The 56,688-nt window shown below is 68.2% G+C and carries 49 protein-coding genes and 1 pseudogene (2 of these 50 only partly in view); 23 read left to right on the forward strand and 27 right to left on the reverse strand.

Annotation, left to right across the window (positions count from 1 at the left end; genetic code table 11):
- Positions 1–684 carry the start of a M56 family metallopeptidase gene (locus ABS88_RS07935; protein WP_076073743.1) on the reverse strand. 996 nt of this gene lie to the left of the window's left edge, so the window shows 684 of its 1,680 coding nt (coding positions 1–684); the start codon lies at positions 682–684; its stop codon lies beyond the left edge, outside the window.
- The gene (locus tag ABS88_RS07940) at positions 681–1,058 is read right to left on the reverse strand and encodes a BlaI/MecI/CopY family transcriptional regulator (protein WP_067110709.1); all 378 of its coding nucleotides are present in this window, start codon (positions 1,056–1,058) and stop codon (positions 681–683) included. The genes ABS88_RS07935 and ABS88_RS07940 overlap by 4 nt, the downstream gene beginning before the upstream one ends.
- A 433-nt stretch (positions 1,059–1,491) precedes the next feature.
- Between ABS88_RS07940 and ABS88_RS07945 the strand changes: the two genes are divergently transcribed.
- On the forward strand, positions 1,492–2,460 hold the full coding sequence (locus ABS88_RS07945; RefSeq protein ID WP_076077488.1) for a magnesium and cobalt transport protein CorA: 969 nt from the start codon (positions 1,492–1,494) through the stop codon (positions 2,458–2,460).
- Positions 2,461–2,581: 121 nt separating this feature from the next.
- The gene (locus ABS88_RS07950; RefSeq protein WP_076073741.1) at positions 2,582–4,162 is read left to right on the forward strand and encodes an ABC-F family ATP-binding cassette domain-containing protein; all 1,581 of its coding nucleotides are present in this window, start codon (positions 2,582–2,584) and stop codon (positions 4,160–4,162) included.
- A 15-nt stretch (positions 4,163–4,177) separates the two neighbouring features.
- Here the strand turns inward: ABS88_RS07950 and ABS88_RS07955 are convergent, their stop codons facing one another.
- The 4 genes from ABS88_RS07955 to ABS88_RS07970 form a co-directional block, all read right to left on the reverse strand.
- On the reverse strand, positions 4,178–5,203 hold the full coding sequence (locus ABS88_RS07955; RefSeq protein WP_076073738.1) for an aspartate-semialdehyde dehydrogenase: 1,026 nt from the start codon (positions 5,201–5,203) through the stop codon (positions 4,178–4,180).
- Positions 5,204–5,313: 110 nt separating this feature from the next.
- Entirely contained in the window at positions 5,314–5,691 is a 378-nt protein-coding gene (rplS, locus tag ABS88_RS07960) for a 50S ribosomal protein L19 (RefSeq protein ID WP_067110698.1), read from the reverse strand.
- Positions 5,688–6,434 carry a tRNA (guanosine(37)-N1)-methyltransferase TrmD gene (gene trmD / locus ABS88_RS07965; RefSeq protein WP_104960273.1) on the reverse strand — a complete coding sequence of 249 codons (747 nt, stop codon included), beginning with the start codon at positions 6,432–6,434 and terminating at the stop codon, positions 5,688–5,690. Before trmD ends, rplS begins: the two co-directional genes overlap by 4 nt.
- On the reverse strand, positions 6,431–7,366 hold the full coding sequence (locus ABS88_RS07970; protein WP_286749584.1) for a LysR substrate-binding domain-containing protein: 936 nt from the start codon (positions 7,364–7,366) through the stop codon (positions 6,431–6,433). The genes trmD and ABS88_RS07970 overlap by 4 nt, the downstream gene beginning before the upstream one ends.
- Before the next feature lie 85 nt (positions 7,367–7,451).
- On the opposite strand from ABS88_RS07970, the gene ABS88_RS07975 reads away from it, so the two are divergent.
- The gene (locus ABS88_RS07975; RefSeq protein WP_241942519.1) at positions 7,452–7,622 is read left to right on the forward strand and encodes a hypothetical protein; all 171 of its coding nucleotides are present in this window, start codon (positions 7,452–7,454) and stop codon (positions 7,620–7,622) included.
- Between the two features lie 12 nt (positions 7,623–7,634).
- Here the strand turns inward: ABS88_RS07975 and ABS88_RS07980 are convergent, their stop codons facing one another.
- The 5 genes and pseudogenes from ABS88_RS07980 to ffh form a co-directional block, all read right to left on the reverse strand.
- On the reverse strand, positions 7,635–8,012 hold the full coding sequence (locus tag ABS88_RS07980; protein ID WP_286749586.1) for a type II toxin-antitoxin system VapC family toxin: 378 nt from the start codon (positions 8,010–8,012) through the stop codon (positions 7,635–7,637).
- Entirely contained in the window at positions 8,009–8,290 is a 282-nt protein-coding gene (locus ABS88_RS07985; protein ID WP_076073730.1) for an AbrB/MazE/SpoVT family DNA-binding domain-containing protein, read from the reverse strand. The genes ABS88_RS07980 and ABS88_RS07985 overlap by 4 nt, the downstream gene beginning before the upstream one ends.
- 30 nt (positions 8,291–8,320) lie before the next feature.
- Positions 8,321–8,806, reverse strand: a complete 486-nt coding sequence (gene rimM, locus ABS88_RS07990; RefSeq protein WP_104959293.1) for a ribosome maturation factor RimM — start codon at positions 8,804–8,806, stop codon at positions 8,321–8,323.
- A 283-nt stretch (positions 8,807–9,089) separates the two neighbouring features.
- Positions 9,090–9,569 (reverse strand): annotated as a pseudogene (rpsP, locus tag ABS88_RS07995) (30S ribosomal protein S16); the annotation flags it as partial.
- Positions 9,570–9,609: 40 nt separating this feature from the next.
- A complete protein-coding gene (gene ffh / locus ABS88_RS08000; protein ID WP_104959291.1) occupies positions 9,610–11,055 on the reverse strand; it encodes a signal recognition particle protein in 1,446 nt (481 codons plus the stop codon).
- Between the two features lie 286 nt (positions 11,056–11,341).
- On the opposite strand from ffh, the gene ABS88_RS08005 reads away from it, so the two are divergent.
- From ABS88_RS08005 to ABS88_RS08025, 5 genes are all read left to right on the forward strand, one after another.
- A complete protein-coding gene (locus ABS88_RS08005; protein WP_076073720.1) occupies positions 11,342–12,964 on the forward strand; it encodes a putative bifunctional diguanylate cyclase/phosphodiesterase in 1,623 nt (540 codons plus the stop codon).
- An 88-nt stretch (positions 12,965–13,052) separates the two neighbouring features.
- Complete coding sequence (dapF, locus tag ABS88_RS08010) at positions 13,053–13,859, forward strand: diaminopimelate epimerase (RefSeq protein WP_067110680.1); 807 nt, start codon at positions 13,053–13,055, stop codon at positions 13,857–13,859.
- Entirely contained in the window at positions 13,856–15,100 is a 1,245-nt protein-coding gene (locus ABS88_RS08015; RefSeq protein WP_104959290.1) for a MiaB/RimO family radical SAM methylthiotransferase, read from the forward strand. The genes dapF and ABS88_RS08015 overlap by 4 nt, the downstream gene beginning before the upstream one ends.
- Positions 15,097–16,020 carry a signal recognition particle-docking protein FtsY gene (gene ftsY, locus ABS88_RS08020; protein WP_076073717.1) on the forward strand — a complete coding sequence of 308 codons (924 nt, stop codon included), beginning with the start codon at positions 15,097–15,099 and terminating at the stop codon, positions 16,018–16,020. Before ABS88_RS08015 ends, ftsY begins: the two co-directional genes overlap by 4 nt.
- A complete protein-coding gene (locus ABS88_RS08025) occupies positions 16,017–16,679 on the forward strand; it encodes an inner membrane-spanning protein YciB (protein ID WP_104959289.1) in 663 nt (220 codons plus the stop codon). Before ftsY ends, ABS88_RS08025 begins: the two co-directional genes overlap by 4 nt.
- 492 nt (positions 16,680–17,171) lie before the next feature.
- On the opposite strand, the gene ABS88_RS08030 is transcribed toward ABS88_RS08025, so the two are convergent.
- The 5 genes from ABS88_RS08030 to ABS88_RS08050 form a co-directional block, all read right to left on the reverse strand.
- Positions 17,172–17,729 carry a gamma carbonic anhydrase family protein gene (locus ABS88_RS08030; protein ID WP_067105378.1) on the reverse strand — a complete coding sequence of 186 codons (558 nt, stop codon included), beginning with the start codon at positions 17,727–17,729 and terminating at the stop codon, positions 17,172–17,174.
- Positions 17,726–19,981, reverse strand: coding sequence for a fused MFS/spermidine synthase (locus tag ABS88_RS08035; RefSeq protein WP_104959288.1), 2,256 nt, complete (start codon positions 19,979–19,981; stop codon positions 17,726–17,728). The genes ABS88_RS08030 and ABS88_RS08035 overlap by 4 nt, the downstream gene beginning before the upstream one ends.
- 13 nt (positions 19,982–19,994) lie before the next feature.
- Positions 19,995–20,993, reverse strand: a complete 999-nt coding sequence (hemB, locus tag ABS88_RS08040; protein ID WP_076077486.1) for a porphobilinogen synthase — start codon at positions 20,991–20,993, stop codon at positions 19,995–19,997.
- An 89-nt stretch (positions 20,994–21,082) separates the two neighbouring features.
- Positions 21,083–21,559 carry an OsmC family protein gene (locus ABS88_RS08045; protein ID WP_076073709.1) on the reverse strand — a complete coding sequence of 159 codons (477 nt, stop codon included), beginning with the start codon at positions 21,557–21,559 and terminating at the stop codon, positions 21,083–21,085.
- 44 nt (positions 21,560–21,603) lie between these two features.
- Positions 21,604–22,701, reverse strand: coding sequence for a helix-turn-helix transcriptional regulator (locus tag ABS88_RS08050; RefSeq protein WP_158682037.1), 1,098 nt, complete (start codon positions 22,699–22,701; stop codon positions 21,604–21,606).
- 175 nt (positions 22,702–22,876) lie between these two features.
- On the opposite strand from ABS88_RS08050, the gene ABS88_RS08055 reads away from it, so the two are divergent.
- Entirely contained in the window at positions 22,877–27,613 is a 4,737-nt protein-coding gene (locus ABS88_RS08055) for an autotransporter domain-containing protein (RefSeq protein ID WP_104959286.1), read from the forward strand.
- A 21-nt stretch (positions 27,614–27,634) separates the two neighbouring features.
- Here ABS88_RS08055 and ABS88_RS08060 read toward each other — a convergent pair whose 3' ends face one another.
- Both ABS88_RS08060 and ABS88_RS08065 read right to left on the reverse strand, forming a co-directional pair.
- Positions 27,635–29,287 (reverse strand): DUF885 family protein, encoded by a 1,653-nt coding sequence (locus ABS88_RS08060; protein WP_104959285.1) that lies wholly within the window; start codon positions 29,285–29,287, stop codon positions 27,635–27,637.
- Between the two features lie 43 nt (positions 29,288–29,330).
- Positions 29,331–30,503 carry a pyridoxal phosphate-dependent aminotransferase gene (locus ABS88_RS08065; protein ID WP_286749587.1) on the reverse strand — a complete coding sequence of 391 codons (1,173 nt, stop codon included), beginning with the start codon at positions 30,501–30,503 and terminating at the stop codon, positions 29,331–29,333.
- A 135-nt stretch (positions 30,504–30,638) separates the two neighbouring features.
- Between ABS88_RS08065 and ABS88_RS08070 the strand changes: the two genes are divergently transcribed.
- From ABS88_RS08070 to ABS88_RS08100, 7 genes are read left to right on the forward strand one after another with little or no spacing between them, the layout of a single operon-like run.
- Entirely contained in the window at positions 30,639–32,939 is a 2,301-nt protein-coding gene (locus tag ABS88_RS08070) for a bifunctional salicylyl-CoA 5-hydroxylase/oxidoreductase (RefSeq protein WP_076073700.1), read from the forward strand.
- 16 nt (positions 32,940–32,955) lie between these two features.
- The gene (locus ABS88_RS08075; protein ID WP_076073697.1) at positions 32,956–33,717 is read left to right on the forward strand and encodes an SDR family NAD(P)-dependent oxidoreductase; all 762 of its coding nucleotides are present in this window, start codon (positions 32,956–32,958) and stop codon (positions 33,715–33,717) included.
- Complete coding sequence (locus tag ABS88_RS08080; protein WP_234002544.1) at positions 33,714–34,211, forward strand: MarR family winged helix-turn-helix transcriptional regulator; 498 nt, start codon at positions 33,714–33,716, stop codon at positions 34,209–34,211. The genes ABS88_RS08075 and ABS88_RS08080 overlap by 4 nt, the downstream gene beginning before the upstream one ends.
- The gene (locus ABS88_RS08085) at positions 34,208–35,017 is read left to right on the forward strand and encodes an enoyl-CoA hydratase family protein (RefSeq protein WP_076073694.1); all 810 of its coding nucleotides are present in this window, start codon (positions 34,208–34,210) and stop codon (positions 35,015–35,017) included. The genes ABS88_RS08080 and ABS88_RS08085 overlap by 4 nt, the downstream gene beginning before the upstream one ends.
- Positions 35,017–36,183 (forward strand): acyl-CoA dehydrogenase family protein, encoded by a 1,167-nt coding sequence (locus tag ABS88_RS08090; RefSeq protein WP_286749588.1) that lies wholly within the window; start codon positions 35,017–35,019, stop codon positions 36,181–36,183. The genes ABS88_RS08085 and ABS88_RS08090 overlap by 1 nt, the downstream gene beginning before the upstream one ends.
- Positions 36,183–36,587 (forward strand): acyl-CoA thioesterase, encoded by a 405-nt coding sequence (locus ABS88_RS08095; RefSeq protein ID WP_076073689.1) that lies wholly within the window; start codon positions 36,183–36,185, stop codon positions 36,585–36,587. The genes ABS88_RS08090 and ABS88_RS08095 overlap by 1 nt, the downstream gene beginning before the upstream one ends.
- Entirely contained in the window at positions 36,584–36,988 is a 405-nt protein-coding gene (locus ABS88_RS08100) for a RidA family protein (protein ID WP_076073687.1), read from the forward strand. The genes ABS88_RS08095 and ABS88_RS08100 overlap by 4 nt, the downstream gene beginning before the upstream one ends.
- 40 nt (positions 36,989–37,028) lie before the next feature.
- On the opposite strand, the gene ABS88_RS08105 is transcribed toward ABS88_RS08100, so the two are convergent.
- The gene (locus ABS88_RS08105; RefSeq protein WP_199775048.1) at positions 37,029–38,354 is read right to left on the reverse strand and encodes a M24 family metallopeptidase; all 1,326 of its coding nucleotides are present in this window, start codon (positions 38,352–38,354) and stop codon (positions 37,029–37,031) included.
- Positions 38,355–38,761: 407 nt separating this feature from the next.
- On the opposite strand from ABS88_RS08105, the gene ABS88_RS08110 reads away from it, so the two are divergent.
- Complete coding sequence (locus ABS88_RS08110; RefSeq protein WP_067105366.1) at positions 38,762–39,235, forward strand: MarR family winged helix-turn-helix transcriptional regulator; 474 nt, start codon at positions 38,762–38,764, stop codon at positions 39,233–39,235.
- Between the two features lie 222 nt (positions 39,236–39,457).
- Here the strand turns inward: ABS88_RS08110 and ABS88_RS08115 are convergent, their stop codons facing one another.
- Positions 39,458–40,861, reverse strand: a complete 1,404-nt coding sequence (locus ABS88_RS08115; RefSeq protein WP_104959284.1) for an amidohydrolase family protein — start codon at positions 40,859–40,861, stop codon at positions 39,458–39,460.
- Between the two features lie 78 nt (positions 40,862–40,939).
- Here ABS88_RS08115 and ABS88_RS08120 point away from each other — a divergent pair, with 78 nt between their 5' ends.
- The 5 genes from ABS88_RS08120 (at position 40,940) to ABS88_RS08140 (ending at position 47,216) form a co-directional block, all read left to right on the forward strand.
- Complete coding sequence (locus ABS88_RS08120; RefSeq protein WP_076073679.1) at positions 40,940–42,802, forward strand: tetratricopeptide repeat protein; 1,863 nt, start codon at positions 40,940–40,942, stop codon at positions 42,800–42,802.
- 65 nt (positions 42,803–42,867) lie between these two features.
- Complete coding sequence (locus ABS88_RS08125; RefSeq protein ID WP_076073676.1) at positions 42,868–43,647, forward strand: cyclase family protein; 780 nt, start codon at positions 42,868–42,870, stop codon at positions 43,645–43,647.
- A gap of 7 nt (positions 43,648–43,654) precedes the next feature.
- Positions 43,655–44,902, forward strand: coding sequence for a ferredoxin family protein (locus ABS88_RS08130; RefSeq protein WP_286749590.1), 1,248 nt, complete (start codon positions 43,655–43,657; stop codon positions 44,900–44,902).
- Complete coding sequence (locus ABS88_RS08135; RefSeq protein ID WP_286749591.1) at positions 44,839–45,780, forward strand: thiamine pyrophosphate-dependent enzyme; 942 nt, start codon at positions 44,839–44,841, stop codon at positions 45,778–45,780. Before ABS88_RS08130 ends, ABS88_RS08135 begins: the two co-directional genes overlap by 64 nt.
- Positions 45,780–47,216 (forward strand): indolepyruvate oxidoreductase subunit beta family protein, encoded by a 1,437-nt coding sequence (locus ABS88_RS08140; RefSeq protein ID WP_104959283.1) that lies wholly within the window; start codon positions 45,780–45,782, stop codon positions 47,214–47,216. The genes ABS88_RS08135 and ABS88_RS08140 overlap by 1 nt, the downstream gene beginning before the upstream one ends.
- A gap of 79 nt (positions 47,217–47,295) precedes the next feature.
- Here ABS88_RS08140 and ABS88_RS08145 read toward each other — a convergent pair whose 3' ends face one another.
- A complete protein-coding gene (locus ABS88_RS08145) occupies positions 47,296–49,035 on the reverse strand; it encodes a DUF885 domain-containing protein (protein ID WP_076073671.1) in 1,740 nt (579 codons plus the stop codon).
- Between the two features lie 81 nt (positions 49,036–49,116).
- On the opposite strand from ABS88_RS08145, the gene ABS88_RS08150 reads away from it, so the two are divergent.
- Positions 49,117–49,587 carry a MarR family winged helix-turn-helix transcriptional regulator gene (locus ABS88_RS08150; RefSeq protein ID WP_076073668.1) on the forward strand — a complete coding sequence of 157 codons (471 nt, stop codon included), beginning with the start codon at positions 49,117–49,119 and terminating at the stop codon, positions 49,585–49,587.
- Positions 49,588–49,710: 123 nt separating this feature from the next.
- On the opposite strand, the gene ABS88_RS08155 is transcribed toward ABS88_RS08150, so the two are convergent.
- From ABS88_RS08155 to ABS88_RS08180, 6 genes are all read right to left on the reverse strand, one after another.
- Positions 49,711–51,012, reverse strand: coding sequence for an NAD(P)/FAD-dependent oxidoreductase (locus ABS88_RS08155; RefSeq protein WP_286749592.1), 1,302 nt, complete (start codon positions 51,010–51,012; stop codon positions 49,711–49,713).
- Between the two features lie 142 nt (positions 51,013–51,154).
- Positions 51,155–52,054: a bile acid:sodium symporter family protein gene (locus ABS88_RS08160; RefSeq protein ID WP_067180816.1), complete on the reverse strand. Its 900-nt coding sequence runs from the start codon at positions 52,052–52,054 to the stop codon at positions 51,155–51,157.
- A gap of 12 nt (positions 52,055–52,066) precedes the next feature.
- On the reverse strand, positions 52,067–52,546 hold the full coding sequence (locus ABS88_RS08165; protein ID WP_067105356.1) for a DUF3830 family protein: 480 nt from the start codon (positions 52,544–52,546) through the stop codon (positions 52,067–52,069).
- Between the two features lie 8 nt (positions 52,547–52,554).
- On the reverse strand, positions 52,555–54,228 hold the full coding sequence (locus ABS88_RS08170; protein WP_286749594.1) for a DUF885 family protein: 1,674 nt from the start codon (positions 54,226–54,228) through the stop codon (positions 52,555–52,557).
- Position 54,229: 1 nt separating this feature from the next.
- Positions 54,230–56,467: a S9 family peptidase gene (locus ABS88_RS08175; RefSeq protein WP_076073662.1), complete on the reverse strand. Its 2,238-nt coding sequence runs from the start codon at positions 56,465–56,467 to the stop codon at positions 54,230–54,232.
- Positions 56,468–56,550: 83 nt separating this feature from the next.
- On the reverse strand, positions 56,551–56,688 hold the 3' end of the coding sequence (locus tag ABS88_RS08180; protein ID WP_158682036.1) for a TonB-dependent receptor domain-containing protein. It continues 2,706 nt past the right edge of the window; 138 of the gene's 2,844 nt are visible here — the last part of the coding sequence; its start codon lies beyond the right edge, outside the window; its stop codon occupies positions 56,551–56,553.

The raw sequence follows: 56,688 nt of genomic DNA on the forward strand, positions 1-56,688 counted from the left end.
GAACCAGAAAAGCGCGCAGGCCAGCCGGGCGGCGAGCAGCTTCGCCCAGTCGAGCCGCGCGACATGCGCCAGTTCGTGCGCGATGATCGCCTCGGCCTCGCCGACCGCGCCGACCGCCTTGGGGCTGAGCACGATCGTCGGGCGCAGCACGCCCCAGCTGATCGGCGAGCGCAATTCCTCGCTCACCAGCAGCGCGGTGCCGTGCTTGAAGCCCATGCGCCGCTGCGCCTCGGCCAGGGCCGACAGCCACGACGCCTCGACCAGCACGTCGGCGCGCGCGCGCATCGCGAACAGCCGCACCACCGCCAGCGCCATCAGCGCGAACAGCAGCAGCAGCGGCAGCGCATAGACACCGAGCGCCATGTCGGAGAGCGACGGCCAGTTCCACGTCGCCGCCGCCACGGGCGCCGCATCGCGCAGCGCCTCCGCCGGCATCGCCGCGACTTCCGTCACTGGCAGCGCCGCCGCCTGCCGCACCGACCAGGCGGCCGGCAGCGGCGTCCATTGCGGCAGCAGCAATGCCGCGACCGGGAGCGCCAGCAGCGCAACCAGTCCGGCGTGCGCGACCAGCGACCGCTCGGCCGCCGAACGCGACCGCACGAGGCGCAGGATCGCCAGCGTCAGCCCGGCGATCAGCAGCGATTTCAGGCCGAGCTCCAGCAGGCTCGCGGCGGTGATCGTCATTTCGCCCTCCCTTCGCGCGCATCGGCGATCAGCTTTTGCAGTTCGTCGAGTTCGCTCGCGCTCATCTCATCCTGCATGCCGAGCAGCGCCGCGGCCGCGCTCGTCGCCGACCCGTTGAAGAAGACGCGCACGACCTGGCTCAGCGCCGACTTGCGCGCCGCCTTGTCCGACACGCGGGGCGCATAGAGGAAGCCGCGCTCCGACGCCGTGCGGTCGACGAAGCCCTTGGCCTCGAGCCGCTTGAGCATCGCGCGGATCGCCGACCCCGACAGTGCGTCGCTCAGCGCCTCGCCGATCTCGGCGACGGTCGAAGCGCCCCTTTCATAGAGGATATCGACGATTTCGCGTTCGCGGGGGGGCAAGCTGGACAGCATGGCGAATCACCTCATGCGCTACATTTGTAGCTTAGCTACATTTGTAGCGCCCTCATGGCAAGCGATTTATTCGCATAAGACACACCGCCGGTCCGGATCGCCACCCGATCGTGATTGCGAGGAGCGCGGGCGACGAAGCAATTTCCAGCCATCGGCCTTGCGCAAGGCCGATGGCCGAAGATTGCTTCCCCCGGCTTTCTCCGAGGTCAATGACGAACCGGGCGAGCGCCCTGCTCCCCACTCCCGCCGTCCGCCCTCGCCTCGCGCTTGTCGAACGGCGCCGCATCCGTCACAGACGATGGCGTATATGTCCTGCGAACACGCAGGGACTTGTCCCCCGGCGAAAGCCGGGGTCCATACGCGGCAGCGCAACGCCGTCCGGACCCCGGCTTTCGCCGGGGAATGATTACCCGTCGAAAGGGGATAATTGCCGATGCCGATCATGGCCGCCCGCCTCTATCACGACGGCAAGCTCGTCCGCGATCTCGGCCCCGACGAGACGATCCCCGACGAAAGCGACCCGGGCGATTTCTTCTGGCTCGGCCTCTACGAGCCCACGCCCGGCGAACTCGAAGGCATCGCGGCGCGCTTCGGCCTCCATCCGCTCGCGGTCGAGGACGCGCTCAAGGCGAACCAGCTTCCCAAGGTCGAGGTCTATGGCGACCAGCTGTTCGTCATCGCGCGCACCGCCAACCTCGACGGCGACGCGATCCAGCCGGGCGAGACCGCCTTCTTCGTCGACCGCCATTTCATCGTCAGCGTCCGCCACGGCTCGGCGCGCGGCCATGCCGAGGTGCGGGCGCAGCTCGAATCGAGCCCGGCGCTGCTCGGCCACGGCCCCGACTATGTGCTCCACGCGGTTCTGGATTTCATCGTCGACGGCTATTTTCCGGTCATCGACGCGATCGAGGACCGCCTGCTGCTGCTCGAGGACAGCGTGATGGACACGCCGCTCGACGCCGCCGAGATTCGCCACCTCTACGCGCAGCGGCACCATGTCATCCGGTTCCAGCGGCTCACCGGCCTGATGAAGGACGCCGCGCAAAAGCTCGCGACCGCGCCGCTGCCGTGTATCGACGATCCCGTGCGCCCCTTCTTCCGCGACGTGTGGGATCATGTCCAGCGCGCCGAATTTCGCCTGACCGGCCTGCGCGACGTCGCCGCCTCGGTCGTCGACACCAATTCGCTGCTCGAACAGCAGCGCCAAGGCGCGATCACCCGCCAGCTCGCCGCCTGGGCCGCGATCCTCGCGGTGCCGACCGCCATCGCGGGCATCTACGGCATGAATTTCGAGTATATGCCCGAACTCGACTGGACCTTCGGCTACCCTCTCGCGCTCGCGCTGATGGGCGGCATCTGCGGCCTCCTCTACTGGCGCTTCAAGCACATCGGCTGGCTGTGACCCTTGCCCGCCGGACGCCGCGACCCTAGATAGGGGCCTCACCCCCCAAACGGAGTCGATGGAATCATGGATCGCAACTGAACGCAGCGTCCCCCGCCTTGCCTTCAGGAAAGCCTTGTCCATGCCCGCCATCACCCTCGCCCATCTCGGCTGGTCCACGCCCGACGGCCGCGCCGTCCTTTCGGACCTCGACCTTCAATTCCATCCCGAACGCACCGGCATCGTCGGACGCAACGGTGTCGGCAAATCGACGCTGCTGCGACTGCTGACCGGCGAGATCGCGCCGACATCGGGCCGCATCGCCGTCGACGGCAGCCTCGCGATGCTGCGCCAGACGGTGCAGGTCGATCCCGACGCCCAGGTCGCCGACCTGTTCGGCGCGCGCGCCGCGGTCGCGCTGCTCCGCAAGGCCGAGGCGGGCCGCGCCACCGCCGACGAGCTTGCCGAGGCCGACTGGACGCTCGAAGCGCGGATCGACGAAAGCCTGGCGAGGCTCGGCCTGCCGGTGCCGCCCGACACCCTGCTCGCCCGGCTGTCGGGCGGCCAGCGCACACGCGCCGCGCTGGCGGGGGCGATCTTTGCCGAACCCGATTTCCTGCTGCTCGACGAACCGACCAACAATCTCGACCGCGAAGGGCGCGACGCGGTGCGCGACCTGCTGCGCGGCTGGCGCGGCGGCGCGATCGTCGTCAGCCATGACCGCGAACTGCTCGAAGAGATGGACGCGATCGTCGAGCTGACCGGGCTCGGCGCCGCACGCTACGGCGGCGGCTGGAGCGCCTATGCCGAGCGCAAGGCCATCGAACAGGCCGCCGCCGAAGCCGGGCTCGGGGTCGCCGAAAAGCGGCTCGACGCGGTCCGGCGGCAGGCACAGGTCACCGCCGAGCGCCAGGCGCGCCGCGATGCCGGGGGCCGGCGCAAGGCGGCGCGCGGCGACGAGCCCGCCATTCTGCTCGGCACGCTCAAGAGTCGCGCCGAGGCCAGCGGCGGCGCGAACCGGCGGCTGGCCGACCGCCAGCAGGCCGAGGCCGAACGCGCGCTGTCGGACGCGCGCGGCCGGATCGAGGTCGTCGACCCGCTCGCGGTGGCGCTGCCCGCAACCCGCCTGCCGGCCTCGCGCCGGGTGCTCGAACTCGATCATGTGTCGGCGGGCTATGGCGAGGATGCGCCTGTGATCCGCGACCTGTCGCTGACGATCACCGGCCCGGAACGCGTCGCGCTCGCCGGTCCCAACGGTTCGGGCAAGTCGACGCTGCTCGCGCTCGTCGCGGGAACGCTGACGCCGCAGCGGGGGCGGGTCCGCGTCGGCGTGCCCTTCGCCCTGTTCGACCAGCGTCTTTCGCTGCTCGATCCCACGCTGTCGATCGCCGACAATTTCGCCCGGCTCAACCGGGGGACGACGAACAACCAGTGCCGCGCCGCGCTCGCGCGCTTCCGCTTTCGCGCCGATGCCGCCGACCGTGTCGTCAGCACGCTCAGCGGCGGCCAGATGCTGCGCGCCGGCCTCGCCTGCACGCTCGGCGCGCCGACGCCGCCGCAGCTGCTGATCCTCGACGAGCCCACCAACCACCTCGACCTCGATTCGCTGACCGCGGTCGAGACCGGCCTTGCCGCCTATGACGGCGCGTTGCTCGTCGTCAGCCACGACCGCCCGTTCCTCGAGGCGATCGGCATCACGCGCACGGTGACGCTGGGCGAATGAGGGGGAAGCGCCCCCTCACCCCTTCTTCAGATGCCGCCGCCCGAGCAGTTCGGCGATCTGCACCGCGTTCAGCGCCGCGCCCTTGCGGAGGTTGTCGCTGACGCACCAGAAGGCAAGGCCGTTGTCGACCGTGCTGTCGTCGCGCACGCGGCTGACGAAGGTCGCATAGTCGCCGACGCATTCGACCGGGGTGACGTATCCGCCGTCCTCGCGCTTGTCGACGAGCATCACGCCGGGCGCCTCGCGCAGGATGTCCTGCGCCTGCTCGGCCGACAATTCCCGTTCCAGCTCGACATTCACCGATTCCGAATGGCCGACGAAGACCGGGACGCGCACGCAGGTCGCGACCACCTTCACCTTGGGGTCGAGGATTTTCTTGGTCTCGACCACCATCTTCCATTCCTCCTTGGTCGACCCGTCGTCGAGGAACTTGTCGATGTGCGGAATGACGTTGAAGGCGATCTGCTTGGTGAACTTCTGCACGTCCTTCTCGTCGCCGACGAAGATCTGGCGCGTCTGGTTCCACAGCTCGTCCATCCCCGCCTTGCCCGCGCCCGAGACCGACTGATAGGTCGATACGATCACGCGCTTGACGCCCGCGGCATCGTGCAGCGGCTTCAGCGCGACGACCATCTGCGCGGTCGAGCAGTTGGGGTTGGCGATGATGTTCTTCGCGGTATAGCCGTCGATCGCATCGGGGTTCACCTCCGGCACGATCAGCGGCACGTCGGGGTCCATGCGATAGAGCGAGCTGTTGTCGATCACGACGCAGCCCGCCGCCGCCGCCTTGGGCGCGTGGATCGCGGTCGCGTCGGACCCGATGGCAAAGATCGCCATGTCCCAGCCGGCCCAGTCGAAATTCTCGATATTCTGGCATTTGACGGTCTTGCCGGTATCGCCGATCTCGACCATCTCGCCCTGGCTGCGCGACGAGGCGACCGCGGCCAGTTCGGCGATCGGGAACTCGCGCTCGGCGAGGATGGCGAGGACTTCGCGGCCGACATTGCCCGTCGCGCCCGCGACGACGATCCGATAACCCATGAACTTGTCCTTTGATGCTGGTGCTTGAAACGAAAAACGACCGGTTTCGCGCTGGGGCGGAACCGGTCGTCTTGGAAAGCTGTTTCGGCTTTGTGGGGAGAAAGCTCTCCTTAGCCTTCGCCGGCTTCCGACCGGTATTCGCGGCGCTCCGCAATACGCGCCGATTTACCGGTGCGGCCCCGCAGATAGTAGAGCTTCGCACGACGGACGGCGCCCTTGCGGACGACGGTAATGCTGTCGATGTTGGGCGAATAGAGCGGGAAGACGCGCTCGACACCTTCGCCGAACGACATCTTGCGCACGGTGAAGTTGGAGCCCATGCCCTTGTTCGAGCGCGCGATGCACACGCCCTCGAAATTCTGGACGCGGGTGCGTTCGCCTTCGACCACCTTCACGCCGACGCGCAGCGTGTCGCCGGGGCGGAACGTCGGGATATCCTTGGCAGCCTTGGCGATTTCCTCGGCTTCGATCGTCTGGATGAGGTTCATGGCCTCTCGTCCTTCTCTTTTCGCCGCGCGCCAGAGGCAGGTCGGTCCCGAGCGTCGACATGACGCTCCCAAAGGTCCGGCCTGCGTAACCGTGTGTCCTCTTCCGCCCTTTGTTTCCGCCAGGCGGCGATCTTCGCATGATCCCCCGATCGCAGCACTTCGGGGATCGTGCGCCCTTCCCATGTGACAGGTCGGGTATAGTGCGGATATTCGATCAGACCGTTCTCGAACGATTCGTCGTCCCCGCTGGAAGCCGCGCCCATTACGCCGGGAAGCAGCCGAATGCAAGCGTCGAGAAGCAGCAGCGCCGCCATCTCGCCGCCCGACAGGACGATATCGGCCATCGACACCTCTTCGATCGCCCGCGCGTCGAAGATGCGCTCGTCGAACCCCTCGAAGCGGCCGCACAGGATGATCGCCCCCGGCCCCGCCGCCAAGTCGCGCACGCGGGCCTGCGTGATCGGCTTGCCGCGCGGGGTCATCGCCAGAATCGGCAAACCGGGATGCTCCGCCGCCGCATGATCGACCGCCGCCGCCAGCACGTCGGCCTTCAGCACCATCCCCGCCCCGCCGCCCGCCGGGGTGTCGTCGACGGTGCGATGCCTGTCCGCCGCGAAATCGCGGATCTGCACCGGCGCGCACGACCACAGGCCGCTCTCGAGCGCTCGCCCCGCCATGCTGTGCCCCAGCGGACCGGGGAACATGTCGGGATAAAGGGTCAGGGGAACGGCGGCGAAGCTCATGGCAGCGGCTCCCATAGCGCCTCGGGCAGCAGCGGACGATCCTTTTCCATCTCTTCGTGCAGCCATTCGCGGAAGCGTTCGATCTTGCGCACGCGGCTGCGGCCTTCGCGATAGACGAGCCAGTTGGCGCCGCCGGGCTGGTAGAGGGTGTCGAACGGCTGGACCATCCGCCCGCTGTCGAGTTCGGCGCGCCACAGCAGCGGCGTCATCAGCGCGACGCCATAGCCCCCCTGCACCGCGCTCGCCTCCTGAAGCTGGCTGTCGAGTTCGACCCCGCGGCGCGGCGGCGGCGCGACGTCGACTCCCGCTTCGGCGAGCCATCCCGCCCACCAGCCGTCGTTCGGCGCGAGCCGCTCGACGCGCAGCAGGTCGACCGGCGCCGCGATCCGGTTCGCGTCGCGAAAGGCCGGCGAGCAAATCGGCGTCACATGGCTGCGGAACAGGAAATCGGCGCGCAGCCCCGGCCAGCCCCCCGGACCGATGCGGATCGCGACGTCGACGTTCGACGCGTCGAAATCGACATAGTCGTTCGACATCGACAGCCGCACCGCCAGATCGGGATAGCGCAGCTGAAAGCGCCCGATGCGCGCGCTGAGCCAGGTGCCGCCAAAGGTGACCGCGGCGCTGATCGTCAATATGTCCGCCTCGTCATCGCCGATCGCGGCGAAGGCGTCGCCCATCGACGCGAAGGCGGCACGGACCGCCGGAAGCAGCCGCTGCCCCGTCTCGGACAGGCGCACCCGCCCTTTCTCGCGGACGAACAGCGCCCGGCCGAGGCGATCCTCCAATTGACGTATCTGATAGCTGACCGCCGCCTGCGTCATCCCGAGCTCTTCGGCGGCGCGCGAGAAATTCTCCCGCCTGCCGGCGGCTTCGAAGGCGCGAATCGCGGCGAGAGGGGGCAGGTTGGGCATCGCCGATCTATAAGTCATCCTTATATCATGCCGCAAAGCTTTTGTTGGCGATATGCGGACGCAAGGCGCATCTGGCTCGCATCCATCCCGCAGGAGAAGAATGATGATCGACGAAATGTGGATGCGCGGCTGGGCCGAGAATCACGGCCGTTTCAGCGCCGACCTCGACCGCGGCTTCGCGTCGCTGGCCACCGCCATCGCCCGGCTACGCCGCCCGCGAGACGCACGCAGCCCCGACCCCCGCCGCCGCAGCGGCATAAGCGGCATTTGCTGAGCAGGCCGGGCGCTACCGCGTCCAGTTCTCGACGCGGAGCCCCGGAACATCGGCAAAATCATCTTCATTGTTGGGGATGATGATCGCTCCGATGCTGAGGGCATGCGCCGCAAGCAGGCGGTCGAAGCGGGCGCGCTTGAACGGCAGCTTCGTATAGGCCCGCGCCGCCGCCTCGTCGAACGGGACAAGCGGTATGGCTTCGATGAACGCTTCGAGGATTTCGGGCGGCGGCGGCTTACCGACGTAAGTGCCATAGGCGACTTCGGCATAGCTGATGACAGACATCGCGATTTCGCCCGGTGCATGGTCGGCGACGCGCGCGGTCAGCAATTCATGTCCGTCGTCCATCGCATAGACAGCGGCGTCGGCGTCTATCAGGTAGCGGATCACGCTTTCTTTGCCGCTTCCTCGGCTGCCTTGCGCGCTGCAATCGCGCTCGGGCGTTCATCGAAGTCCTCGCGCGGCGCCAGCTTGATGCCCGGCGCCTTGCCCGCGAAGCCGCTGACGTCGATCTTCGCCTTGGGCTTGTCGGCCGGTTCGAAACGGAACTGGCCATGCTCTTCGCGCAAGATCATCTCGGTGCCTGCTTCCAGCCCGAGCGCCTTCGGCAACCGCAACGCGACCGAATTGCCCGACTTGAAAACCTTGGCCCGATATTCCTTCGTCATTGCCGTCTCCGTATATACATTATGTATATACTATTCGACGAAAGCGGCGTCAACGACGATGCCGTCGTCGCTCCACTCCGGCACCGCCTGCGCATTCATCGGGACCATGAAGCGCTTGCCGTTCGGTTTTTCGATTTCGATTATGTCGCCCGCGCCGAAATTCTCGATGCCGGCGACATAGCCCAGCGCGGTTCCATCTGTGGACACGCACGGCAGGCCGATCAGGTCGTGGTGATAATATTCGCCCTCACCCAGCGGCGGCAGCGCCGAGCGGGGAACGGTCAGCAATGTGCCGCGTAAGGCCTCCGCCGCGCCGCGGTCGGTGATTTCGGTGAAGCTGGCGACGGCGCCCTGATTGGCGGTGCGCACCGATTTCAGCGTCAGCTTGCGCCCGCCCGCTTCGAAAACGGAAAAGGCGCGGAGAGCATCCGCGCCTTCGCCGAACAGCTTCAGCCGCACCTCGCCCCGCACCCCGTGCGCGCCGGCGATGGCGGCGAGGGTGACGGGACGGTCCATATCGTTCCCCTCCCGCTTGCGGGAGGGGTTAGGGGTGGGGCGAGCCGAAGGCGAGCGCTCTGACTTGGCGGTCACAGGCCCACCCCCGACCCCTCCCGCAAGCGGGAGGGGAGAAGAATCAACCTTCGGTCTTTTCTTCGGCTTCCGGGACCGGGCCGCCTTCGGCGACTTCCTCGGCGATCGCGGCCGCATCTTCGGCGGTCGCTTCGGCCGGAACCTCGTCGGCCACCGCATCGGCAACGGCTTCGGCCGTCGCTTCGCTCTTCACCGATCCGGTCGCATCCGATTCGGCGGCTTCCGGAGCCGCGGGCGATTCGACGGCTTCGGGAGCCGCAGGTGCTTCGGCGGCCTCGGGCGCAGCCGCTTCCTCGGCGGGCGCCTCGGGAGCCGGAGCCGCGGCGGCTTCCTTCGCGGCTTCCTCGGCCTCGGCCAGCTTCGCGGCCTTCTCCTCGGCGCGCTCCTTGGCCTTCTCGCCCGGCTCGCCCTTCTGCGGGTTGCTGCGCGCGGCGCGTTCCTTGACGCCCAGGACGTCGAGGAAGCGGGCGACGCGGTCGGTCGGCTGCGCGCCGACCGAGACCCAATGCTTCGCACGCTCGACGTCGAGCTTCACGCGATCGGGATTATCCTTGCCGAGCAGCGGGTTGTAGCTGCCGATGCGCTCGATGAAGCGGCCGTCGCGAGGGGACCGCGAATCGGCGACGACGATCTTGTAATAGGGGCGCTTTTTCGAACCGCCGCGCGACAGGCGAATGGAGGTAGCCATGATATTGTCCTTCTTTGTCTGAAAATCGGGAATATTCGGATTATTTCTTCTTGTTGATCAGATTGGCGAGGTCGGGCGGCAGGCCGCCGCTGCCCAGCCCGGGCAGACCGCCGCCCATTCCGCCGCCGCCAAGGCCGGGCATGCCGCCGCCGCGCCCGAACAGCGCACCGAGGCCCTTCAGCCCGCCCATCTTGCGGATCTTCTTCATCGCAGTGGACATTTCCTGGTGCATCTTGAGCACCTTGTTCACCTGCTGCACCGTCGTGCCCGATCCGTTGGCGATGCGGATCTTGCGCTTGGCGTTGATGATCTCCGGCTTCGCGCGCTCCCTGGGGGTCATCGATCCCATGATCGCGTCGAAATGCACGAGCATCTTGTCGTCGGTGCCGCTCTGCGCCATCGCCGCCTGCGCCTTCTTGAGGCCGGGGATCATGCCGGCGAGCGCGCCGAGCCCGCCCATGCGGCGCATCTGGTTGAGCTGCGTGCGAAGGTCGTTCAGGTCGAACTGCCCCTTCGCCATCTTCTTCGCCATCGCCTCGGCCTCGTCGGCCTGGATGGTCTCGGCGGCACGCTCGACAAGGCTGACGACGTCGCCCATGCCGAGGATGCGGTTGGCGATGCGCGCGGGGTGAAAGGTCTCCAGCCCGTCGAGCTTCTCGCCCGTGCCCGCGAACTTGATCGGCTTGCCGGTGACGGCGCGCATCGACAGCGCGGCGCCGCCGCGCGCGTCGCCGTCCATGCGGGTCAGCACGACGCCGGTCAGCGGCACCTGTTCGGTGAAGCGCTGCGCGACCTGCACCGCATCCTGGCCGGTCAGGCTGTCGACGACCAGCAGGGTCTCGGCCGGCTCGGCGGTGCGCGCCACCGCCTGCATCTCGTCCATCAGCTGCTGGTCGACGTGAAGGCGGCCCGCGGTGTCGAGCAGCAGCACGTCGAAGCCTTGCAGCTTCGCCGCCTGCAGGGCGCGCTGCGCGATCTGGGTCGGCTGCTGGCCCGCGACGATCGGCAGCGTCGCGACGTCGATCTGCTCGCCGAGCACGGCCAGCTGTTCCTGCGCGGCGGGGCGATTGACGTCGAGCGACGCCATCAGCACCTTCTTGCGCTCCTTTTCCTTCAGCCGCTTCGCGATCTTCGCGGTCGTCGTGGTCTTGCCGGAGCCTTGCAGGCCGACCATCATGATGACGGCCGGCGGGGTGACGGCGAGGTCGAGCTCGGCCGCCTCGGCGCCGAGCATCTCGGTCAGCGCGTCGCTGACGATCTTGACCACCTGCTGGCCCGGGGTGACCGAGCGCAGGACATTCTGGCCGATCGCCAGTTCGGTGACCTGGTCGACGAAGCTGCGCACGACGGGCAGCGCGACATCGGCCTCGAGCAGCGCGATTCGCACCTCTCGCATCGCGGCGCGCACGTCGGCCTCGGTCAGCGCGCCGCGGCCGCGCAGCTTTCCGAAAACGTCGCCAAGCCGATTGCTCAGACTGTCGAACATGCGCCTTTACAATCCCTTACCTACACCGCAACGCAAAAGACGCCGGTGAGCGAAACCTCGCCAACCAGCGGCTATCCGTGGACAGAATTTCCGTCGCGGATGTCGATCCGTCCATCCGCATCATGCGGACGCACGCCGCGCCTTTAGGCAAAAGGGCGGCAAAAGGCAAGTCGCGGCAGCGCAGAAGATCGAAGCGACCGCGCCGTTCCGCCGCCCCCGGATCACTTAACGCAAATTTCACCGCTTCGCGGGCAGTATCGCGTCGATGGTGGGGACTATTCAGACAATGGCGGCGCCCAGGCGGCGCGATCGCAGCGAGGATGCGCGGCGCGATATCGTTGCCGGCGGCATCGTCGTTGCGGCGATCCTGCTTTTCGTGGGCACCGGCAGCAACGTGATGCAGGCGGTGGTCCAGACGCTGATCGGCCTGGGCGGCGGTCCCGACAAGGTGCTGTCGGTCGCGCTGGTCCTCAACATCGCGCTGATCCTGTTCGGCTGGCGCCGCTACGAGGATCTCAACCGCGAGATCCGCGAGCGGACCGAGGCCGAGCAGCGCGCGCGCTACCTCGCCGACACCGACCCGCTGACCGGTTTCCTCAACCGCCGCGCGCTGCTGGCGCGGGGACAGGAGCTGATCGCGCGCGCCGCGGCGCAGCAGCGGCAGGTCGCGCTCTTCCTGCTCGACCTCGATCATTTCAAGACCGTCAACGACATCCACGGCCACGCCGCGGGCGACCGCGTGCTGAAGGTCGCGGCCGACCGGATCAGCACAGTCCTGCCGCCGAACGCGGCCAAGGCGCGACTCGGCGGCGACGAATTCGTCGCGATGCTGGTCTTCGAGCCCGCCGCGCGGTCCCAGATCGACGCGCTCGCGGCGCAGCTCGTCGCCGCGCTCGAGGATTCGGTCGCGCACGACGCGCAGCATATCCGCATCGGCGCCTCGCTGGGGATCGCGCTCGCCGACGACGCGAGCACGACGATGGAAACGATGGTCCGCCAGGCCGACATCGCCATGTACCACGGCAAGGACAAGGGCCGGAACCGCCACATCTGGTTCGAACCGGGGATGGAGATGGCGGTCCAGGTCCGCAACCAGATCGAGACCGGAATCCGCGGCGGCATGCCGCGCGGCGAGTTCGTTCCCCATTTCGAGCCGCAGGTCGACATCGCGAGCGGCCGCCTCGTCGGTTTCGAGATGCTGATGCGCTGGGATTCGCCCGAATATGGGATGATCCCGCCCGAACGCTTCATCCCGATCGCGGAGGAAAGCGGGCTGATCGGCGAACTGTCGCTGCAGGTCATCCGCCAGGCGATGGAGGCGGCCAAGGCCTGGGACCCCTCGATCATGCTCGCGGTCAACATCTCGCCGCAGCAGCTGAAGGACCCCTGGTTCAGCCAGAAGCTGACCAAGCTGCTCGTCGAAACGGGCTTTCCGGCAAGCCAGCTCGAGGTCGAGATCACCGAAAGCTCGCTGTTCGAGAATCTGCCCCTCGTCCGCTCGATCGTCACCAGCCTCAAGAATCAAGGCGTGTCGCTTTCGCTCGACGATTTCGGCACCGGCTATTCGTCGCTGTCGCACCTGCGCGCGCTGCCGTTCGACCGGATCAAGATCGACAAGAGCTTCATCGCGGCGATGCGCGGCAGTTCCGATGCGCGGGCGATCGTCGTCGCGATCATCCGGCTCGGCGAAAGCCTCGCCATGCCGATCACCGCCGAGGGGGTCGAGGACGAAGCGAGCGCGATCGAACTGATGCGGCTCGGCTGCCTCAAGGGGCAGGGCTGGCATTATGGGCGCGCGATGTCCGCCGACGACACGGCGCGGATGCTCGCCGACCGCGGCCTGCTGCGGATGCCGGCGTTGCCCGACGCACCGGCGGGCGAGGAAGACGAATTGCGCAAGCAGGCGTGAAACGCCCTCTCCGCAAGGAAAGCGAGAGTCGGGCGGACTCGGACGCCTCGCTAGACTTCCCCGCCCCGCATCCCTAAATGCGCCCGCTATGGCGGATCGTTTCACCAAGATGCACGGCCTCGGCAACGACTTCGTCGTCATCGACGCGCGCGAGCATGCGGTCGCGATGACGCCGGCGCGCGCGCATGCGATCGCCGACCGCCGCCACGGCATCGGGTGCGACCAGCTCATCCTGCTCGAACCGTCCGACAAGGCCGATGTCCGGATGCGCATCTTCAACGCCGACGGCGGCGAGGTCGAGGCGTGCGGCAATGCGACGCGCTGCGTCGCGACGCTGCTCGGCAAGCCCGCGGTGATCGAGACGCTGGGCGGGATGCTGCGCGTCACGCCGGCCGACGGCGGCGCCGAAGTGACGCTCGGCGAGCCGGCGTTCGACTGGGAGCGGATTCCGCTCGCGATGCCGATGGACACGCGCGACATGCCCGTCGCCTGGGACGAGCTCGAACATGGCGCGGCGGTCAATGTCGGCAACCCGCATATCATCTTCTTCGTCCCCGAGGCCGACGCCGTGCCGCTCGCCGATCTGGGGCCGCGGATCGAGAGCGATCCGCTGTTTCCCGAGCGCGTCAACGTCAACGTCGCCAGCCTCGACGGCGAGGACCAGCTTCAGCTGCGCGTCTGGGAACGCGGCGTCGGGCTGACGCACGCGTGCGGCACCGGCGCCTGCGCGACCGCGGTCGCCGCGATCCGCGCCGGGCTGGTTCGCTCGCCCGTCACCGTGTCGCTGCCCGGCGGCGACCTCGTCATCCGCTGGGCCGAGGGCGAGCCGATCGTGATGAGCGGCGCCGCGACGCGCGTGTTCGAAGGCGAGACCGACTGGGCCCGCTTCGGATGAGCGCCGGCCCCCGCGTCGAGGTCGTCAATTTCGGCTGCCGGCTCAACCTCGCCGAGGGCGAAGCGGTCCGCACGGCGGCGCTGCGCGCGGGCGCGACCGACACGATCGTGTTCAACAGCTGCGCCGTGACCGACGAGGCGGTGCGGCAGGCGCGGCAGGCAGTGCGACGCGCGCTGCGCGAACGGCCGGGCGCCAATGTCGTGGTGACCGGATGCGCGGCGGAACTGGAAGCGCAGCGCTTCGCGGACATGGGCGCGCGGGTGGTAGCCAACGATGCCAAGGGGCTCGCCGAAAGCTACCGCCAAAATCCCGGCGCGAAACCGCGCCGGCAATATGCTCCGTCCTACCCCCCCGCCCTCTCCGGCGCCGACCACGCCCGCGCCTTCCTGGGCGTCCAGACTGGCTGCTCGCACGATTGCACCTTCTGCGCCACGGTGCTTGCGCGCGGGACGGCACGGTCGGCGAGCATCGAATCCGTCATCGCCGCCGCACGCACCGCGCTCGACCGCGGCCAGCGCGAGATCGTGCTCACCGGCGTCGACCTCGCCAGCTATGGCGACGACAGCGGCACCAGCCTCGCTGCGCTGGCCGAGGCGTTGCTCGCCCTCCCCGGCCTCGACCGCCTCCGCCTCTCGTCGCTCGACCCCGACCGCATCGACGACGCGCTGTTCGCGCTGCTGACGCAGGAGGCGCGCGTGATGCCGCATGTCCACCTGTCGCTCCAGGCGGGCGACGACATGGTGCTGCGGCGGATGAAGCGGCGCCACCGCCGCGCCGACGCGGTGCGGCTCGTCGAACGGCTCAAGGCCGCGCGCCCCGGCATCGCGATCGGCGCCGACCTGATCGCCGGCTTTCCGACCGAGGATGCCGGCATGTTCGCGAACACGCTGGCGCTGGTCGACGATTGCGACATCGTCTTCGGCCATATCTTCCCCTACAGCCCGCGCGCCGGCACCCCGGCGGCGCGCATGCCGCAGGTCGGCCGCGCCGTCGCCCGCGAGCGCGCGGCACGCCTGCGCGAGGCCAATGCGCGCCGCCGCCACACCTGGATGGACGCGCGGCGCGGACGCATCGCCGCGATGCTCGTCGAGCGCGACGGCGTGAGCGGCCATGGCGAGGATTTCACCGCCCTGACGCTCGCGGCGCCTGCGGCGCCCGGCAGCATCGTGCCGGTGCGCATCGGCGCGCGCGACGGCGAGCGGATGGCGGCAACCCGCATCGACAAGGATGGAACGGCATGAGCACGAGTTGGAGCGAACGGCTGTTCGGCGGCCTGCGCCGCACGTCGGAACGGCTGGGCGAGAATCTGTCGGGGCTGACCGGCAAGGGGCGGCTCGACGACGACGACCTCGACCGGATCGAGGAGGCGCTGATCACCGCCGACCTCGGCCCCGCGATGGCGGCGCGCATCCGCGAGCGGCTCGCGGCGCGGCGCGACGCGGTCGCGGCCGGCACCGAGGAACTGCGCAAGGTCGTGGCCGAAGAGATCGCGGCGGTGCTGCGCCCGGTCGCCGAACCGCTCGAGATCGACGCCTTCCCGCGCCCGCAGGTGATCCTGGTGATCGGTGTCAACGGGTCGGGCAAGACGACCACCATCGCCAAGCTCGCGCACCTGTTCCAGGAACAGGATTATGGCGTGATGCTCGTCGCCGGCGACACCTTCCGCGCCGCCGCGATCGGACAGCTCAAGGTCTGGGCCGAGCGGCTCGGTGTGCCAATCATGGCGGGGCCGGAGGGCGGCGACGCCGCGGGCATCGTGTTCGACGCGGTCAAGCAGGCGACCGCGACCGGCATCGACGTGCTGATCGTCGACACCGCGGGCCGCCTGCAGAACAAGCGCGAGCTGATGGACGAACTCGCCAAGATCAAGCGCGTGCTCGGCCGCCTGAACCCCGCCGCGCCGCACGACGTCGTGCTGGTGCTCGACGCGACGACGGGGCAGAATGCGCTGTCGCAGATCGACGTGTTCCGCGAGGTCGCGGGCGTCACCGGCCTCGTCATGACCAAGCTCGACGGCACCGCGCGCGGCGGCGTCCTCGTCGCCGCGGCCGAGCGCCACGGGCTTCCCATTCACGCGATCGGCATCGGCGAGACGATCGACGATCTCCGCCCCTTCGACGCCGACGAGATCGCGGGCATCATTGCAGGAAATATCCGATGAGCGACCAGCTTCCCGGCGGCCCCGAGCCGATCCCCGCGCCGCCGCCCGCGAAACATGGCTGGCTGAACTTCGCGATCGATTTCGGGCCGCTGCTCGTCTTCTTCCTCGTCTACAAGTTCAGCTCGGGCGGCAGCGGCGCCTTTGCGGCGACCGCCGGGGCGATCAAGGGCACGCTCGCCTTCATGGCCGCGATCGTCGTCGCGATGGCGGTGTCGAAATGGAAGCTCGGCAGGATTTCGCCGATGCTGTGGATGTCGGGCGTCCTCGTCATCGGCTTCGGCGCGCTGACCGTCTGGTTCCACGACGAACGCTTCATCGTGATGAAGCCGACGATCATCTACGCGGCCTTCGCCATCCTGCTGCTCGGCGGCTGGGCGCTGGGCAAGCCGATGCTCAAATATCTGCTGCAGTCGGCGCTCGAAGGCATGACCGAGCGCGGCTGGCTGCTGCTCTCGCGCAACTGGGGCCTGTTCTTCGCCGTCCTCGGCATCGCCAACCATGTCATGTACGAGCTGATCGAGGCGCAGCGGATGAGCTTCGACCTGTGGCTGACGATCAAGGTGTGGGGCGTGACCGCGCTCTCCTTCCTCTTCACGCTGACGCAGGTGCCGGTGATGCTGAAGAACGGTCTGGCAGTGCCGGAGGAAGCCGAAGGCTGAGGGCCGACATCGCCAAATCCCCCATCGTCATTGCGACCCCGGATCGGGTCCGGGGGAAGCAATCTCCAGCCATCGGCCCGAATGAACGCACGCTTGGAGATCGCTCGCAATGGCTATCCTGTGCAGCTCGATAGCCGCGTGCCATAAACCTGCACCGCCTCTTATCCGTTCGTGTCGAGCGAAGTCGAGACACCCATCAGCCTGGCGCAAGGCCGATGAGTGTCTCGACTTCGCTCGACACGAACGGGACGATGGGTCAGATTAAGGCTCGATGCTCTATAGCAGCGTGCACGAAATCGGCATCACTCCGATTCCAGCGGGGCGGATTCAACGCACGATACTTTGGAACGGGACGACATCGAATGGAATCGTCATTGCGAGCGGCGAAGCCGCGCGGCAATCCAGAGTGTGCGGTAACCGCTCTGGATAGCTTCCCCCGGATCAGGTCCGGGGTCGCAATGACGAAGTAGGTCAATCCAAAGTCATCAGAGTCTAAGTCCCCTCCACCGCCGCCTTGTGCATGCGGCCGTTGAGCACATAATGGGCGACGCCTGCCTGCATCCCGGCCGCCTGCGCGTCGTCGATGTCGCGCACGCGCCGCGCCGGCGCGCCGGCCCACAGCTCGCGCGGCGGAATCTCCTTGTGCTCGGTCAGCAGCGCCCCCGCCGCCAGCATCGCGTCGCTGCCGATGCGGCAGCCGTTCATGACCGTCGCCTTCAGCCCGACGAACGCCCGGTCGGCGAGCGTGCAGCCGTGCACCATCGCCAGATGGCCGATCAGCACGTCTTCGCCGATGATCGTCGGATAGCCGTCGGGACGGAGCGGGGTCGGACCGTCGCAATGGATCACGCTGCCGTCCTGGACGTTCGACCGCGCGCCGATGCGGATATGGCTGACGTCGGCGCGCAGCACGCAATTGTACCAGATGCTGACATCGGGCCCGATCTCGACGTCGCCGATGATCCGGCACCCCGGCGCGATGAAGGCGCTGGGGTCGATGCGCGGCGTCTTGCCGTTCACGCTGATGATGCTGATATCGCTGTGGGTCATTCGCTGCGTCCGAAGAAGATGTGGTTCCAATAGAGGATCGGCAGGGTCGACGCATAATCGTCGGTCCAGCGATCGAAATGCGGGCGGCCGGCAAGCGCGATCCACGCGCCGTCCTCATGCGCCTTGTCGGCGGACTTGAGGGGTCCCGTCAACTGCGCGAGCCGCTGCGGCGTCGCGGCGAGCGCGACCCAGCTCGACCGCGTCAGCATGTCGGGATCGTCGCCGCGGCCCGCCGGGTCGTTGCGGATCGCCGCGGCCCAGCCGCGCGCCTTCGCCTCAGCATCGAGCACGGGTTCGAGGTTGAAGAAGCGGTTCGAGATGTGGATGAGCAGCAGCCCGTCGGGCTTGAGCGCGCGCGCATAGATGCCGATCGCCTCGCGCGTCAGCAGGTGCAGCGGGATCGCATCCGACGAAAAGGCGTCGATGACGAGGATGTCGAAGCGCCCCGCGGGCTGGCCCGCGATCTGCAGCCGCGCGTCGCCGATCACCACCGGCGCATGTGGCGCGCAGCGCGACAGGAAGGTGAATTTCGTCGGGTCGCGCGCGATGTCGACCATCACCGGGTCGATCTCGAAGATCGTCCAGTGCTGGCCCGGCCGGCGATAGCAGCTGAGCGTCCCGGCGCCGAGCCCGACGATTCCGACCGAAGCCCCCGGCCCGGCGAGCGCCTCGATCCGGTCGAGCGCGAGACCGACCCCCGATTGCGGGCCATAATAGGTCGTGGGGTCGAGCTCATGCCCCGCGTCGGTGCGCTGCAGGCCGTGCAGCGTCGTTCCGTGCGCGAGCCGGCGCTGGTGGCGCCAGGGATCGTCGGTGACGGTATAGACGCCGAAATAGCTGCGCACGCGCATGTCCGAGAGGCTGTCGTGCAGCGTGCTCCAGCCGCCGAGCCCGACCATCAGCAGCGCCAGCACCGTCGCATAGGCCCAGCGCCAGCGCGTCACCAGCAGCCCGATCGCGAAGATGAAGCCGCCCCACAGCAGCGCCGGCCCCGCGAATTCGCCGGTCCATGTCCGGACGAGATGAAAGCTGGCGAACAGCGCGATCAGGACGAACAGCGCCACCATGATGCGCGTCGCGCCGGCCGACAGATGCGTCCATTTCTCCCACGCCAGCAGCGGCGGCAGCGGCAGCAGCAGCGCCGCGGCGAGGACGAGCAGCGGATGCTCGTAGACCCAGTCGAACAGCAGCGGCGCGGCCAGCGCGGCGAACAGGCCGCCGAGCACCCCGCCCGCCGACATGACGAGATAGAAAAGCGTCAGATAGCGCGGCGCGGGGCGCAGGTCGTAGAGATGCGCATGGAGCGCCGTCGCGACGACGAACAGCATCCCCAGGCTGGCGATCGCGATCAGCATCGCGGCGCCCCCCGTGCTGAGCAGCGCGAGCCCGCCGACCCCCAGCAGCACCGCCGGCGCGATGACGATGGCGATGCGCGCCGGCGCGCGCGCGGCCGCGAAGGCGATGACGAAGCTCAGCAGATAGAGGCCCAGCGGCAGCACCCACAGCAGCGGCATCGCGACGATATCGGTGGTCAGGTGCGTCGTCGTCGATAGCATCAGCCCCGACGGCACCGCGGCGATCAGCAGCCAGCGAAGCTGGTGGCGCACGGTCGGCCGCGCTTCGGCGCCGCCGCCGTCCCCGGCCATGTCCGCCCCGCCGCGCCACCGCGCCGCGGCGCTCGCCGCGACGAGCAGCACCAGCAGCGCATAGCCCGCGCTCCACCCCCAGCTCTGCACGGCGAGCGGCAGCGCCGGCTCGACGAGCGCGGGATAGCTGATCAGCCCGGCGAAGCTGCCCAGGTTCGATGCCGCATAGAGCATGTAGGGATCGCCCGCCCGCGGATCGGCGGCGAACCAGCGCTGCATCAGCGGCGCCTGCGCGGCGACCGCGAAGAAGACCGGGCCGATCGACGCCGCGAGCAGCAGCGGCACCCACAGCGCCTCCTGACCCGGCGCGGGCGGCGGAAGCTGCGCGATGCCGATCGGCAGCCACAGCGCGGCCGCGAGCAGCAGCGCGATGTGGATGGCCGCCTGCCGCCGCACCGCGAAGCGGCCGAGCCAGTGCGCATAGGCATAGCCGCCGAGCAGCAGCGCCTGATAGACGAGCATCGCGCTGTTCCACACTGCGGGCGCCCCGCCGAGCCGCGGCAGCACCATCCGCGCGACCATCGGCTGGACGAGGAAGAGCAGGAAACTGCCGACGAGGATCGTCAGCACGAACAGCCAGCGGCGCGGCGAGGCGACCGCGGTCATGCGCGGCACCGTATCAGGCGCCCAGCAGCCGCGCCGCGTGGAGCGCGTGATAGGTGAGCACGCCCGACGCGCCGGCGCGGCGGAAAGCGAGCAGCGTTTCGAGGACCAGCGCATCGCGCTCGCCCGCCCCGGCCGCCGCCGCGGCCTCGATCATCGCATATTCGCCCGACACCTGATAGGCGTAGACGGGCACGGCGAAGGCATCCTTCACCGCGCGCACCACGTCGAGATAGGGCAGGCCCGGCTTGACCATCACGCTGTCGGCGCCTTCGGCCAGATCCTGCTCCACCTCGCGCAGCGCCTCTTCGACATTGGCGGGGTCCATCTGATAGGTCTTCTTGTCGCCCTTCAGCAGCCCGCGCGATCCGACCGCGTCGCGGAACGGGCCATAGAAGGCCGACGCATATTTGGCCGAATAGGCCATGATCTGGACATGGCCGAACCCTTCGATCTCCAGCGCCTCGCGGATCGCGCCGACGCGGCCGTCCATCATGTCGCTGGGCGCGATGATGTCGGCGCCGGCGCGCGCCTGACACAGCGCCTGCCCGACCAGCACTTCGACCGTCTCGTCGTTGAGGACATAGCCCGCCTCGTCGATCAGCCCGTCCTGCCCGTGGCTGGTATAGGGATCGAGCGCGACGTCGGTGAGCACGCCGATGGCGTCGCCGAGCGCATCCTTGACCGCCGCGGTCGCGCGGCACATCAGATTGTCGGGGTTGAGCGCCTCGGCGCCGTCCCCGCTGCGCCGCTCGGGCTGGGTGTAGGGAAAGAGCGCGAGGCAGGGGATGCCGGCGGCGACCGCATCCTTCGCACGGTCGACGAGCCGGTCGACCGACCAGCGCGACACGCCCGGCAGGCTCGCGATCGGTTCCTCGGTCCCCTCGCCTTGGCAGACGAACAGCGGCCAGATCAGGTTCGACGGGGTCAGGCGATGCTCGCGCACCATCGCGCGGCTCCAGGCGGTGCGGCGGGTGCGGCGGAGGCGCAGGTCGGGAAAGGCAGCGTGAGTCATGCGGGCGTCCATAGCGGCGCTTGGCCGCGCCGCAAAGCGCCGGATGACCCGTGCGGCCGGGAGGAAGAGGATTTTCCGCGGCGCACGGTTCAGGCGGCGACGACGATCTCGGGCTCGGCCTCGACCGGGAAATTCACCGATCGCGCGATGAAGCACATGGCGTGCGCCTTGCGGTGCAGATCGCGCGCGAGCGCCGCGTCCGACGCGGCGTCGATCACGACGCGCGGCCGCAGCACGACGGCGGTGAACTGCCCCGCGCCGCCGGGCTCCTCGATCATGGCGCCGCGTGCATCGTCCTCATAGGACAGGACATTGACGCCCGATTGCGAGCAAAGGCCCAGATACCAGAGCTTGTGGCACGCCGACAGCGACGCCACGAGCAGTTCCTCCGGATTCCACCGCGCGGGGTCGCCGCGAAAGGCGGGATCGGAAGACCCGGCGATCGGCGCCTTTCCCGGGGCCGCGATCTGATGATCGCGCCGGTAGCCGCGATAGGTCCGGGTCCCCGTCCCGTCGTTTCCGGTCCAGACGACGCGCACCTCATATCCATGCGTCTTCCCGCTCATCGCAGCCTCCCGGTCGATACACCTCGTCTATAGGCGCCGCCGCGCTACAGCGACAGATACATCCGCATCAGGTTCGGGATTTCGGAGCGCTTGGAACATCCGGTCTTGGACAGGATGGACTTGATCTGGCTGTTGACCGTTTCCACCGAAACGCCCCGCACCTCGGCGATGCGGGAGGAGGACGCGCCTTCGATCAGCAGTTCGGCGATGCTGGTCTCGGCTTCGGTGAGCGCGAAGGTCCGTCCCACCGCCCGGCGGTCGAGCATCGGCCGGTCGTCGTCGCGGATCATCAGCAAGGCCAGCGGTTCGAGAAAGCGGTTGTGATCGCCTTCGGGGACCGGCACGCATGCGATGCGGATGCGCCGGTCGCAGGGGCGCTGCACCATCACGCTGCCCGATTCGGGCGCGAACCGCCGCGCCGCCGCCGCGATTCGCATATCCAGTTCGGCCTGCGCCTCGCGGCACGACAGGCGCAGCCGCCCGTCGCGCGCGCCGACGACATCGCCCCGCGACAGCATCGCCTCGGCCTTGCGGCCGGCGGCGACGATCTTTCCGTCGGCCTGGCACAGGATCGTCGCCGGGCCGGCCTGCTCGATCGCGTTCGTGCTCAGCGATGCGGCGCGTCCTTCCAGCTGGATCGACAGGTCGACGGCCTTGGCGAAATGCGGCAGCAACCGCGCCATCAGGCCCGATTCGTTCGGCCCCAGCCCCTGCTGCCGGCGATGGTGGAAAAGGTTGAGGTTGCGCAGCCTGCCTCCTTCGCGGAACAGGACGCCGCTGCTGACGAAATGGCCGTCATATTTCGCGAAGAACTCGTTGTAGAGGGGATCGCGGCGGCGGTCGTGGTCCGACAGATATTCGCTGTCCGTCACCACATGCCCGGCATCCGCGCGCAGCATGGCGGCAAGGCCATGATTCGTCGCCGGGTCCATGCCGCCGATGGCCAGGAAATCCATCACATCGGCCTCGCCGACGCCCGGCGCCACCATCGGATTGAAGCGGGTCGGCCCGAACGAAAGCAGCTGGGCGCTGGTCGCGTGGCACAGCGACGCGAGCGACGTCAGCGCATCGGCCCAGCGCGCCGGCTCGAACGGTGCCTGGATCAGGGCCTCGCGCGTTTCCAGATACCCCCTCGCATCCATCTGCACAGATTAGGAAAATGGCGCGCGCTGTCAAATTTTCGGTGCGTTTGGATGTCGCCCGAATGGCGCAGAATTCCCCATTAGTGGTGATGCCCCCCGCCATCCCCCCCGCTACGGCGCTTCGATGAGCAGAAGCCGCACGCGCGGCGCCAAAAACGAACAACGGGGACAGGGCATGATTCTTTCACTGAAGCAACGGTTTCTCATTTCTTCGGCCTTCCTGGTCCCGGCCGCCGCGGCGCAGGCCCAGACCGTCGGCATCGCCAACGATCAGGCCGCGCGCCTGTCGATCGACGTCGGGCCGGCGCAGACCGTCTGCGGCGACCGGATCGGCATCCTGGCGAACAATGGTCCCGTCGACGTGACCAACGCCGGGGCGATCTGCGGCAACGGCACCAGCGGCAGCAACGACAGCCCCGACGGCGGCATCGTCCTTCGCGCCGGTTCGTCGCACATCGTCAACAGCGGCACGATCGACGGAACGATGTTCGGCATCGCCACCGATGTCTATTACGACGCCGGAACCGACAGCTTCGAATCGAACGCCCCGCGGACCCGCGTCGAGAACAGCGGACAGATCACCGGCAGCCAGAACGACGGCATCCGCCTGTTCGGCGGCGGCAGCGTCATCAACAGCGGATCGATCCGGGGCCTGTCGGGATCGCTGACCGACGGCGTCTCGATGCTGGCGTCGGCCCTGACGCCGGGCGAAGCGGTCACCCTCGACAATGCGGCGGGCGGCACGATCGCGGGGGCGCGGTTCGGCGCGATCCTGACCGGCCCGTCCACCATCGACAATGCCGGCGCGATCAGCGGCGGCGAGGCGGCGATCGCGGTGCAGAGCGATCCGATCCTCGGCGGAACGGCAGCGATCCGCAACGGCGGCACGCTGACCGGCGGCGACGGCGTCACCTTCGGCGGCATCCTCGAACAGGCATCGCTCGACAATAGCGGCACCATCGCCGGTACGGCGCGCCATGGCATCGTCAACGACCAGCCGGGCGTGCTCGTCGTCGACAATCGCGACGGGGGCCAGATCACGGGCGCCCGGTCCGCGATTGTCGCGCGCTTTGGCGGCGTCACCGTCAACAACGACGGCGTCATTCGCGGCAACGGCGCCGATGCGGGCAATACCACGCCCGACGGCGGCGTCGTCCTGCTGGCAGGGACATCGTCGATCGTCAACAGCGGCACGATAAGCGGAGCGACCTTCGGCATCGTGACCGACGCCTATTACAACCCGGAAACCGACAGCTTCGAATCGAACGCCGGGGCCACGTCGATCCGCAACAGCGGCACCATCATCGGCGAAAACAACGACGGCATCCGGCTGATGGGGGGCGGCACCGTCGTCAACAGCGGCACGATCCGGGGGATGTCGGGATCGCTGACCGACGGCGTCTCGATGCTCGCTTCGGCCCTGCGGCCGGGCGAGATCGTCAGCCTCGACAATGCGGCCAGCGGCCTGATCACCGGCGACCGTTTCGGCGCCATCCTCTCCGGACCGTCCGCCATCGCCAACGCCGGCACGATCCGCGGTGGGTTGGCGGCCATCGCCGTCCAGAGCGACCCGATCCTCGGCGGATCGGCCGCGATCCGCAACAGCGGCACGCTGACCGGCGCCGACGGCGCCACCTTCGGCGGCATCCTCGAACAGGCGTCGCTTGAAAACAGCGGCGCCATCACCGGAACGGCAGGCTCCGGCATCGCCAACAACCAGTCGGGCGCGCTGACGATCGACAACCGGGCCGGGGGCACGATCGCCGGCGCGACGTCGGGCGTGCTGGCGCGGCTGGGGGCTGTCGATATCGCCAACGCCGGCACGATCCGCGGCAACGGCGCCGCGGCGTCCGACGCCGGCGTCTTCGTCTCGGCCGGCGAATCGCGCATCGTCAACGCGGGCGTCATTTCGGGCGCGGGCGGCGGCATCGTCGCGGGCGATTTCCGCGAGCCGGGCACGAACAACCTCATCACTTTCGCGGCGGCGACCGAGGTCTCGAACAGCGGCACCATAGCGGGCGAAAGCAACGACGGGCTTCGCCTGATGGGCGGCGGCCGCGTCACCAACAGCGGTACGATCAGCGGCACCGGCGCCAGCCTCGCCGACGGCATCTCGATCTTCCGCCACGATGCGCAGGCGCAGGCCGATTATGTCGCACAGGTCTCCAATGCCGCCGCCGGCACGATCATCGGCGAGCGGTTCGGCATCATCCTGTCGGGCGGCGGCACGATCGCCAACGCCGGCACCATCGACGGCACGGTCGGCGGCGTGCTGGTGCAGGGCGATGCGGGCGGGCCCGACGGCTTCACCGCGAGCATCGTCAACAGCGGCACGATCGCCAGCGCCGACGGCGCGGCGCTGACCAGCTACGTCCGGGCGACCGTCGAGAATAGCGGCACGCTGCGCGGCGGCGCAGGCGTCGCCATCGAACTCGGCGACTATGACGACGTGGTGACATTGCGCACGGGCAGCACGATCACCGGCGCGATCGAAGCGGGGGCGGGCACCGACACGCTCGCTCTCGAAGGCGACATATTGGAACTCACGACCGCGCAGATGCTCGGCGCGGCGCATGATTTCGAGATATTGAACGTCGACGCGGGCTATTGGTCGACCTCGGGGGCGGTCGGCGCCTTCGATACCGTGTCGATCGGCGCGGGCGCAGCGCTGCACATCAACGAAGCCGCCGGGGCGAACCCGATCGGTACCGCGTCGGTGGCGAACGCCGGGCGGCTCGTGCTCGATTTCGACGACGATGCCGCGCTGTCCGGCTTCGCGGACATCGCCATGACGGGAACGGGCGCGGTCGAGCTCGTCGGCGACGCCGTGCTCACGCTCGACACCGCCAACATGGCCCACAGCGGCGGTACGACGATCGCGAACGGCGGGCTCGTCCTGACCGGGCAGCTCGCCGGCGACGTCCGGACACAGGGCGACGGGGTCTTCACGCTCGGTGCGGGCGGCACCGAAGGAAGCTTTGCGGGCGGAATCGTCAACGACGGCCGCTTCGTCTTCGACCGCTCCGACAGCTATGATTTCCTCGGCGCCTTTTCGGGCAGCGGCATCCTCGACAAGCGCGGCGCCGGCACGCTGGCCTTCCTCGGCGATTACAGCTTTCAGGGCGTCACCAACATCTTCGGCGGTGCGGTCCGCATCGGCGGCGTCATCGCGCCGGAAACGCAGTTCGACCTCGGCGCCGGGGGGACGCTCGACATCACCGGCACGGATCAGGTGATCGGCGGCCTGTCGGGCGAGGATAATTCGCAGGTCGTCGTCGGCGCCAACCGGTTGACCGTCGATCAGGACGACAACAGCGCGTTCGGCGGGACGATTTCGGGGACCGGCGGCCTCGTCAAGACCGGCGCCGGGACGCTGAACCTGACCGGCGACAATGTCTACACCGGGCCGACGACGATCAACGGCGGCACGCTCGCGGTCAACGGTTCGATCGCCTCGCCGGTGACGATCAATGCGGGCGGCGTGCTCGGCGGCAACGGCACGGTCGGCTCGACCACCGCGGCCGCGGGGGGCATCATCGCGCCCGGCAACTCGATCGGGCGCCTGACGGTCGCCGGCGACCTCGCGTTCGCGGCCGGGTCGACCTATGAGGTCGAGGCCAATGCCGCGGGCGAGGCCGACCGGATCGACGCGACGGGCCGGGTCACGATCAGCGCCACGGCGAAGGTCGCGGTGCTGGCGGAGAGCGGCGATTACCGGCCGCGCACCGACTATGTCATCCTGACCGGCGCGGGCGGCGTCGAGGGACGCTTCGGATCGGTGACGTCGAACCTCGCCTTCCTCGATCCGCTGCTGCGCTACGGCCCCGACCGCGTGACCCTGTCGCTCTATCGCAACGACATCGGTTTCGCCGACGTCGCGCTGGGGTTCAACCAGACGGGCGTCGCCACGGCCATCGAATCGCTCGGTTTCGACAATCCGCTGTTCGAGGCGGTGCTCGTGCAGAGCGCGGCGACCGCCCAGGCGGCCTATACCGAGCTGTCGGGCGAGCTGCTTTCGGGCGCGGTCAGCGGGCTGACCGACGAGAGCCGCCATCTGCGCGGCGCCCTGCTCGGCCTTCCCGTCCCGGACGAAAGCGGCCTGTTCGTGTGGGGATCGGCCTTCGGCGGCTGGGGCGATTTCGATGCCCGCGGCGGCCAGCGCGCGATGGACACCGATCACAAGGGGCTGGTCGCCGGCGTCGGCATCGGCGGCAACGGCTTCGCGGCGGCGCTCTCCGCGGGCATCGGCAACTCCGATTTCCGGCAGGGCGGCCGCGGCGACCATGCGGACGTCGACAGCAAATATCTGGCGCTCCATGCCCGCTACGGCACCGGCGCGGGCTTCGGCGGCGCGCTCGGGGTCAGCTATGGCTGGCACGCCATCGACACCAGCCGCACCGTCACCGTCGCGCCGCTCGCCCAGACGCTGACCTCCGGCCGCGACGCCGACACGCTCCAGCTCTTCGGCGAAATGGGATATGATCTGGCGGCGGGCAGCGCCGCGATCACGCCCTTCGCGCGCCTCGCCCATGTCCGCATCCGCAGCGACGATTTCGCGGAGACGGGCGGCAGCGGCGCGCTCGCCGTCGCCGACGCGGGGCAGGACAGCAGCTTCCTCAGCCTCGGCGTCCGCGGGCGCCTCAACGCCGACGCGCCGGGCTTTCAGCCCTATGCGTCGCTGGCGTGGAACCGCGCGTTCGGCGACCGCGCCGCGCTGGCGAACGGCCGGTTCGTCGCGGGCGGACCATCGTTCGCGATCCGCGGCAGCGCGATCCCGAAGAATGCGGCGGAGGTCGAGGCCGGCTTCGACTATCGCGCGGGCGGCTTCCACATCGGCGCGGCCTACAGCGGCGCCCTCGCGTCGGGCCGCCAGAGCCACGGCGCGCGGATCACGGCGCGGGTCGCCTTCTGACGGGGGTGGCCGCGCGGCGGCTTACCGCAGCGCCCGGATCTCGTCGTCGCGGCCGGTCATTTCCCAGCGGATGAGCGAGATCGGGATCGACCCGGCGGCGCGGAAACGGTCGTGGAAGGATTTGATGTCGAACCTGTCGCCTTCCTGCATCGCGACGTCGGCGAGCAGTTTCTCGAGCTCGACCTTCCCCATGTAATAGCCGATGCCATAGCCGGGCTGGCGCAGATAAAGCTCGATATCGAACTGCGCCACCGCGTCGCCGGGCTCCATCCACTTCGGCGTGCGCGCGATCAGCGAGGCGTTGGCCTGCTTCCAGGTCCATTCGTTCGCCTGCATCTTCAGCTCGGGCAGGATGCGCGCGGCGCGCTTCGCGCCCAGGATATAGTCGATCTCGCGCGTCTTGGGCCGGTCCTCGAGCAGCCCGGCCTGCAGGATCATCTCTTCCAGGTAAAAGGCCCAGCCCTCGTTGCGCAGGCCGTTGACGAAGAACAGGCGCGGCTTGCCGCGGATCGGCCGCGTGTCGCGCGCCGCCTGCAGCGCGTCGAAGGCGTGGCCGGGCAGGTTGTGCGCGCGCAGCGGGCGCCCGTCGCGGAACTCCGCCTGGAAGAAGAAATGGAGATGCAGCGGCGGATCGAACAGCCCCGGCTTGGCCGGGTCCTTCTCGAACGGGAACTGATACGGCCCCTCCTCGGGATCGTGCTGCACATAATCGGGGATCGTCACCCAGTCGCCGTCGCGCAGGAATTTCAGCAGATCCTCGTCCTCGGCCTTGCGCTTGGCGTCGAATTCGGCGCGCGTCTGCACCGGCTCGGGCATCGCGATGTGGCGGTTGCGATGCTCCTCGATCTTCAGGAAGGCCACCTGCCGCTGATATTCGCGCTCGCCGATCACGGCGATGTCCTCGGGCGTATAGGGCAGCAGCAGGACGTTCTTCAGATACCAGGCATAATTGTCCCGGCCGACGCCGCCGTGCGCCGGAAGCCCCGCCTCGATGCTTTCGAGCCACGCCTTGAACTCCGCGGCGGCGGCCTGCGCCCGCTTCGCCGGTGCGACCAGCGCGGGCTGCACCTGCGCCGCCCGCGCCGCGAGTTCGCCATAGACGTTCATCTCGACCTGCTTCTGCGCGATTCCCAGCCGGGCGAGGTCGCCGCGCGGCTCGGTCAGGTTGACGCGCGCCTGGCGCAACGCTTCGGGCACGGCGTTCAGCCGCGCCGTGAACTCGGCCAGCTTGTCCTTGGGCAGCGGCAGTTTCGGGATCGCGATCGCGCCGTGCATCTTCGGCCCGAAGCCGAGGTTGGTGGTGCTGTAGAAAGCGGGGTCGCGCTTCCACGGCTGAACGACGCGGTGCTGGAATTCCAGCCCGCGCATTTCCGCGAGCACGACCATGTAATCGACGCGCTCGGACACCGGCCAGCCGCTGTCGTCGATCGCCGCGAGCCGGGCCTGGAACCGCTTCAGCTCCTCATATTGCTTCGCCATCGCCGGCGGCGAATAATCGGGGACGCCCTTCACCATCGGCGGCGGCACGAAGGCGCGGAACGCGTCGTAGAGCGCGACGAGCGCCCCATGGTCCGGGCGCGCGGCCTGTTCCTGCGCGGCGAGCGGCGCCGCCGCGGCAAGCGACAGCAGCGGCATCGCGGTCAGCGCGGCGGCGAGGTGGAGCGTCTTTCTCATGGCATTTCCCTTTCGTCCTTCCGTCGCGGCGCGCACGGCCGGGCTACAGCGTGTTGAAGAAGCGGGTGAGCCGGTCCATCGCCTCGCTTACGCGCGCCTCCGATTCCGATCCGAAACAGATGCGCAGGTGGCCTTCGCCGCTCGGTCCGTAAAAGCTGCCCGATTCGACGACGACATGCGCCTCCTGCAGGATCGCCATCGCCAGCTCCTGCGAACCGCGCCCGGTGCCGCTGATGTCGGGAAAGGCATAGATGGTGCCTTCGGGCTCGGCGCAGGTCACGCCCGGCATCTGGTTGAGCGCCTGGACGACGATGTCGCGCTTGCGCCGGTCGGCCTCGACCAGCGCGTGCATCGCGTCCTGCGGCCCCTCGACGGCGGCGCGCGCGCCCTCCTGGACGAAGACGTTGACATGCGTCACGTCGGTCATGGTGATGCGCAGGATCGCGGGCATCAGGCGGGCATCGGCGGTCAGATAGCCGACCCGCCAGCCGTCCATCGAATAGGCCTTGGTGAAGGCGAAGCAGGTGATGGTGCGCTCGCGCATCCCCGGCAGGCTCGCGATGCTGACATGCGGCGCCTGGCCATAGGTGATATATTCATAGACCTCGTCCGACAGCACGAGCAGGTCGTGCGCGATCGCCAGGTCGGCGACCGCCTGAAGCTCGGCGCGGCTATAGACGCGGCCGGTCGGGTTGGCGGGGTTGATCAGCACGATCATCCGGGTCCTGTCGGTGATCTTCGCCGCGATCTTCTCCTTCGAGATCGCGAAATTGTCGGCCTTGTCGAGCTCGGCGATCACTACCTTGCCGCCGGCGAGTTCGGCCTTGCCGACATGCTGCGGATAATAGGGATCGAGCAGGATGACCTCGTCGCCCGGGTCGAGCGCCGCCATGAACGCGGCGAACGACGCATGCGTCAGCCCGTTCGTCACCAGCACCTCGTCGACGCCGTAATCGAGGCCGTTGAAGCTGCGCAGCTTTTCGACCAGCGCCTGCCGGAACGACAGCGTGCCGCGGAAATCGCCATAGTGGACGATGCCCGCGTCGAGCGCCGCCTTCGCCGCTTCCTTGATATGCACCGGCGTGTCGGCGTGCGGCCGTCCGAATTCGAGGTGGATCAGGTCGGCGCCCTGCGCATCGAGCTTCGCCGCCTCGTCATACATGCCGAAGCTTTTCTTCGATCCCGTCGTCAGACGCTGTGCCGGCCACTTCATCATCATGCCTCCAATGCTGTCCATACACGTGAATAATTGCATGATATATGATATTTCAAGCTTAAAATTTTAGGCTTGAAGCTTTTCCGGCATGGGCTTAGGAATCGCCGCATCGTCAACGGTAGGGAGTCGTTCGCAGTGAAGATCGCATGCGTGGGCGGCGGCCCGGCCGGCCTCTATTTCGCCATCTCGATGAAGCTGCGCGACCCCGCGCACCAGGTCGACGTGTTCGAGCGCAACCGCGCCGACGACACCTTCGGCTGGGGCGTGGTCTTTTCCGACCAGACGGTCGAGAATCTGATGGCGAACGATCCCGTCAGCGGGGCGACGATCCGCGACGAATTCGCGCATTGGGACGACATCGACGTCCATATCCACGGCGAATGCATCCGGTCGACCGGGCACGGCTTCATCGGCATCGGCCGCAAGCGGCTGCTCCGCATCCTGCAGGACCGCGCCCGCGAACTGGGCGTCCGTTTCCATTTCGAAACCGAGATGGGGCCCGATCTCGCCGACTGGGTCGATTACGACCTCGTCATCGCCGCCGATGGCGCCAACAGCCGCATCCGCGACGCCTATGCCGAGCATTTCGACGTCGACATCCAGACCCGCCGCAACCGCTATATCTGGCTCGGCACGCACAAGACGTTCGACGCCTTCACCTTCGCCTTCGAGCAGCTCGAAGAAGGCTGGGTGTGGGCGCATGCCTATCGCTTCGACGACAATCTCTCGACCTTTATTGTCGAGATGGCGCCCGAAACGTGGGAAAAGCTGGGCCTCGACCGGCAAGGCCCCGACGAGGCGATCGCGTGGAGCGAGCGCGTGTTCGCCAAATATCTCGACGGCAACAAGCTGATGTCGAACGCGTCGCATCTGCGCGGCTCGGCCGCGTGGCTCAACTTCCGGCGCATCATCACCGGCCAATGGTCGCACGACAAGTTCGTCCTGCTCGGCGACGCGGCGCACACCGCGCATTTCTCGATCGGATCGGGAACCAAGCTGGCGCTCGAGGACGCGATCAAGCTTGCCGAGGTGCTCAACCGCCCGGGTCTCGCCCGCGCCCAGGCGCTGGAGGAATATCAGGCCGAACGCAGCATCGAGGTGCTGAAGCTGCAGAACAGCGCGCGCAACTCGACCGAATGGTTCGAGACGCTCGACCGCTACCTGCCCTTCCAGCCGATCCAGTTCGCTTACTCGCTGCTCACCCGCTCGCAGCGCGTCAGCCACGAAAATCTGCGCCTGCGCGACAAGCGCTGGCTCGAAAGCGTCGAACGCTGGTTCCAGGCGCAGGCGCCCGGCGGCCGCGACGCCGGCGCGCCGCCGATGTTCGCCCCCTACAAGCTGCGCGACATGCAACTCGAAAATCGCATCGTCGTGTCGCCGATGGCGATGTATTCGGCGGTCGACGGCACGCCGGGCGATTTCCATTTCGTCCACTATGGCGTTCGCGCGCAGGGCGGCGCGGGGCTGGTCTATACCGAGATGACCTGCGTCTCGCCCGAGGCGCGGATCACCCCGGGCTGCCCCGGCATGTACACGCCCGAACACGCCGCCGCGTGGCGCCGCATCACCGAGTTCGTCCACCGCGACAGCAAGGCGAAGCTATGCCTCCAGCTCGGCCATTCGGGCGCCAAGGGATCGACGAAGATCGGCTGGGAAGGGATGGACGAGCCGCTCGACGAGGGCAACTGGCCGCTGATCGCCGCGTCCGACGTGCCGTGGAGCGGATCGAACCAGACGCCCCGTCCGATGACGCGCGCCGACATGGACATGGTGCGCGACCAGTTCGTCGCGGCGACGCGCATGGCGATCTACGCCGGCTTCGACATGGTCGAGATGCACGCCGCGCACGGCTATCTCCTGTCGAGCTTCATCACGCCGCTCCAGAACCGGCGCACCGACGAATATGGCGGCAGCCTCGAAAACCGGCTGCGCTTCCCGCTCGAGGTCTTCGCCGCGATGCGCGAGGCGTGGCCCGCCGAACGGCCGATGTCGGTCCGCATCTCCGCCACCGACTGGATGGGCGATGCCGGGGTGACGCCCGACGAGGCAGTGCTGATCGCCGAGGCATTTCGCGCCGCGGGCGCCGACCTGATCGACGTGTCCGCCGGCCAGACCTGGGCCGATTGCAAGCCCGTTTATGGCCGCATGTTCCAGACTCCCTTCGCCGACCAGGTCCGCAACGAGGCGCGCGTGTCGACGATGGCGGTCGGCAACATCTTCGAACCCGACCATGTCAATTCGATCCTCGCCGCCGGCCGCGCCGACCTCGTCGCGCTCGGGCGCCCGCACATGATCGATCCGATGTGGACGCTGCGCGCCGCGGCGCAGCACGACTATCGCGGCGCCGCGGTGCCCTCCCCCTATCTGAACGGGATGAGCCAGCTCGCGCGCAACATGAAGCGTGCGGCCGAACAGGAAGCCGCCCTGCGGGGCTGAGGCGGGAGGAGTCCCAATGCGTTTGCAGGACGTGCATGCCGTCATCACCGGGGGCGGATCGGGAATCGGTGCCGCCATCGCACGGGCGCTCGCGGCCGAAGGTGCGCGGCTGACGCTGATCGGGCGCAGGCGCGACGCCCTCGAAGCGACGGCGGCCTCGCTGCCTCACGCGCATGTCGCCCCCGCCGACGTCGCCGATCGCGCGGCGGTGGAGGCGGCGTTCGATAGCGCGCGCAGCGCCCATGGACCGATTTCCATTCTCGTCAACAACGCCGGGATCGCGCCGAGCGCGCCATTCGCCCGCGTCACGGCCGAAGCATGGCGCGGCGCGATGGCGATCAATCTCGACGCCCTCTTTCATTGCTGCCAGGCGGCGCTGCCCGACCTGCTGGCGGCGCCCGCCGGACGCATCGTCACCGTCGCATCGACCGCGGGGGTGAAGGGCTATGCCTATACCGCGCCCTATGTCGCGTCGAAGCATGGCGCGATCGGGCTGATGCGCGCGCTCGCGACCGAATATGCCGCGACGCCGCTGACCGCCAACGCCGTCTGCCCCGGCTTTACCGACACCGACATCGTCGGGCGGGCTGTCGCCAATATCCGGGCGAAGACCGGCCGCAGCGAAACCGAGGCGCTGGCCGAACTGACGCGCTTCAACCCGCAGCGGCGGCTCATCGACCCCGTTGAGGTCGCGGAGGCGGTGCTGTGGCTCTGCCTGCCCGCCAGCCGGTCGGTGACCGGGCAGGCGGTGATGGTCGCGGGCGGAGAGGTGATGTGACCGCCCCCGCCGCGATCCGCGAAAAGCACGACGGCGCGATGGGCGCGCACGGCAACGTCCGCCTCTGGCTGCGGCTGCTCACCTGCGCGACGGTGATCGAAAAGCGCATCAAGCGCCGTTTCGCCGACCGGTTCGGCGTCACCCTGCCGCGTTTCGATGTCATGGCCGCGCTCGACCGCCACCCCGAAGGCATGACGATGGGGCAGTTGTCGCAGGCGCTGCTGGTTTCGAACGGCAATGTCACCGGCGTCGTCCAGACGCTCGCCCGCGACCGCTATGTCAGCATCGCCCCGTCGCCGACCGACGGCCGCGCGTCGATCGTCCGCCTGACGCAGCAGGGGCGCGAATGCTTCGCCGGTCTCGCCGACGCGCACCACGACTGGATCGACGCGATGCTCGCGGGGCTCAGCCGCGACCAGCGCACGGCGCTCTATGATCTGCTCGGCGCGCTCAAGCACTCGCTGGCCGCCGACACTGGAAAGGAAGACGCATGAATCCCGAAAGCTTTTCGCCCCAACATTTCGGCTGGCGGTTCGACGCCGGCGTCGCCACGGTCACGCTCAACCGCCCCGACCGCAAGAACCCGTTGACCTTCGAAAGCTACGCGGAACTGCGCGACACCTTCCGCGCGCTCGTCTACGCGCCCGCGGTCAAGGCGGTGGTCGTCATCGGCGCCGGCGGCAATTTCTCGTCGGGCGGCGACGTGCACGAAATCATCGGGCCGCTGACTGAAATGCGGATGCCCGAACTGCTCAATTTCACGCGCATGACAGGCGATCTCGTCAAGGCGATGCGCGCATGCCCGCAACCGATCATTGCCGCGATTGACGGCATCTGCGTCGGTGCCGGCGCGATCATGGCGATGGCGTCGGACATGCGCATCGCGACCCCGGCGGCAAAGACCGCCTTCCTGTTCACGCGCGTCGGCCTCGCCGGGTGCGACATGGGCGCCTGCGCGATCCTGCCGCGCATCATCGGCCAGGGCCGCGCGTCGGACCTGCTCTACACCGGCCGGATGATGGGTGCCGAGGAAGGCGAACGCTGGGGCTTCCACAACCGTCTCGTCGAACCCGACGCGCTGCTCGACGAGGCGCTCGGCCTCGCCCGCTCGCTCGCCAGCGGCCCCACCTTCGCGCACGGCATCACCAAGACGCAGCTCAACACCGAATGGGCGGTCTCGGTCGAGACCGCGATCGAGATGGAGGCGCAGGCGCAGGCGATCTGCATGGCGACCAACGATTTCCGCCGCGCCTTCGAGGCGTTCGCGGACAAGCGCAGCCCCGAATTCGCGGGCGACTGATGGCCGACCGCAGCTTCCTCGACTGGCCGTTCCTCGACGACGGCCACCGCCGCCTCGGCCGCGAGCTCGACGACTGGTGCGCGGCGAACGTCGCGCACGCCCATTCGGAAGATGTCGACGGCGAATGCCGCGCGCTGGTCCGAGCGCTCGGCGACGCCGGCTGGCTGCGCTACTGCGTCCCCACCGCCTATGGCGGGATGCACGACACGCTCGACATCCGCTCGCTCGCGCTGATCCGCGAAACGCTGGCGCGCCATTCGGGCCTCGCCGACTTCGCCTTCGCGATGCAGGGGCTCGGGTCGGGCACGATCAGCCTGTTCGGGACCGAGGCGCAGAAGCGCGCCTATCTGCCCGACGTCGCGGCGGGGCGGAAGATTGCGGCCTTCGCGCTCACCGAGCCCGCCTCAGGCTCCGATGTCGCGTCGATGGAGACAACCGCGACCCGCACCGGCGACGGCTATCGCGTCGACGGCGCCAAGACCTATATCTCGAACGGCGGCATCGCTGACTATTATGTCCTGTTCGCCCGCACCGGCGAGGCGCCCGGCGCAAAGGGCGTGTCGGCCTTCATCGTCGATGCCGATACCCCCGGCCTCGCGGTGACCGAGCGCATCGCCGTCATCGCGCCGCATCCGCTCGCCACCCTGACCTTTACCGGCATGGCACTGCCCGAAACCGCGCTGCTCGGCGAATCGGGGCGCGGCTTCGCCGCCGCGATGGCGACGCTCGACATCTTCCGCACCACCGTCGGCGCCGCCGCGCTCGGCTTCGCGCGCCGCGCGCTCGACGAGGCGACCGCGCGCGCGCGGGTCCGCAAGCTGGGCGCAGGCACGCTCGCCGACAATGCGGTGACGCAGGCGAAGCTCGCCGAAATGGTGCTCGACGTCGACACCTCAGCGCTACTCATCTACCGCGCCGGCTGGCTCCGCGACGTGCGCGGCGAGCGCAACACGCGCGAGGCGGCGCTCGCCAAGCTGCACGCGACCGACAGCGCGCAGCAGGTGATCGACAAGGCGGTGCAGATGTTCGGTGGCCTCGGTGTCACCGTCGGCACGCCGGTCGAGGCGCTCTATCGCGAGGTGCGGGCGCTGCGCATCTACGAGGGCGCGTCGGAGGTGCAGAAGGTCGTGATCGCGCGCCAGCATCTCGCCCAGAGCGCGTCCTGATGTTCCACACCAGCCTGCCGCTGCGCTTCGCGCACTGCGACCCCGCGGGCATCGCTTTCTATCCGCGCTATTTTGAGCTGTGCGATGCGGCGATCGAGGACTGGACCGCAGCGGTGCTGGGGATCGACCGCCGCACGCTGCATCTCGACATGGGGCTCGGCCTGCCGACGGTCAGCCTGCACGCCGAATTCGCGACGCCGAGCCGCCTCGGCGACCGGCTCGATTTCACCGTCGCGGTCACGCGGGCGGGTCGCAGTTCGGTCGATCTGGCCGTCGCCATCGCCTGCGCGGGCCAGCCCCGCTTCTCCGTCCGCTACACCCAGGTGCTCATCGATCTGGCGCAGGGCCGCTCGCGCCCCTGGCCGCCAGAGCTTCTCGACCGTCTGAACAAGGAAATATCATGACCGCTCATCAAACATTGCTCCCCCCCGGCTGGAAACGACCGCGCGGCTACGCCAACGGCGTCGCGGCGACCGGCCGCATGGTCTTCACCGCCGGCGTGGTCGGCTGGGATGACGAGGAGCGCTTCGTCAGCCCCGACCTCGCGGGCCAGTTCCGCCAGGTCCTGGTCAACACGCTGGCGATCCTCGCAGAGGCTGGCGCGGGCCCCGAGCATATCGTGCGCATGACCTGGTATGTGACGAGCCGCGACGAATATCTCGCCAGCCTGCCCGCGATCGGCGAAGCCTATCGCGATCTGATCGGCCGCAACTTCCCCGCGATGGCGGTGGCCGAGGTCGTGGCGCTGGTCGAGGCCGAGGCGAAGATCGAGATCGAAACGATCGCGGTCGTCCCCGAAGTGTGAATCGAGCCCCTCCCCCTTCTGGGGAGGGCTGAATGGGACGCTATTTCACCAGCAGGATACGGCTCGCCGGGGGCGCGGTCCACTCGAAGCCGCGCGCGATCACCACGCCATTGTCTTCGAGCGGGATCTTGATCTTGCGCCCGCCCCATTCGGGAACGGGGGTATAGAGAAACAGTTCGATTGACAGGAAATTGCCGGGCCGCAAGGCATAGGTCATGCGCAGCGGGTTGAAATCCGCCATCGACGGCCCCGATCCATGCCCCCAGTCGCCGACCGAATGGCTGCCGATCACCACGTCCGAATATTTCGGGTCGGGACTCGGATCGTCGTAGCGGCCGAGCGCAAGCCCCGGCGTCTGCGCGACGCGGCGGTTGACCGCCGCCAGCGCCTCGCCCGCGGTCACGCCCGGGCGGATCGCGTCGAGGATCATCCGCCGTATCTCCATCGCCTTGTCGAAGGCGCGCTGCACGCCCGGCGGCGGCGCATTCTCGCCGGGCTTCAACACATAGGCCATGCGCTTCATGTCGGTATAGGCGAGCAGATAGTTGACGCCCCAGTCCATGGTGATGAGGTCGCCCGGTTGGATCACATGATCGCCCGACGTCGGCCCGCGTTCGCCCGGCCCCAGCACATAGATGCTGGGCAGGCCGAAGCTATTGCCCAGCCCCTGCCGGTGCAATTCCTCCATCATCCACCAGGCGACATCGCCGGTCGTCGTGTGGCCCGGCCGGATCACCTCGTTCGATAGCGCCCGTTCGGCGATGGTCCGCGAATATTCGCCGGCGCGCGCAAAGGCCGCGATCTCGGTGGCGCTGTGCCGCGAGCGGAAATCGGAAACGAGCTTTTCGGCGGAGACCAGCCGCGCCGCCAGATCGGGACCCAGCGCCGCGCGAAGCGCCTCGTAAAGCGAACGGCTGAGCCCGTCGGCGGTGCCGATCTCGGTCGCGACGTTGATGCCGATGCGCGCGGGCGCCCGCGCCTCGACAAAGGCGCGCAGGTCCGACGGCGGCCCCTTGATATCATAGAGCGGACACTGTTCGAAGGCCGCGCCGCCGATGCCCAGCGCCGCCCGCTCGATCCGCCCGCCGCCGCGGTCGGTGAAGATATAATAGCCGATGTCGCCGACATAGCCGCCGCCCAGCATCGCCGCATTGGGATCGTCATGCCCCTCGCGCGACGCGACGATCCACATGTCGATGCCGTTCTCGCGCATCGCCTCCGGCAGGATCAGGTCGAGCTTGTCCTTGCGGATCTGGCATAGCTGGTCCCAGCGCTGTTTCGCTTCCTGCGCCGGGGCGGGAACCGCGATCACCGCCGACAGCATCGTCAGCATTCCCATCGTCCGCACCAGCCGATTCGCCCGCATCGCCACCCTCCTCCTGTATTGCGTGCCGTCCCGCGGAAGCGGCCGGTCGGCTCAGCGCGACTTATATATTCATATTCACGCGATTAGTGTCAATTTATCCACCACGGAAAGGACCACGTGATGCCGTGGCGGGCGTCACTAACCACTATGGGGAAAAAGAACGGCAGTCGTAACGGCAAGGGAGGAGATCGAGGGCCGTCTCGCAATCCTTCCCGGCACCGGCGCGAGCACCCGGCAGACGATTTCGGAACCGCCCCCTCATAACCAAGTGCAAATACATATGTTTTCGGCTAATTCGAGCGCCATGAGCGTTTCGCCATGACGGAACGGCTTGATCCTACAGGGCATTTGGGGAACACATGAACGCAAGGTCGACGAGGAAATCGACGGACAAATTGGGGGGCGAAATGGAAAATCGTGGTGATTACGACCCGAGCAGTCCGACATTTCGCCTGGAGAATTCGCCATTCTATCTGATGGCGCACGCCGATTTCAAATATCATGAGGACATGGACAAGGTGCTGCACAAGCACGGCGTGTCCAAGCCCGTCTATCGCGTCATGACGGTGCTGCGTGAGCGTCAGCCCGCTAGCATCGGCGCGATCGCGGAAGCCGCCCTGACCAAGCGGTCGACGATCAGCCGGATCATCGACCGGATGATCGAACAGGGGCTCGTGACGACCGAGCCCAATCCCGAGGATAACCGCGTCACCGAAGTCACGCTGACGCCCGCGGGCCAGCAGACGCTGCGCAAGCTGACCCCGATCGTCGGACGCCAGTTCACGCGCGCGATGGACGGCATCAGCAACCGCGACCTCGCCCACCTGCTGCGCACGCTTCAGAAGATCAGCGCCAACCTCAGCAAACTGCCAATCGAATAGCGCCGCGTGGGCGGACGATGACATCGTACGGACGCGCCACCCGCAAGCGGCAAGAACCTGTTCCCCGGCGAAAGCCCGGGTCCAGGGCACAGTACTGTCCTGCGTGAACCCCGGCTTTCGCCGGGAATGGTTCCTTGTCGAAAAGGGATAATTCCCGACTTGAGCAGCGGAAGCGCGAAAAACCGCCATTTGCAGGTCGCCAGAGCGGAATGTCGGTCCGGCCTAACGCGCCGGCCCGTCGACGACCACCTTGCCGTCCGCGACGACGTAGCGGACGTCGCGCAGATTCTTGAGCGAATCGAGCGGGTTCGCGCCGACGATCAATATGTCCGCGATCTTGCCCTTTTCGATCGTGCCCAGCTTGTCGCCCATCCGCATGATCTGCGCGCCGACGCGGGTCGCCGATGCAAGGATGTCGGCGTTGCTCATCCCCGCCTGGCTCAGATAATCGAGTTCATGGAAATAGGCGTCGGGATAGCGTTCGTCGTTTTCGAACGGAATGTCGGTCCCGACGCCGATCGGCACGCCGGCGCGATAGGCTTCGGTCACGCGCTTCAGATGGTCCCGCTGGTCGATCACGAAACGGCGCGAATGGGTGTTATAGAAACCGCCGCTCGGAATGCCGGCGGTCGGATAGCCGCCGTTGAGCAGATTGTCGAAGGCGATGATCGTCGGGACGAACGCCGTCCCGTGCTTCTTCATCAGCGGCACCGCATTGTCGCTCATCGCCAGCGGATGTTCGAGCGTGTCGACCCCGGCCTCGATCGCCCAGTCGGTATATTTGCCGAAGCTGTCGATCGCGACCGGCACGCCCAGCGAGTGCGCCTCGTCGATCGCCGCCGCCAGTTCCTCCTTATCGGCCGGCGCGCCGAGCTTGATCCAGTCGGCAAGGTTGCGGATCTGCTCGCGCACCGCGGTGCGCCATTCCCACGGGCCGTTGGCGCCCTTCGACGGCCCGCCCAGTGCTGGCTTCTGCCGCCCGGTCGCCGTCGACGTCACCTCGTCGCCGTGGCCGCCGGTGGTCGCGATGATGCGCCCGCTCCACAGGACGCGCGGCCCGCGGATGATGCCGCGGTCGACCCCTTCCTTGATGCGCAGCGCGACATCGTCGACGGTACCCACGTCGCGTGCCGCGGTGATGCCAGCGTTGATCAGTTGCTCGGCCAGCGCGACGCCGCGGATCGCGGCGCCTGCCGGGCTGTCAGAATATTTGCCGAAATCGTCGCAGCGCTGCTGGGTGAAGTGGATGTGCAGATCGATCAGGCCCGGCATCACGTACAGGCCGGAGGCGTCGATCGTGCGCGCGGCATCGGCCGGCACTGCCACCGACCCGGCGGGTCCCGCGGCGAGAATCCGGTCGCCCTGAGTCACCACCACCGCATTGGAGATCGGCGCGCCGCCGCGTCCGTCGATCAGCGTGCCGCCGGCGATCACGACGATCGGTTCGTGGCTGCGATCAATCGGGGGAATCGGCACGCGCCGCACGTCGTCGGTCGTTTCGGGAATCGGGCGCTCGGCCGCCTGTACAACCGGCGACAAGGCGGCGAGCGATGTCAGCAGGCCGACGCCCAGCGCCGCGTGCTTCCAGCGATCGCCCCCTCGACGACGTGCGATATGATCCGGCATGGCAACCTCCCCTGAAATGTGAATTTACACATGATTTAAAGCGCGATTCTCTTGACGACACAAGAGGGATTTGCTTCGATGCGCGGCGGCCGGATCGGCGGGCGATCGCGGCCGCCGGAGCACGACATGCCGCTGGCGCAACCGCAGGCAGGCCTCGAACAGGCGCTTGGTCAGGCGATGGTGCTTGCCCGCTCGGGGCGTTTCGATGCCGCGGAAGCCGGCCTGCAAGCCATATTGGCCCAGAGCCCCGATCAGCCCGACGCGCTGCAATTGCTGGGGATGGTCGCGCGGCGGCGCGGCGATCACACCGCGGCGACGGCGCTGTTCCGCCGTTCGCTGGCCGCCCGTCCCGGCCAGCCGCACGTGCTCAACAATCTGGGCAGCAGCCTTTCCGATCTCGGACGGCACGCCGAGGCCGCCGCCGCCTATCAGGAAGCGCTGGCTCTTGCGCCCAGCTACGACGACGCGCGGATCAACCTCGCGCTGGCGCGGATCGCGCTCGGCGATCCGGGCGCGGCACGCGACGGGCTCGCTCCGCTCGTCCGCGCGCGCCCCGACCATGCGCGCGCATGGGCCGTGCTCGGTCAGGCGCTGAACGCGCTGAACGACGGAAAGCAGGCCGTCGACGCCTACCGCACCGCGCTGCGCCTGCGCCCCGACCATGCGCCCTGGCAGCACAATCTCGCGGTGGCGCTGCGGCTCGTCGGGCGCCCCGAAGAGGCTTTGCCGCTCTTCGAGGAATGCGCCGCGCAGGCACCCGGCGAAGCGAAAATCCGGTACAACCTCGGGCATTGCCTGCAGGATCTTGGCCGCATCGACGAAGCCGCCGCCGCCTATCGCGCGGCGATCCGCCTGACGCCAGCCGACGCTGCGATGCACGATTCGCTCAGCCGACTGCTCTGGGAGCATCGCCGCGCCGATCGCCATCTCGACAGCTATCGCGAGGCGCTGCGCCGTCATCCCGACGACGCCGGGTTGCTCGCGGGGCTTGCCAACCGCCTGACGCTCGGCGGCGAGCCCAGCGAAGCGGCGGCGCTGCTCGCCCCGGCGGTCGCACGCGGCGTCGGCGGCGCCGACCTGCAACATCGGCTGGGGCAGGCGCTCTGGTCGAGCGGCCGGTCGGAAGAGGCGCTCGCCGCCTTCGACGCCGCGCTGGACGGCGACCCGGAGCATGCAGCCGCCCTGCGTGAATCCGCCCGCTCGCTCCTGATCCTCGACCGGCCGGCGGAGGCGATGCCGCGCATCGCGCGCCGCCTCGATACCGATCCCCGCGATCAGCAGGCACTCGCCCTCCAGGGTATCGCGTGGCGGTTCACCGGCGATGCCCTCGCCGAATGGCTGAACGATGTGGCGCTGATCGGCACACTGGCCCTCAGTCCCGCAGACGGCGACGTCGCCGGTTTCAATCGCCGGCTCGACGAAGCGCTTGGCGCGCTGCACCTCGGGCAGCGGCATCCGCTCGAACAGACGCTGCGCGGCGGGACGCAGACGGCCGATGACCTGTTCGGCCGCGACGTGCCGGAGGTTGCGGCGGTCCGGGCGCTGATCGAGGAAGGCGTCCGCCGCTATATCGCCGCGCTGCCCGACGATGCCGCTCACCCCTTCCTCAACCGCAAGGCATCCCGCTTCGCCTTTTCGGGCTCCTGGTCGGTGCGGCTGCACGACGGCGGCCACCACACCAACCATATCCACCCCGAAGGCTGGATCAGCGCGGTCTATTATGTCGCCCTCCCCGCGGCGGTCGCCGAAGGCGAACAGGGGTGGCTCAAGTTCGGCGAAACCGGCCTGCGCCTCGGCGCCCGCGAACGGATCGTCCGCACGGTGCGTCCGGAACCGGGGCGCCTCGTCCTGTTCCCGTCCTATTTCTACCACGGCACCATCCCCTTCGCCGACGAGGGGCACCGCACGACGATCGCGTTCGACGTCGTGCCGGCGGACTAGGGGATCATCAATTTACTTGCATATGCAAGTTTTTCGACGCACAATCCGGCTCGGGAGAAAAGATCATGACTGCAAACATTATCCAGCAATTCGCCGCGGGCGTCGCATCGGGCGCGATCCGCACCATCGACCTGACCCAGACGCTGTCGCCCGAGACGCCGACGCTCGTCCTGCCGCCCGAATTCGGCCAGTGCGCCGCCTTCAGCCAGGAAGAGATTTCGCGCTACGACGAGCGCGGAGTCGCCTGGTACTGGAACAATTTTACGGTCAGCGAGCACACCGGCACCCATTTCGACGCGCCGATCCACTGGATCACGGGCAAGGACCTGCCCAACAATTCGGTCGACACGGTGGCGCCCGCCGATTTCATCGCGCCCGCCGTCGTCATCGACATCTCGCAGAAGGCGGCGGCCGATCCCGACTATCTGCTGACGGTCGAGGATATAAAGGCATGGGAAGCGACGCACGGCCGCATCCCGCCGCGCAGCTGGGTCATGCTGCGCACCGACTGGTCGAAGCGCGACGTCGACGCCTATACCAACCGGCGCGAGGACGGGGCGCACACACCGGGGCCGTCGGCGGAGGCGGTGCGTTTCCTGGTCGACGAACGCGACGCACACGGGCTGGGCGTCGAGACGATCGGCACCGACGCGGGGCAGGCGCATCTGCTCGATCCGGCCTATCCGGCGCACACGCTGTTCCACGCGGCGGGCCGCTATGGGCTCCAGTGTCTCGAGAATCTGGACCTGCTGCCGCCGACGGGCAGCGTGGTCGTCGCCGCGCCGCTCAAGATCAAGGGCGGTTCGGGCAGCCCGCTGCGCGTGCTCGCGCTCGTCGCGGACTGACGCGGCAATGGCGGAACGTTCCTTCAAGGCGGAGGTCGAGCAGCTCAAGCTCGGCGACGGCGAGTCCTTCCACGGCGAAGGCATCCTCGCGGTCACCAAGGCGCTGCTCCAGGCGGGCGTCGCCTATGTCGGCGGCTACCAGGGATCGCCGATCAGCCACCTGATGGACGTGTTTTCCGACGCCAGCGACCTGATGGCCGGGCTCGGCGTGCATTTCGAAAGCTCGGCCAGCGAGGCGACCGCCGCGGCGATGCTCGCCGCGTCGGTCAACTATCCGCTGCGCGGCGCAGTCGCGTGGAAATCGGTGGTCGGCACCAACGTCGCGTCGGACGCGCTGTCGAACGTCGCCTCGGGAGGCGTCACCGGGGGGGCGTTGATCATCCTTGGCGAGGATTATGGCGAAGGCTCCTCGATCATGCAGGAGCGCACCCACGCCTTCGCGATGAAATCGCAGATGTGGCTGCTCGACCCGCGGCCCAGCCTGCCGCTGATCGTCGACATGGTCGAAAAGGGGTTCGAGCTGTCCGAAGCGTCGAACACCCCGGTCATGCTCGAACTCAGGGTGCGGGCCTGCCATGTCACGGGCAGCTTCACGGCGCGCGACAACCGGCGGCCGCCGCTGACCGTCGCCGAAGCCGCGGCGGCACCGACGCGCGACACCAACCGCATCGTCCTGCCGCCCGCCAATTTCCTGCACGAGGTCGAGAAGATCGAGAAGCGCTGGCCCGCCGGCATCGATTTCGTCAGGCAGCACAGGCTGAACGAGCATTTCGGCACCGAGCGCGACGAGATCGGCATCATCGTCCAGGGCGGGCTGTTCAATTCGCTCAACCGCGCGCTCGAACTGCTCGACCTGTCCGACGCCTTCGGCAATGCGGCGCTGCCCGTCTATGTGCTCAACGTCACCTATCCGCTGATCCCCGACGAAGTGCAGGCCTTCTGCGCCGGCAAGCGCGCGGTGCTGGTGGTCGAGGAAGGCCAGCCCGAATTCATCGAGCACGAACTCAACACGCTCGTTCGCCGCGCCGACCTGCAGACGCGCATCGTCGGCAAGGATGTGCTGCCGCGCGCGGGCGAATATACGGCCGCGGTCATCAAGGACGGCATCGCCCGCTTCCTGCGCGCCCACGCCCCCGACCGCGCACCGGCCCCGAGGAGCCTGCCCAGCCGTCCGCGCTGCCGCCGGGCGCAGTGCCGCAGCGGCCCGCGGGCTTCTGCACCGGCTGTCCTGAGCGGCCGATCTTCTCGGCGATGAAGCTGGTCCAGAAAGAGGTTGGGGAACTGCACGTCTCCGCCGACATCGGCTGCCACCTCTTCTCGATCCTGCCGCCCTTTCACATCGGCAACACGACGATGGGCTATGGCCTCGGCACCGCGGGCGCCTCCGCGTTCAAGCCCGAGGGCAAGCGCGCGGTCGCGATCATGGGCGACGGCGGCTTCTGGCACAACGGCCTGACGTCGGGCATCGGCAACGCGGTCTTCAACCAGGACGACAATCTGACGATCATCGTCGACAACGGCTATTCGGCCGCGACCGGCGGACAGGACATCCCCTCGTCGCGCGCACGGCCGCCGCACCGCCAGACCAACAACCCGATCGAGCGCGCGGTGCGCGGCGTCGGCATCGGCTGGGCGCAGACGCGGACGCGCACCTATGACGTGGCGGGGATGCGCGATGCGATCCGCGACGCGCTGACCTCGCCCGAAAAGGGCCCGAAGGTGCTCGTCGCCCAGTCCGAATGCCAGCTTAACCGCCAGCGGCGCATCAAGCCCCAGATGGCGAAGGCTCTGCGCGCCGGCGAGCGGGTGGTGCGCGAACGCTTCGGGGTCGACCCCGACACCTGCACCGGCGACCACAGCTGCATCCGCCTGTCGGGCTGTCCGTCGCTGACGATCCGGACGAACCCCGATCCGCTGCGCCAGGACCCGATTGCGCATGTCGAGAACAGCTGCGTCGGATGCGGGGTGTGCGGAGAGGTCAGCCACGCGGCCGTCCTCTGCCCGTCCTTCTACAAGGCGCGGATCATCGCCAATCCCGATCGGCGCGATCGGCTGCGCCATCGGCTGCGCGGCTGGGTGATCGGCGCGCTCCAGCGGCGATCGGCGCGCCGGCTGGCCGCGAGGGCCTTCTGATGGCCGGGCGCGAACGCATCACCATCGCCGCCCTCGGGCTCGGCGGGCAAGGCGGCGGCGTCCTCGCCGACTGGATCGTCCAGCTCGGCGAGGCGAACAATTATGTCGCGCAGGGCACTTCGGTCCCCGGCGTCGCGCAGCGCACCGGCGCCACCGTCTATTATATCGAGATGTTCCCGGCCGGCTGCGCCAGCGCACCACCCGTGCTCGCACTCATGCCGGTGCCCGGCGACGTCGATGTCGTCCTCGCGTCGGAACTGATGGAGGCCGGCCGCGCGATCCTGCGCGGCTTCGTGTCGAAGGACACGCTGCTGATCGGCTCGACCCACCGCGTCTACGCGATCGACGAGAAATCGGCGATGGGCGACGGCCGCGCCAGCGGCGAGCGCATCCTGGCCGCCGCGCAGGAGCGGGCCCGCCGCTTCATCGGCTTCGACATGGACGATGCCGCCGCGCGCACGGGCAGCGTCATCAGTTCGATCATGTTCGGCGCGCTCGCGGGCAGCGGCGTCCTGCCCTTTCCCCGCGCGGCCTTCGAGGATGCGATCCGCGCGGGCGGCAAGGCGATCGAAACCAATCTGCAAGGCTTCGCGGCCGGCTTCGACGCCGCGCAGGGCAAGGGCGGAACGCCGCAGGAAACGCCGCGCGCCACTGCGCCGACCACCGCGGCCGGGCGCGCGCTGCTGGCGCGCATCGAAGCGAATCTGCCGCGCGAGGCGCATGATTTCGCGGTCGAGGGCGTGAAACGGCTGATGGACTATCAGGACGCGGCCTATGCTGCCCTCTACCTCGACCGGCTCGAAGCGCTCGGGACCGATCCCGCGCTGCTGACCGAAGCCGCGCGTCACCTGGCGCTGTGGATGTCCTATGAGGACACGATCCGCGTCGCGGCCCTGAAGGTCCGGGCGAGCCGCTTCGCCCGCGTCCGCGCCGAGGTGAAGGCGAAGGACGACCAGATCGTCGAGCTCACCGAATATATGCATCCGCGGCTTGAAGAGGTCTGCGAGACGCTGCCCGCGCCGATCGGGCGCCGCATTCTTGCCAGTCCCTGGCTGACGCGGCGGCTGAAGCCGCTGTTCGCGAAGGGTCGCCATGTCGAGACGACCAGCTTGCGCTGGTTCCTGATGCTGTCGCTGCTCGCCGGCTGGCGGCGCTGGCGGCGCGGCACGCTGCGCTACCGGATCGAGCAGGAGCGGATCGAGGCATGGCTGGCGCTCGCCCGCGCCGCCGCGCCCGATGTCGCGGTCGAGATCGTGAAATGCCAGCGGCTGATCAAGGGCTATGGCGACACGTTCGAGCGCGGCCTCGGCAATTACGAGCGGATCGTCGAGCGGTATCGCAAGGGCAACCTCGCCGCCGCGGACATCGCCCGCCTGCGCGAGGCGGCGCTGGCGGACGAGGAAGGCCAGGCACTCGACCAAGCCCTGGCCTCCTGATCGCTGGCGCGAAGCAGACTCTGTCCCGCTTGGCTCGCATCAAGGGCTGATATGCCGCATCTACCGGAATGGGACGACCCTAACGTTTCGCCGCGATCCAGGCGTCGACCTTCGCCTCCAGCATCGTCATCGGCAGTTGCCCCTGCGCGAGGATCAGGTCGTGAAAGGCGCGGATGTCGAAGCGGTCGCCCAGCGCCTGTTCGGCGCGGCGGCGCAGCTCGACGATCTTGAGTTCGCCGACCTTGTAGGCGACCGCGCCCCCCGGCGCACCGATATAGCGCGCGAGTTCGGTGTCGATGTTGATGTCGGCCAGCGCCGTATTCTCGGCAAAGCACTGTCGCGCCCGGTCATAGCTCCAGCCCATCACGTGGATGCCGGTATCGACGACCATGCGGCACGCGCGCCACATCTCGGTCGAGAGGCTGCCAAAGGTCTCATAGGCATCGCGATAGACGCCCATCTCGTGCCCAAGCCGTTCGGCATAGAGCGCCCATCCCTCGCGGAAGGCCAGCAGATCGCGGGCGCGGCGGAAGCCGGGGAGCGCCTTGTTCTCGTTGTTGAGCGCGCCGTGCGTGTGGTGCCCCGGCGCTGCCTCGTGCAGGCTGAGCGCCGGGACCTCGTACAGCGGCCGCTGGTCGAGATGCGAGGTGTTGACGACGAAGGTCCCGGCAAAGCCCTTTTCGAAATCGCCGCCGCCGCCGCCGCGCGCGGTCGTATAGCCTTCTTCCAGCTCGCGCGGCACCGGCACGATCGTGAAGGGCTGGCGCGGCAGAACCGAAAAATAGCGCGGCAGCACGCCGTCGATGCGCTTGGCCGCCGCAGCATATTTCTCGATCAGGCCTTCGCGGCTCGTCGCATAGAAGCGCGGGTCGGTGCGCAGGAAGCGCAGCCAGTCGGCGAAGCTCCCCTCGAAGCCGGTCGAGGCGATGACCTTGTCCATCTCGGCGCGGATCCGGCGTACCTCCGCCAGCCCCATTTCGTGGATCTGCTCGGCGGTCAGGTCGGTCGTCGTATAATAGCGCAGCAGGAAGTCGTAATAGGCCCGCCCGCCCGGCACGGCCGCGATACCCAGTTCCTTGCGCGCCTTCGCGCGATAGGGGCCGTCGATATAGGCTAGCGCCTCGCGCTGCGCCGGCCGGATGTCCGTTTCGATCAATCGCTGCGCCTCGGCCGCGATCGCCGGATAGGGCTTGAGCGGCTCCAGCATCGGGTCCTCGGCCACGGGCTGCGCGATCTGGTTGCGCAGGATCGCCACCCCCACGTCGATCACGACCGCGGGGTGCGTCCAGCCCGACGCCACCCCGCGCGCGAGGTTGGCGCGCTGCTCGGCGAAATAGCGCGGAATGCCGCGCATCCGCTCCACCCACGCGCGCGCATCGGCTTCGCTGCGCAGGGTCAGGCCGCGCGCGAGCGAATAGGGCGTGTTGTAGAAGCCTTCATGCGCGACGAAGGCGAAGCGCCGTTCGTCGAAGTCTATCCCTTCGACCCGCCAGGCGATGAGCTGGCGCAGATAGGCACGATCGACGCGCGTTTCGTCGGTCAGCGCCGCATCGTCGAGCGCATCGAGCGCTGCGGCAATCCGCTGGAGCTCGGCCTTGCGCCCCGCCATGCCCGCCGGCGTCTCGTCGGGCCAGCCGACCCGCGCCCGCGACGGATCGGAGCGCCCCGCCTCCATCGGATAGTCTTCCGCGAAATGCTCGTAACGATCGATCAGGTCGGGCAGGTCGGGTGTCGCGGCCCCGCCCAGCAGCAGGGCTCCTCCGCACAGCGCTACGACGCGGCACCAGCGCCGGATCGGGGTGGGGATTGCAGGAGCCATGGCGAATTCCTTTCAGGGGAACGGCGCCGCACCGGGACGCGGCGGATTGAAACCGAAGAGCTTTGAGCTAAAGCGGCGGTCATGGACGTCTTTCAGTCGGGGAACCCCGGCGACACCGCCTTTCGGGTCGATCGATACCCCTTCTATCTGCTCAACCGGCTGGTCAGCCGGTACAACAGCATCATCGATGCGCGGCTGCGCGCGATCGGCCTCGATATTCCAGGCTGGCGCGTCCTGATGATCCTCGGCGAGGAATCGCCGCGCGGCGCGCGCGAGATCGCGCAGGCGGCGGTCATCAACCTGTCGACGATGACACGGATCATCCAGCGGATGACCGCGGCCGGACTGGTGACCGCCACGCCGAGCCGCGAGGACGCCCGCGTGACGCTGGTCGCGCTCGCCCCGGGTGGCGAAGCGCGGCTGGCCGAGGCGCGGCTGGCGACCGCACCCATCTATGCCCATCTGATCGCGGGGCTGAAGGCCGAGGAATTCGAGCAGTTGATCGCGCTGCTCGGCCGGCTTCACGACAATCTGGAACCGCTGGCGCCCTAGGGGCGGGCGCAGTTCAAGCGAGGCGGAAATGGCGACTTTGCCGGTGCCGGAGTTCAGCATTCCGATGGCGCCGCTGTTTGCGGGCCAGAGCTGAACGTCGATCGACCCCGGATCGCCCATGCCTCAGTTCGACAGATAGGCCATCGACATCAGCAGCTTCGGCAGCCACGCCGCGCCGGCATGGAAGCGCACCGGCGCCGGCGCGCGCGGCTGCACCGAAAGCGCCGTGCGATCGCCCGTCGCCAGCATGGCAGCCACCTCCGCCCCCAGCACGCTGTTGGTCGCGATCCCGCGGCCGTTGCAGGCCTGAATGGCGATCGCCCCCTCGCCGAGATCATAGACCTCGGGAAGGAAGGAGGTGTTCACCCACGCCAGGCCGCGCCACAGGAAATCGATCTGCGGATCGGGCATCGCCGCGAAATGCTGCGCCAGCCGCCGCCGGGCCTCGCGATAGAGCGCGGCATCGCTGCGGATCAGGAAGGACGCGGGAAAGGCCGAGACCAGATGCCCCTGCCCGTCGAGCCGCGCGGTGAACAGATAGGGGACCTTGTCGGTGAAGGCGCCCCCTTCGGTCAGGATCGCCCGACGCTGCGCTTCGTCGAGCGGCGCGCTCGCGAACTGGAAGACGTGCAGCGGCAGGGTCGTCCGCCGCATCGCCGGGTGCAGCGCACCGTTGCCGCCGTTGGCAGCCAGAACGACGCGGTCCGCGCGCACCGTCCCGCCGGGCGTGCGGCAAAGCCAGCCGTCCGTCGTCCGCTCGAGCGCGGCGACCGGGCTGTTCGCGAACAGGCGCGCGCCTTCGCGCTCGGCCGCGCGGGCAAGGCCGCGGACATAGCCGAGCGGGTTGAGGCTGCCGCCGTCGCCGAAGCGTAGCGCGCCGCAATAGCGGTCGGTGCCGAACAGCCGCCGGACCTCTGCGCCCTCGACGAAATCGACGGCATAGCCGCGCGACCGCCACTGGTCGGCGGAGCGGCGCTGATTGTCGGCGAGCGCCTCGGTGTGCGCGGGCGTGTAGAAGCCGTCCGGGCGCGCATCGCAATCGATCGCGTGCCGCGCGATAAGGTCGAAGACGAAGCGGCCCGAGGCGCCGATCATCCGGTTCAGCCGTTCGCCGTCCTCCGCGCCGAACGCCTGTCGCGCCGAATCGGGCGAATGGCGGATATAGTCGGGTGCGACGAGTCCGCCGCTCTGCCCGGTCGCGCCGTCGCCCGGCTGGCCCGCCTCGACCAGCACGACCGGGACACCCTTTTCGGCCAGATGGAGCGCCGTCGCGGTTCCGGCGATGCCGCCGCCGACGACCAGCACGTCGCTCTCGACATGGCCCGACAACGGCGCCAGCGCGGGCCCCGGGGCGGCGGTCGCCGTCCACAGCGGGCTCGTGACACTATCCTTGCGAGCGGCGCGGGAGATCGATCGATGCTGCATCATCGCTCCGTCGAAGCGACGAAGAGGGTGCCCATCGCGACGAGCGGGAGAGACCCCGTCGCGACGCCCACAACTCGGGACACTGTCATAACTGCGAACTTTCCTGCTCGCCCGTTTGCCGGGCGCTCTATCTTGCTATGGTTCAGATCGTGGCTGGAACGCCCTGCTCCGACCGCCCCGTCCGCCGCGCGATGGCAACGAAGAGCAGCACGAAACAAAGCGCCACGGGTGTGTTCATGATCATCGGCAACGACATCTCGTTGTTGCCGACGATCGAAACGGCGATGAAGATCGCGGTGCCTTCCTGTCGCATCAGATGCTCGATCCCGATCGCGACATTCTCGCGCCGCGAGAAGCCGGCGAAGCGGACGATGGTCATCACGACGACGACCATGGTCAGGTTGAGCGCGACCGTGATCCAGAACAGCGCCCCCAGATTCTCGCGCAGCACCGGAACCTGGTCGTAGAGTATCACGCCGAAGGAGCTGAACAGGACGATCGTCGCTGCATTCTTCAGGTAGCGCTTGAACCAGATCGCGAAATCGGGCCGCCACGCGCGGATCGCGAAGCCCACCGTCGCGGGCAGCACCGTGATCGAGAAGATGTCCCAGAAGAAGGAGGCGAGCGGCACCTGCACGTCCGCCTCCAGCCCCATGAAATGGAGCAGCGCGAAATGCGCGTAGAAGGGGACCACGAAGATATAGATCATGCTGAGGATCAGCGTCATCGACATCGACAGCGCCAGATCGCCCTTCGCCATGTCGGTGAACAGGTTCGACAACATGCCGCCGGGGGTCGTCGCGAGCAGGACGAAGCCGACCGCGAGCGCCGCGGTGGGCACCACCGTCAGCGCGAGCGTGAGCCCGATCAGCGGCGGCACGACCAGCATCGAGCAGACGCCGAAGATCAGCGCGCGCTTGTTCCGGAATACCTGCCGAAAATCGTCGGCGGTCAGCGACAGGCCCATCGACACCATGATCGCTACCAGCGATCCCGGGAGCAGCCAGTTGCCCAGCAAGGACATCAGATCGTCATAGGTCATGGGCGGGCGTCCTCAGGCGGTTTCAATCGTCAGGGTGCAGGCGCCGTTGCGCCGGATGGCGCGGCAGTCGGCCTGCGCCTTGGCCAGATCCTCGTCGAGGATGCGGGCACAGACATTCGCCTGGATCCACCCGAAGGGCATCAGCAGGCGCCCGCCGCCGCCATAGAAGAGGCCGATGTCGTAGAAGGGTCCCGGCGGCAGCCCCTTGGTGCTGCCCGCGGCGAGATAGGCGAGGACGATGTCGCCCGCCTCGGGATAGGAGGTCGCGTTCTCGGCCGGGATGGCGGGCTGCGCCATCCCGGCCGGCAGCGTGCTGGCCGGCATCGGGACGGAGATCTCGGGGCCGGTCCAGATCGCATGCATGGCTTCGAACGCCGCGCGGCGTTCGGCGAGGTCCCACAGGAAGGCCGCCGATTCGGGCGCCGCATCCTCGATCAGGCGGCAGCGCGCGGACAGGCCGGACTGCGGTTCGGTCAGTCGGATAATACGCATGGCGCTCCCTATTTCCCGTCCACCATCGCCAGATACTCCTGCTTCTGGAGCGCGATGGGCACATTGCCGTTGAGCCAGAGATAATCGTGGAAGCGCTTGAGGTCGAAATCCTTGCCCTCGCGCACCCGCGCCTCGGCCAGGAATTCCGCCGTCTGCATCTTGCCGATCTGATAGCTGATCGCCTGTCCCGGCGCGGCGGCGAAGAAGACCGCTTCCTCTTCCGCCGTGGCGCGGTCCATCGGCACCATCTTTTCCAGATAGTCCGCCGCCTCGGCGATGCTGAAGTCGCCAAGCGCCAGCTTCACGTCGACCTCGACCCGCAGCGCGCGCAGCCGGGCGAAATTGTAGATGATCTCGCGCGTCCGGGGCGCGTCGGCCCATAGGCCCGCCTGAAGCATCATCTCCTCGGCATAGAAGCCCGTCCCCTCGTTCGCGCCGCTGTCGTAATAGTGGCGGCGCAGCGGGTTCGGATGCTTCCAGCCCAGGCTGAGCTGGAAGAAATGGCCGGGCACGCCTTCGTGCACGATGATCGGGCGCGGATCGCGGGTGATCGACAGGTTGAAATAGCCGAGCCCGGGCGACGGTTCGGGAAGATAGACGGTCGCATTCTGTCCGACACGCGTCCGGCTCGTCAGGTCGAAGGTCCGCCCCAGCCAGCCGATCGGCGCCAGATAGGCCGGAAAGGGTTGGGCGTTATAATGGCCCACCCATTCGGGCACGGTCAGCAGCTTGCGGTCGCGCAGAAAGGCCCGGACCTTGCGTTCGTCGGCGTCGAGCTTCGCCGTCACCGCGTCGATCGATGCGCCGATCGGCAGTTCGGGCAGCCCCGCGTTGCGGTTGCGCTCGAGTTCCTCGAACAATACCGAGCGCGCCCATTCCTGCCGCCCCATCACCTGCAGTTCCTCGGGCGAATAGGGATAGAGGGCAACGCTGCCGAGGAAATAGCGATAGCTGTCGCGGCCGACCGCGGTCGCATCGGACAAGCCGGCGCGCCGGGCGTTCAGGAAGGCTTCGAAATCGGCGAAGGCCGCGATCGCCTTGTCGGCCGCGGTGCGGAGCTGCCGGCGCTGGCCCGGCGTCGCGTGCGGATCGATGCCGGCGACCATGCCGTTCAGGCTGGACGGGACCTGCGCGACCTGCGCGAGCGCGGCGTCGACGAACGGCCCGCGCATGTCGGTGAGATTGGTCTTGCCCGCAGCAAGAGTCGCCGGCGCGTGGCCGAGCAGCCGGATGACGTCGTCGATCCGCGCCCGTTCGAGCGGCGGCGGCGGCAACAGCAGTTCGAAGATCGGGTTCAGCGCCTGCGCAACATAGAAATGCGGCTGGCGCCGCCACGCGGCGACATGGTCGAGTTCCCAGCGCACGCGCGCCAGCGCCGATCCGACCAGCCGGTAATCGACCGTCTCGCCGACCGACTGCGGCGCCTGCGCGAGCGCCTTCCACCGCGTTTCGAACGCCGCGAGCTGCCGCTTCTGGGCGTCGACGGCGGCGGGCGACCAGTCGGGCGTCCATTTTTCGGGGCGCACGATCCGCGGAATGTCGTCGCTCGTCGCCGGCTGGGTCGTGGCGCGCCACGCCCAGAAGTCGGCGCCCAGCGCCTGCACCTCGGCCTGCGCCGCGGCGCCCGTTGCCGACAGCAGCGCCGCGCCGCCGATCATCAGGGAAATCGCACGCCGCAGCATGTCACTCCCTGTTCTTCACATTGCGGTCGAAGAAATCGACCATCTTCTTGAAGGCGAAACGCGCCTGCGGCAGGTTGTCGCTGGCCCAGGCATGGTTGGCGCCGGGCAGGGTGACGAGTTCGAACATCTGCTCGCGCTGGATCATCCCCTCGATCAGCGCGATCGTGTCGGAATAGAGCACGACCGGGTCGCGCGTTCCGTGGATGATCATCAGCCGGTCCTTGATGCCCTTGGCCTGATAGAGCGCCGATTGCGCTTCGTAGCGGGCCGGCATGTCGGCGCCGTCGGGCGGCCCCATGATCCACATCTGCGACGGATAGGCGTGCCAGACGTTCGTCGCGGGCGCCCCGGCGATGCCGGCGGCATAGACGCCGGGCTTCTTCGCCAGCGACATGATCGTCATCAGCCCGCCATAGCTCGACCCCCAGATGCCGATCCGCCTGGGATCGGCATAGCCCTTCTCGACCAGATAGCGGACGCCGCTTTCCAGGTCGTTGATGTCGGTCTCGCCATAGCTTTGATATTGCGTCTGGTTGTGGTCGCGTCCCTGCCCCCACGATCCGCGGATATTGACGTTGAGGACGATATAGCCTTGCGCGACGAAATATTGGTCGAGACCCCAGGTCGGGTGCGCGCGGCGGCCGCCCCACTGGTTGCGCACCGCATCCGAATAGACCGAGCCGACGATCACCGGATAGCGTTTCGCGGGGTCGTAGTTGGCGGGCAGGCTCAGCCGCGCGACAAGGTTGGTGCCGTCGACATGGCTCGGAAACTCGACATAGCCGATGTTCGCCCAGGTCTGGGTATAGAATTCGGGTTGCGGCGACTTGGTGACCTGCACCGCTTTGCCCGGCTTCGCCGTGTCGATCAGGAAAAGCTCGGGCGGCGTGGTGTCGTTGCTGTACCAGTCGGCGATATGGCGGAAATCGGGTGAATAGACCGGCTGGTGCGTTCCGGCCGCGGCGCCGCTCAACCGCTCGATCGCACCGCCCGCGACCGGCACGCGATAGAGCTGGCGGTCGGGGATGTAGGATTCGTTCGCGGTGAAATAGAGCTGGCCGCGCTTGCCGTCGACCGCGAAGGATTCGATCTCCCACCGGCCGCTCGTGATCTGGCGCGGCGCTTCGCCCGCGGCGCGCTGGTGATAGAGGTGCAGCCAGCCGTCACGGTCGGTCAGGATGATCAGCCCGTCGTCGCGCGGCGCCCATGCGACCTTCCAGTCGGGACGCAGATGCTTCGCCTCGCGCAGCTGATAGAAGGTTTCGCGCGTCCCGCTCGCGACGTCGAAGACATAGATGCTGTGTTCCTTCGCCTCCATGTCGGAGCCGCTGACGAACAGGCGCTTGCCGTCGTTCGACACGCCATAGTCCCAGATATGATCCTTGGCGTTCGGGCGGTCGAAAAAGCGCACGTCGCCCGACGCGAGGGTGACGACGCCGACCGTGGCCTTCGTTGTCTCGTCGCCCGGAAAGGCCCGGATGACGCGATTGTTCTGCAAGCCGCCCTTGGCGTAATAATAGATGTCGCGCTCGGGCATGGCGCGGTCGTCGGATTGCTCGAAGGCGATCGCCTTGCCGTCGGCCGACCACTGGAAATCGCCGATATAGACCTTGGGATCGTCGTCCCCCGCGACGCGGCGCGCGGCATTGCCGCCCTTCGCCGCGACGTCGCGGACCCAGAGCACGCCGCCCAGCGTCACGCGATTGCGCGTATCGACGGGGTTGCCCGAAATGAAGGCCAGCCGCGTGCCGTCGGGCGACACGGCAAGCTTGCGAACCGCTTGCTTGTCGGTTTCGACCGGCGTGACCGTGCCGTTCGCCTCGCGGATATGAAGCTGTCCGCCCAGCGTGAACGCCACCCGCCCCCGGTCGAGCGCGACCGCCTGCGCGATCCCTTTCTGCTCGGCCTCGGGCTTGCTGTCGCGGCCCAGGAAGGTGAGCCGCGTCTTCTTCCCCGTCCGGACCGAATAGGACCAGATGTCGCGGAAGCTATAACCTTCGTCGTTCCACAGGAACAACACCGTGTCACCGTCCGCCGCCCAGCTATAGCCTTCGGGCGTCGTTCCGATCAGGCTCTTGGTGCGATAGAGTTCGTCGATCGACAGCGACGTCCCCGCCACCTTCGCGCCGCCGTGGACGGGGGCATGCGGTGCGGGACGATCCTGCGCGCTTGCCGCCGTCGAGGAAAGAGCCAACGCCAGCGCAACGCCGACCGACCGGAACAGACCCATCTCGTTCATCTATCGCAACCCCAGCTTGAACGCACTTCGCACGGCGGCCCGGCCGCGACGGAATGATGCCGCCGCGGCCGGTGCCTTTCCACTCAGAAGTTCGCCCGGAACCCGATCGTGAACCGGCGACCGATGGCGTCGTAGGTTTCACGCTCGTAGAGGTAGTAGGGCGGATCACGGTCGAACAGATTGTCGACCGCCGCGAAGAAGCTGAAATTGTCCATCACGTC

Source organism: Sphingopyxis sp. SCN 67-31 (genome assembly GCF_001725095.1).

What these genes read in the sequence shown, in the direction of transcription:
- ABS88_RS07940 (WP_067110709.1), bottom strand. Translation starts at nt 1,058, where the DNA reads ATGCTGTCCAGCTTGCCCCCCCGCGAACGCGAAATCGTCGATATCCTC.
- ABS88_RS07945 (WP_076077488.1), top strand. Translation starts at nt 1,492, where the DNA reads ATGCCGATCATGGCCGCCCGCCTCTATCACGACGGCAAGCTCGTCCGC.
- ABS88_RS07950 (WP_076073741.1), top strand. Translation starts at nt 2,582, where the DNA reads ATGCCCGCCATCACCCTCGCCCATCTCGGCTGGTCCACGCCCGACGGC.
- ABS88_RS07955 (WP_076073738.1), bottom strand. Translation starts at nt 5,203, where the DNA reads ATGGGTTATCGGATCGTCGTCGCGGGCGCGACGGGCAATGTCGGCCGC.
- rplS (WP_067110698.1), bottom strand. Translation starts at nt 5,691, where the DNA reads ATGAACCTCATCCAGACGATCGAAGCCGAGGAAATCGCCAAGGCTGCC.
- trmD (WP_104960273.1), bottom strand. Translation starts at nt 6,434, where the DNA reads ATGAGCTTCGCCGCCGTTCCCCTGACCCTTTATCCCGACATGTTCCCC.
- ABS88_RS07970 (WP_286749584.1), bottom strand. Translation starts at nt 7,366, where the DNA reads ATGACTTATAGATCGGCGATGCCCAACCTGCCCCCTCTCGCCGCGATT.
- ABS88_RS07975 (WP_241942519.1), top strand. Translation starts at nt 7,452, where the DNA reads ATGATCGACGAAATGTGGATGCGCGGCTGGGCCGAGAATCACGGCCGT.
- ABS88_RS07985 (WP_076073730.1), bottom strand. Translation starts at nt 8,290, where the DNA reads ATGACGAAGGAATATCGGGCCAAGGTTTTCAAGTCGGGCAATTCGGTC.
- rimM (WP_104959293.1), bottom strand. Translation starts at nt 8,806, where the DNA reads ATGGACCGTCCCGTCACCCTCGCCGCCATCGCCGGCGCGCACGGGGTG.
- ffh (WP_104959291.1), bottom strand. Translation starts at nt 11,055, where the DNA reads ATGTTCGACAGTCTGAGCAATCGGCTTGGCGACGTTTTCGGAAAGCTG.
- ABS88_RS08005 (WP_076073720.1), top strand. Translation starts at nt 11,342, where the DNA reads ATGGCGGCGCCCAGGCGGCGCGATCGCAGCGAGGATGCGCGGCGCGAT.
- dapF (WP_067110680.1), top strand. Translation starts at nt 13,053, where the DNA reads ATGGCGGATCGTTTCACCAAGATGCACGGCCTCGGCAACGACTTCGTC.
- ABS88_RS08015 (WP_104959290.1), top strand. Translation starts at nt 13,856, where the DNA reads ATGAGCGCCGGCCCCCGCGTCGAGGTCGTCAATTTCGGCTGCCGGCTC.
- ftsY (WP_076073717.1), top strand. Translation starts at nt 15,097, where the DNA reads ATGAGCACGAGTTGGAGCGAACGGCTGTTCGGCGGCCTGCGCCGCACG.
- ABS88_RS08025 (WP_104959289.1), top strand. Translation starts at nt 16,017, where the DNA reads ATGAGCGACCAGCTTCCCGGCGGCCCCGAGCCGATCCCCGCGCCGCCG.
- ABS88_RS08030 (WP_067105378.1), bottom strand. Translation starts at nt 17,729, where the DNA reads ATGACCCACAGCGATATCAGCATCATCAGCGTGAACGGCAAGACGCCG.
- ABS88_RS08035 (WP_104959288.1), bottom strand. Translation starts at nt 19,981, where the DNA reads ATGACCGCGGTCGCCTCGCCGCGCCGCTGGCTGTTCGTGCTGACGATC.
- hemB (WP_076077486.1), bottom strand. Translation starts at nt 20,993, where the DNA reads ATGACTCACGCTGCCTTTCCCGACCTGCGCCTCCGCCGCACCCGCCGC.
- ABS88_RS08045 (WP_076073709.1), bottom strand. Translation starts at nt 21,559, where the DNA reads ATGAGCGGGAAGACGCATGGATATGAGGTGCGCGTCGTCTGGACCGGA.
- ABS88_RS08050 (WP_158682037.1), bottom strand. Translation starts at nt 22,701, where the DNA reads ATGGATGCGAGGGGGTATCTGGAAACGCGCGAGGCCCTGATCCAGGCA.
- ABS88_RS08055 (WP_104959286.1), top strand. Translation starts at nt 22,877, where the DNA reads ATGATTCTTTCACTGAAGCAACGGTTTCTCATTTCTTCGGCCTTCCTG.
- ABS88_RS08060 (WP_104959285.1), bottom strand. Translation starts at nt 29,287, where the DNA reads ATGAGAAAGACGCTCCACCTCGCCGCCGCGCTGACCGCGATGCCGCTG.
- ABS88_RS08065 (WP_286749587.1), bottom strand. Translation starts at nt 30,503, where the DNA reads ATGATGAAGTGGCCGGCACAGCGTCTGACGACGGGATCGAAGAAAAGC.
- ABS88_RS08075 (WP_076073697.1), top strand. Translation starts at nt 32,956, where the DNA reads ATGCGTTTGCAGGACGTGCATGCCGTCATCACCGGGGGCGGATCGGGA.
- ABS88_RS08085 (WP_076073694.1), top strand. Translation starts at nt 34,208, where the DNA reads ATGAATCCCGAAAGCTTTTCGCCCCAACATTTCGGCTGGCGGTTCGAC.
- ABS88_RS08090 (WP_286749588.1), top strand. Translation starts at nt 35,017, where the DNA reads ATGGCCGACCGCAGCTTCCTCGACTGGCCGTTCCTCGACGACGGCCAC.
- ABS88_RS08095 (WP_076073689.1), top strand. Translation starts at nt 36,183, where the DNA reads ATGTTCCACACCAGCCTGCCGCTGCGCTTCGCGCACTGCGACCCCGCG.
- ABS88_RS08100 (WP_076073687.1), top strand. Translation starts at nt 36,584, where the DNA reads ATGACCGCTCATCAAACATTGCTCCCCCCCGGCTGGAAACGACCGCGC.
- ABS88_RS08105 (WP_199775048.1), bottom strand. Translation starts at nt 38,354, where the DNA reads ATGCGGGCGAATCGGCTGGTGCGGACGATGGGAATGCTGACGATGCTG.
- ABS88_RS08110 (WP_067105366.1), top strand. Translation starts at nt 38,762, where the DNA reads ATGGAAAATCGTGGTGATTACGACCCGAGCAGTCCGACATTTCGCCTG.
- ABS88_RS08115 (WP_104959284.1), bottom strand. Translation starts at nt 40,861, where the DNA reads ATGCCGGATCATATCGCACGTCGTCGAGGGGGCGATCGCTGGAAGCAC.
- ABS88_RS08120 (WP_076073679.1), top strand. Translation starts at nt 40,940, where the DNA reads ATGCGCGGCGGCCGGATCGGCGGGCGATCGCGGCCGCCGGAGCACGAC.
- ABS88_RS08125 (WP_076073676.1), top strand. Translation starts at nt 42,868, where the DNA reads ATGACTGCAAACATTATCCAGCAATTCGCCGCGGGCGTCGCATCGGGC.
- ABS88_RS08130 (WP_286749590.1), top strand. Translation starts at nt 43,655, where the DNA reads ATGGCGGAACGTTCCTTCAAGGCGGAGGTCGAGCAGCTCAAGCTCGGC.
- ABS88_RS08140 (WP_104959283.1), top strand. Translation starts at nt 45,780, where the DNA reads ATGGCCGGGCGCGAACGCATCACCATCGCCGCCCTCGGGCTCGGCGGG.
- ABS88_RS08145 (WP_076073671.1), bottom strand. Translation starts at nt 49,035, where the DNA reads ATGGCTCCTGCAATCCCCACCCCGATCCGGCGCTGGTGCCGCGTCGTA.
- ABS88_RS08150 (WP_076073668.1), top strand. Translation starts at nt 49,117, where the DNA reads ATGGACGTCTTTCAGTCGGGGAACCCCGGCGACACCGCCTTTCGGGTC.
- ABS88_RS08155 (WP_286749592.1), bottom strand. Translation starts at nt 51,012, where the DNA reads ATGCAGCATCGATCGATCTCCCGCGCCGCTCGCAAGGATAGTGTCACG.
- ABS88_RS08160 (WP_067180816.1), bottom strand. Translation starts at nt 52,054, where the DNA reads ATGACCTATGACGATCTGATGTCCTTGCTGGGCAACTGGCTGCTCCCG.
- ABS88_RS08165 (WP_067105356.1), bottom strand. Translation starts at nt 52,546, where the DNA reads ATGCGTATTATCCGACTGACCGAACCGCAGTCCGGCCTGTCCGCGCGC.
- ABS88_RS08170 (WP_286749594.1), bottom strand. Translation starts at nt 54,228, where the DNA reads ATGCTGCGGCGTGCGATTTCCCTGATGATCGGCGGCGCGGCGCTGCTG.
- ABS88_RS08175 (WP_076073662.1), bottom strand. Translation starts at nt 56,467, where the DNA reads ATGAACGAGATGGGTCTGTTCCGGTCGGTCGGCGTTGCGCTGGCGTTG.